Origin of the sequence: Ascidiimonas aurantiaca, assembly GCF_037646345.1 — a bacterium.
In the GTDB taxonomy this organism is placed as follows: Bacteria; Bacteroidota; Bacteroidia; order Flavobacteriales; family Flavobacteriaceae; genus Ascidiimonas; species Ascidiimonas aurantiaca.
The window spans coordinates 115344-173014 of record NZ_JBBEWR010000009.1 but is presented as its reverse complement, the minus strand read 5'-3'; the positions used below and the strand labels follow the sequence as shown (position 1 = coordinate 173014).

The following is a 57671-nucleotide window of genomic DNA, read 5'->3' as shown; positions in this document are numbered from 1 at the left end:
ACTGCTCTCATACTTACACTGTTTATACTTTTAGGAGTACATGCTCAACAATACCCAACCTTTTACACGGCCGAACAGCTAGATAGTACCTCAGCAAGTTTTAACCTGAGAAACCGTGTAGGATTCTGGCATTTTAGTGGTCCAAGATCATCTTTTGATATCAATAATCCATTATCCATATACTGGAACGACGGAACGTATCACCGGTTTTTTGATATACTGGATAATGGCAATGTCGGGATTGGGACATCCACTCCGGTCTCCCGGCTGGAAGTAAACGGCGATATTGCTCTTAGCCGAACCCACAAAATTAAGTTTTTAGAAACCGTAGGAGGTACAGACCGTGCCTATATACGTTCTACCAATGGAGAAAACGGAAACTTTAATTCACTAATCTTTGCCATAGGCGGTGGGCAGGAAAGTATGATCATTGAGGCAGATGATGGAAATGTAGGTATAGGTACCCTTTCCCCAGGCCTTTGGAAACTGGCAGTAAATGGAAATATAAGAGCTAAAGAAATTAAAGTAGAAACCGGATGGTCTGACTTTGTGTTTGAAGAAGATTATCCCCTGCCTACTCTTAATGAAGTGGAACAATATATAAAGGAAAACGGCCATTTAAAAGATATCCCCAGTGCAGAAGAGGTAGAAGTCAACGGGATCTTTTTGGGCGAAATGGATGCTAAATTACTTCAGAAAATTGAAGAACTTACTCTTTATACAATACAACAGGAAAAGAAATTGAAGTCTCAGAGCAATACAATCGCAAAGCAACAAGGAGAAATTGAAGAACTACAAAGACAGGTTAGGTTGTTACTTATAGATAAAAACTAAATACATATTTATACAATTCATGACGGAAAACTGTCTTTCACAAGAAAAATAACAGCAACAAGGTTTTATTTTTTACAATTTTAAGTTGTTGGCATGTATTACTTTTAGCCCTGTGTTTATAAACACGAGGCTTTTAATAACTACCTGAATACCAGAAAAATGAAATACATTAATTTACTTATAGTACTGTTTGTACTGGGGCAGGCTTTAGGGCAGGCACAAGATCTGGAGACCGATACGTATATGGCCAACTCACAATCTTTTTATGTTCCTGCGGTTAACGGAACCCAACTGGCGGTAGATGTATATTTCCCAAAAGAATACCAGGATCAGCAATTGCCGGCACTTCTTGAATTTACCCGCTATTGGAGAGCTTCCGAAGATCCTGAAACCGGACAACCGCAATTATTATTTGATGAACGCGATCTTTTTTTCCTCGCGAATAACTATATCATTGTAAAAATAGATGTACGCGGAACCGGAGCTTCTTATGGTGTACGCCCCGGGGAATACACCCCTTTAGAGGTGCGCGACGCCAGGTATATAATAGACTGGGTGGTAAACCAGTCGTGGTCCAATGGTTTGGTGGGGGCCTATGGCACTTCATATTCAGGCACTACAGCAGAACTGTTGTGTGCCACAGGACATCCCGCAGTAAAAGCGGTGGTGCCCGGGTGGTCTGATTTTAACTTGTATAAAAGTCCGGTATGGCCTTACGGCATGCTGGCTACCGGTTTTATAGCTACATGGAGCCAATACGTAAATTTACTCGATCAGAATGCCACGGAGGTACTGGAAGCGGGAGTGCGTCGTGTAACCGATCGTATCCCGGAAGAAGCAATTAAGGAACATGCCAATAACCCCATTGTACTTGAAAATACCCGTAAAGCACCTTATCGGGATTCTAAATTCGGAGACTATACCTATGCCGAATGCGACCCGATATACTGGCGAAAAGAGATCTCCGAATCGCAGGTACCCATGCTGGTACTCACCAGTTGGATGGATGCCGGAACGGCAGAAGGTACCTTAATGCGACTAAAACACTTTAAAAACCCGCAAAAAGTAGTCATGATGGCCACTTCACACGGAGGAGACTCGCATGCGAGTCCGTTTGTAGTGAGTGATACCCCCATAGCACCGGTTCCCGGCGTACAGGAACAACTGCAGTTACAACTCGATTTTTTTGATCATTATCTGAAAAACACACCTAACGGATATGAAAAACAGCCCACTATTACCTACTACAATTTGGGGGAAGAGACCTTTAAAGAATCAATGGTATGGCCCCCGGCCGGACAATCGCGTAAAAAATGGTTTTTACAGGCTAATGGGGTACTCGGCTCTTCTGCTCCAAAAGAAACAAAAGGGTATGACACATATACGGTAGATTTTTCGGCCTCTACGGGAACTCATAACCGATGGGCCACACAAATGGGAAAGCATGTTTTGGGCCTGAACCAGCGAAATGCAAATGACTCTTTACTATTGACCTATACCACTTCTCCACTTACCAAAGATCTTCAGATTACCGGAACTCCTGTGGTATCGTTACAAGTATCATCAACTCATAAAGAAGGAGCCCTTTTTGTATATCTGGAAACGGTTGATGAAAACGGCAACAGTACCTATATTACTGAAGGCGGGCTGCTGCTGGAACACCGAAAACTCTCAAAAGACCCTGTATTTGGAGAGGTACCTTACCATTCCTTTAAAAAAGAAGATGCTGCACCTATGAAAGAGCATGTGGTTGAAGAAATTACATTTAAACTATGGCCCACTTCTGTACGTATTAAAAAAGGGCATGCGCTTCGGATTGCCATAGCCGGTGCTGATAAGGATACTTTTGACCGGGTACCTCCTGAAGGAACACCCACTTATAGTATATTTAGAAATGAAAATAAGATATCGTTTATTGATATACCGGTAATTGAATAAGAAGAGTAGCTATTGTTTCCATTACACTTTGTAACGGAAAACTTTTTTACGACTGGTATAAAATCAGATCCTTCCGATTTTTTCATTGGCCCACTCTAACCAGTTAGCCAATACACTTTTAAACTGAAGAGGATTACCAATGCTATGTCCGGCACGCGGATAAATAATCATTTTCACTTCTTTACCGGCATCTTTCATGGCACGATACATTTCCCAGGCCTGTAATGTGGGGCTTCGGGTATCATTGGCCCCGTGTAAAATAAGAAGTGGTGTTTCTGCTTTTTTAACAAAAAACACAGGAGAAGCTTTCCGGTAGTTCTCAACATTATCTATAGGGATGGACCTATATTCCCAAATACCAATTTTTCGGTTACTAAACTCATGTTGACCATACAGGCTTACCAAATTTGACACCCCCGCTACGCTTATAGCGGCTTTGAAAGCGTTGGTTTGTGTAATGGCCCAATTGGCCATATACCCGCCATAGCTCCAACCGCCTATGATCATTCTATCAGCATCGGCTATTTTTAGTTCAATTAATTTGTTAACCCCCGCCATAATATCTTCAAGATCGGTTTGCCCAAATGCATTTCTGTTACCCGCATAAAAGTCTCTGCCATAGCCTATACTGCCCCGAAAATTGGGTTGAAAAACCACATAACCGTTGTCTGCAAAAAATTGTCCCATCCAGTTAAAATCATCTAAAACTACTGCATCGGGGCCACCGTGCGGAATAACCATAAGAGGATAGGTCGTGGAACGATCGTATTCCGGCGGATAGGTGACTATTCCCTGTACGTTGGTACCATCTTTGCTTAAATACTCCAAAGTGCTGCTGGATGTTTTAATTTTATCATTAAGTTCAGGATTCAGTTGGGTAAGTTGTAACGCCTTTTCAGGTTTTTGCCCAATAGGTAACGTGTATAATTGATTTGTCTTTGAGCTTCGCGAAGCAGTAAAAAAGATCTCTCGGCCTTCCAATTGATAATCGTAAATCACCCAAAAGGGAGATAGCATATTATGAATATCACCATTGAGACCAACCTTGTATATCCCCGTATAACCATTTTTAGGAGTGGAGAAACTAATCGTCTGATTGTCTATCCATTGTATTTTTTGAATGGTAGGATCAAATTCATAGGTTAGATTTTGTGTATTACCTGTACTAAGGTGGGCCATAAACAACCCATCATTGGAAGCATAGCCTTCCGTACTTGCCACAAAGGCTAGTTTTTGTCCGTCAGGTGAAAACACCGGAGTGGTAAAGGCATTACCATTACGGAATTTATAAACCGAGTTCCCGTTTTCAATATCGATAACTTCTACCCAACTGTTTACGATCCATTCATAAGTGTCATAGTTTTTGGCACCTACAAGAGCAAGATAGTTGCCATGGGTGCTGATATCAAATTCAACAATTCTATAAGTCCCATCAGTAATTTTTTTCGTTTTGCCAGATGTGATATCATAGGTCCAGAGTGCATTGGTATAAAATTCGGTACCTGCTACATAACCGCCTCCATTTTCTTGTTCTTTAGCAACGATAAGGCTGTCTCTGGGCTCGTCATCTACATAGGCAATGGTCTCATTATCCAACCACCGGTAATGCGATATATACGCCTGGGCATTAGATACTTTTTGAGGGACTCCTCCATTTTTAGGAAGAATGTAGATCTGTTGCAGGTTATCACGATAGGAAATAAAGGAAACATACTTACCATCTGGCGACCATTGAGGATCATAATCGTATTCGTTTTGGGTAAGTTGCACCTGGTCTTTCTCTTTTCTATCGGCCAGAATAATAGAAGACGTGGTTTTTCCGTCCCATTGCTCTTTGGTGGTTTTTACAAAAAGGAGTTGCGATCCAAAAACTTTAGGGCTGTTCAGGTTTTCCATACCTAGATGGTCTTCCACGGACAATTGCGAAAAAGCAAATATGGGAGCCAGAAGAAAAATGACGAATATAAATAAAAAGGGTTGCTTCACAATGTATGCCGGTAGCCGATCAGGATTTTACCATGACAAAACCGGAGTTTAAATATACGGATTTCTTAAATAGGAATGGCGTGACTATTTACCGGTGCGTAAAAATGCCATTGGGCTTATTACGATACGTAACCTCTTTATACATTGTGCAATTGCTACGATGCACTTTGCATTCAGGTGTATTTTTTCTACACTGCAGCCAGCTTATTTATCCTGGGTTGTATGATCCAGATCCCGATAAAATAAATCCATAATAAAAAGAACTCCACAACAAAATCTCCAAATCCTGCTTTTCGTTGTAATTCTGCAGTTTTTATGGTTTTGGCAACAAAATACATGGTGTGAAACATACAAAACATGGAAAATAAATGTAAAGGTACTATGACTACAACGATCCAACTACCTGCTTCAAATGCATCATCTACCTGTAATCCGCTAAAAATATTACCCAAATAGATCATTAAAGAAACTATATACACCAGCGGAATAAAGAAAAAGATCTTAAACCGGGTGGTTTTCATTTTTATTTCTGCCGGTATTTTTTCTTTCAGGCCCAATGCTATTGACCAAAACCAACCAAAAAAAACTCCGGTAAAGAGTATCATTACCAATGGGAACACTTCAAAAAAGTTCAGTACACTTTCATTCGTAGGGTTTGGATCGGTTTTTAGGTTCCAGAGCAGAGCAAACATGACATAAAATTGAAAAAGTAAGGGAACGCCCAATAATAACAAAAACAATTGCCAGTGTTTAAGTCTTAAAAACAGTTTTATCATGCAGTTTACTTTTTTAATTTCAGCTGTGGCTGCGGCCCCAACTCTTGTGAAGTGATAAAAATATATACAATAGCGCTAAAGCCATTGTTTTTTAACTATAAAATTGCCTTGTCCATCAGGCATACGATAAGAATATCTTACAGATTGTCGTTAACGTACCGTTTGTAAGCTGTTTAATTACGTATTCAGACCAGAAAATATAAAATACCGGTAAAAAAAGGATTTAGTTCCCAAATATCATGGACCGCACCCAGGCGTTAGGTATTACGTCGATAGTTAAATTAACTCTTTCTGTAGGCCCGTTATTGATCACTTTATGAGGATCGGTTAGTTTTAGGTACCAGCATTCTCCCGGTTTCATGGGTACGATTTCATTATTGAGATAAAATTCAACCTGGTCATTGGTTTGAATGGGGATGGTTAACCTGACCATAGATTCTTCTATATGTATCCCCAGAGTAGGATCAACATGTTCTTCTACTACCGAATTGGGAGCTAAGCGTAATAACCGTACCAAGTTTACGGTGGCATGTTCTTTAAAGGTATCTATAACCTTTATTAAGGAAGGGCATTTTTTTAAGGTAGGGGTATCCATCCAGTCTGTCCAGGTACCATCGGCATAGTTTTCAGCCGGCGGTGGGAATGGCAGCGTAGAATCTACCAGATGTGCAGGAGCCCTTAAGGGAACTACATCATAATATACAAAATTAGCATCTTTAAATATCTTAAGGTCCTCTAACATTTCGGATGCATCAAACTGCAAAGGTAATTGTATCCGGTCTCCGGCTTTATCTATGAAGTCATTAGGGGTGGAAGTGATCATTTTTAATACGTATTAAATAATAAACATACAGCATTTCCTGCATATGGAATAAAGTTAATATTTAATTTATATGTAAAGAAAGTTTGTTTTAATTTTTTTTGACACACCCACTTTACTACGTTGATTATGATCTTATTTTGGTTTTTAGTTTTCTTAGTTCTAAATGGCAGGTATGCAGATAAGATGTGTTTCGACATAATACATAAAAAGCAGCGTAATATATTAAAAACCCATCTTTTAAACTTACAAAAACAGTATATACGTAAATTTGTTATTGAAATACATGCCTTATAGTGCAAAGTATTAAAACAATAGTCTATACGCTTACAGATATCCGTAAGCATAAAGCATGACAGTAAACCACCCAATTAAAAAAGGCTTCCCTATACAGAAAGCCTTTTGTGAGTTGAACCGTAAATACAGCTTTAGTTTTTACGCTGTCTATTTAGTATCCAGCTTTCCAATAGAGTTTAAACGTATAAAATCGAATAAGGTAAAATACACTCCAGAGTATGGTTAATCCTAAAATCAACAGGATGATAAATTCCGGTATAAAATCGGGCAGCCCGTATAGGTAGTATAAGAGGGTAATAAAAAGTAACCAAAAAGACACATACACCATAAGCATCTCTACGCGTACGCTAAAAAGTCCTGTCAAAAAATTCCAGCCTTTTAATCGCCCATAGACAACAAAGGAATCTTTAGTATCTTTTTTTACTTCACAAACCAATCCTAAGCCAAGGTTAATAATAACCCGGTCTTTTTTGATACTGGATTTATAATTTAACTTATTTAAAAACTCTGATAGTTCTATTTTTTCCATAGGTATATATTATCTGATACATCCTCCATCATACTGACTTTGTTGAATTTCATTAGCCACCCAGGAATACCTCAAGGCAACTACATTATTGATTTTCAAGTTCCTGAACTTTTTCTTTCAGCTTTTTAATTTCTTTATTCTGTTTGATGAGGTAAAGTGTAAGTTCTTCTATCTTTTTCAGCAGATCCAAATTCATTTGTGCCAGCATTATGCCGTTTTCTTCAAACTCTTTTGCCGATGGTATTTCTGGCAAATGACTATTCTCTTTAATAAAGGCTTCCACCTCCTCAATACTACGCAAAGGATAATTTTCTTTAAAAACATAATCCGGAGCAGGAACATTCAGATCTATTTTTACCTCTTCTGCATGAATTTTCCCTTTTACGGTTAATTTCATATCAGGATTCTTTGTCCCGATACCAACGTTCCCATTTCTTGTAATCCTCATGCTTTCATACATAGGCCCCGGCCCATCTGTACCCTGAGTAAAAAAGGCTATCCCTACAAAATCTGTATCTATATTTTCTCTTGTAGCCGTGATAGCAGCTCTTCTCCTGCCATCGGAGGACTTCCATGTAATACCACCGAAGTAATTACCCATTCCAGGATCATTGGATAATAAAGAGATATGATCCTGGGAGGCATCCCCATAATTAGGATTAAATGGCAACGGATTAAATATTTGTAGTTTTTGATTGGCATTTGATACACCTACTCCAATGTCTCCATTAAGATTTACCGATAAAAGGGTTTTTATATTACTGCTTCCCAGGCGCCAGTCCTCAATCCTAAACGCATTATTTTCTGATTTAAGAGCGAGGGATAACCTATTCAATTGGTATAAATGAGATTCGTGTACCCCATTGGGGTTGTAACTTACATCCTCTTTTCGAAAATCTATTCCTTCTACGGTTTGTTGGGCGTTACTTATGGAGATGAGTCCTAATAAAGCTATACAAATGATACTTTTTTTCATGGTGTTTTATTGATTTTTAATTTGATATACAAATTGTTTTTTCTGTTTACTCTTAACGGGTTCTACATTTTTAAAAATGATTTTTAGTAAGACCTGTCCCATGTTAACTAATGAATACGGCTATTCATAAAAACGTAAAACTACTCGTCTAAATATAATTATTAACCCTTTTTTTCGTACATATAGAAAACAGTTTCTTTAGCAACTCTCTTACAGTTTTTACTGATGATGGAATGTTATATTGTATAACTAACTCTTGTTATGAGTTTTAAGTATTTTGCAGGAGCTATCCTGGTTTTTTCCTTATTACCCATCATGTATTTTCAGGGAAAAAAGATACTTGAAAAGGTACCCCGACTTCAGGAAACCCGGGGAAAAGAAGGTTTTTGCTTTTGTTTTTAACAAGTATCTTCAGAAACCGGATTTTATAGCAGCAGCAGTCAAAGATCCTGCAACCCGGGTTACAGGATCTCTCCAAATATCATGGTGAACTGTACAATAAAAATACCTGAATACCTTTACCGATTTTACCTTATTGGTTTACAAGAGTACCGCAAAGCCAAATCGCAAACTGGAAGAACGAAGGTTAAACTCAAAAAAATTGTTTTCAAAAGTATTTTCTCCATCCGATTCTCTTCTAGTATTATTATAACCTAAAGAGCCAAAGTTAGCATGAATTAAAAGGTTTTTAGACAATCCATACGTTATACCTGGCCTGGCCCCAATAAAGAAGGTTTTAATTTTTGATTTGCTTTCAAAACCATTACTGTTAAAGTCGCTATTGCCTTGTGAATAATTAATTTCACCCTGTATGTGAAAAGCGAGTTTTTTACCAACAGGAATAAATTTCTTTATATATGAAAAGACAATGAAAGCATTAGACTCTACTTCGTTATCAAAGGATGGTTCCTGACTTTTAAAACTACCTTCTGAATACTCATATCCTAAACCTAAACCCAGAAGCAGATTGTCACTAACTGCATAACCAATTTTTGGTAAAATTATGAAATTGAATTCATCGTTAACGACATCATCAATAATCAAATCTTCAACCTTTTCGGTAGTGATCGAAAAATCACCTTCTAAACTCCAGGTTCCTTTTTCTATTAAAAAGTTTTCTTGCGTTTCCTGAGCCATACTTAGGGTAGTAAATAGTACTAAGCATCCCGTAATAAATCTTGTCATGATCATGGTTTTAAATTTATAATTTCATGATTCAGTCAACATATATGCCAAAACACCTTTAGAAAATAATTTAACAAGTAAGTAAAAAGCTAAAGATTTTAATAATGTTTCTTAATGTATTACATCCTTAGTAAACTACTTTACAGGTGATGCAATGATTTTTAAAATATAGCATTAAAAATCAGATAGTTTGATATTCGCTCTACTCTATTACTAAAAATAACAAATACTAAAATACCTTCATATGGCAGTTAGTCATATGTATTTTTTAATATATATACTCTGATATTTTGACAGATAATAAAGGTATGACTATCTGGCAAATTTTACTATGGAGAGAGTTGATCGTACCCCTCCTCCCATCAAACAGAATAAGAAGTGCTCTAACACTTGTCCACCATTCGCGCTACAAACCATATAAAAGGTTCTACCTGGCCTTGTAATACACAGGTTCCCTCACTAATACTATAAAGTAACCCCTGAACATCAAAATACTGCAAAGCGGTAACTACATCTCTTTCGGTAAGGAGCAGTGAACAAACGGGTACATTGTGTTCTTTAAGTGTATCTTGCGTTACGTTTCCATCTTTTATTAAAATGGTGACAGGTTCAGACGTTTCAGAAACACGTACTGATATAGCGAGGTTGGGGGTTGGAAAAGAAGCCTGAGCTATCCATTCTTTAAGGAAGGCCGTAAACGTATGGGCCCAGCCTTCGATATCTGTGCGTTTCATATCTTTATCTCTTGTTTCTTTATGAGCCACTGCAAACTGCTCATCTACTTCACGTTCTGCTTCCTTGAGAGCTTCCAGAGTTTTGTCAATATCTTCCCGGGTATGTGCAGCAGAGCAAATGAGTCTCAAACGGCCACGACCCATTTCGACTATAGGATAGGTCACGGCCAGCGTTTGGACCCCACGTTTATACAAACTCTGTACTATTGCATACAATTTGTCTTTATCTTTAAAATGAGGCGTGACGATAGGCCCGTCTCCGGTTCCCAGATCATATCCTTCTTCTTCAAATCGCCGGCGCATGTATCGGGTCATATCCCATAGTTGCTCACGTAAGGTATTGTCAGAACGAAGTCGTCGCAGTGATGCTAGTGCCGCAGCTATATCTGCCGGACTAATGGATGCCTGAAAGATATACGCTCTGGAAGACGACTTCAACAGATCGATGTGCTGCTGGCTGGCTGCAATCACCCCGCCAATACTCCCTAAAGCTTTACTAAGGGTGGTCATGATAAAATCTACTTCTTCGGTAACTCCCTGAGCGGCGCAAATACCTGCACCTCTTTCACCATAAAAACCGAAAGAGTGTGCCTCATCTACTAATACCAGTGCATTGTATTTTTTTGCGGTACGTACAATCTGGGCTACGGGTGCCGTACCTTCGCCCATGCTGTAAACGCTTTCCAGTACTACCAGCACCGTGCGGTAAGGAGATACTTCAGTTTTAAGAACAGCCGCCAGGTCTGATGCATTGTTGTGCCGAAATGTCCTAATAGTTGCCCCACTGAGACGAGCACCATCTACAATAGATGCGTGACAGAGCTGATCGAGAACCACTACATCATTTTCTCCCAGAAGCCCTGATATTGCTCCCAGATTGGCGGTGTACCCGGTGGGAAAAAGACAGGCTGCAGGCTTTCCAACCAGATTGGCGAACTCGTTTTCAAAATCCTGGTGCTGATTTGTCATACCGGTCGCTGCTGCCGAAATACCCATCCCGGTACCAAAGTGCTTTAGTGCTCTGGAAGCTTCTGCTATGATCTCCGGGTCACGGTTCAGACCAAAATACAAATTGGTTGACCATATAATAGCTTCCTGTTCTTCATGGTGATAAGTATCTTCCACAATACCTCTGGCAGAGCTTCCGGTACGCAATACTTTACCATAGGGGTTTCTACGGTGATCGTTCACCATGCGAATGAGCTCCTGTACAAGTTTACTTTTATCATTAACGCTCCAAGAGGGTGCATTTGCAGCCTGAAAAGTAGGGTGACTGAACTGAATATTGGTTTGAAAGCCGGCCAGTGTATCTTGTAATACACTACCCTGCGTATCTGAAAAGACAGTATCTGTTTCTCTTGCGGTTATTCTGCACATATACTGAGCCAGTGCGTTTGGTGTAGAATGCTCCAGGATAGAACGAGCCGATACCTCTTTGCCCAATACTTTGGAGAGTCGGCGACTGAACTCCAGTGTAGAGAGCGAATCCAGACCAAGCGCATCGAATGAGTGATCGGGTACTACCTTGGTAATGTCGCCCAGGTTAAGCAGTGCCGCCACTTCACGCTGTATGGTAAATAGTATGGCGGCCTGTTGTTCATGATTTGCACCTGTCAAACCATCTGTATGACCGTTGGGATAGCTGGCAATATGAATACTTTGTTCCAAACGCACCTCTTTTTCCAGATCCATAAGTTTTTTGCGATCTAGCTTATCATTCGGTAAGAGCGGTAGTTCATCCAGATATCTTACTACCTGGGGAACCATGTATTTAGGGAGCCGTTCTGACAGATATGTTTTGATCTTTGCCTCGGTTATTGTTTGATCGCTGCTTACTACAAAAACCACGAGTATTTTTTGGCCTGTATCTCCGTCTATTGCTGCGGCTGCGGCGGCATTAATGCCCTGCATAGATTCCAGTGCCGATTCAATTTCTTCCAGTTCTATTCGAAAGCCTCTTATCTTTACCTGCTGGTCAGCACGCCCTAGAAATTCGATCTCTCTATTTTCGGTCCAGCGGCATAAATCGCCTGTTTTGTACAATCGCTTATCGGGAATATACGCACTGGGTTCCCTATCTATAAAGCGCTCTTTGGTCAACGCTGCGTCGTACAGGTATCCGCGTGCCAGCTTGTTTCCGGCTAAGTACAATTCTCCTGCTTCCCCGGTGGCAACCGGCTGTAAAGCATCGTCTAAAATATACGCACGAGAACCGGGTACTGACCTTCCAATGGTAACCAAACCGGTACCCGGAGGCACTTCGGCAATAGTAGAATACACTGTATCTTCGGTAGGGCCATATGCATTTAGAATGCGTAGCCCCGGTTTTAGCGCATACACCTGCTCTACAAGTGAGCGCTTGAGTGCCTCACCGCCAAAGACAAGACACTGCAGGCCTTTAGGGAGTTTTTCGACAGCCAGTAAGGCCTGCATGGCTGATGCAACCATTACACAAGTTCTCACCTCATCTTTTGCAGGTAGTCGGGTTAGGTCTAACGCATTCTTAGCCAATATAATGGTGCCTCCCAGGGAGAGTGTACCCATAATTTCCAGTACCGAGGTATCGAAACAAACAGAGGCCCCTGCAAATACCCCTTTCAACTCTTCATCACTGAATTTCTCGCGCATAGCCCAGTGCATAGCCACCACACTTTTATGTTCAACAGCTACTCCTTTGGGACGTCCCGTTGAACCGGAAGTGTAGATCACATAGGCCAGGTGGTTTGCCGAGGCGCGTATTGAAGTATCTGTATGTTTACCCACTTTGTTCATCCATACCAATTCGCACAATTCACTACAGAGGCTGGCAGTATGGTCATTATCTACAATAGCCGTAACAGCCCTTGAATGGGTTAACATATATTGTATCCGGCCTTTTGGATACGCAGGGTCCAGTGGCACATAGGCACATCCTGACTGCATTACCCCCAGTAACGCTGCCACCAGTTCCCAGGAGCGGTTCATACATACACCGACTAATGACCCGGGTTCTACACCACGATTCCTGAGTTCTCCGGCTACCTCCCCTGCCCTTTTTATCAGGCGTTTATAATCAATTTTGATCTCACCGTCTATAATCGCTACCTGTTCCGGGTGTTCCTGCATTTGTCTCACAATAAGACCGCAAATAGTGGCCTCCAGATCAATCTCCGCTTTTTGAGCAGATATTTTTTCCATGACTATTTGCCCATCCTGAGTAGTTTTTCCAACACTATTTTCTTCCTGTTTTACTCCTGCTGCATATAATGTGCGCCTCGGGTTATCTGTAATTTCTCCGTTCTCTGAGCCTGGGGTAAAGCTGTTCAATGTTTCCATTTGTTTCTTCTTTTTTGTAATTAGATTCGCTTTTTTTAAATATTAACCAGCATATATATACTCTTATAAAAATACAGGTATTACACTAATTTTTTATGCAAAAACTTACTTTTTAAGTAAGATATAGATTTAGTAAGTGAAAAGTTTTTACACATTCATATGTGTTGTGTACAGAGATATAAGTACACAGTGTATAACTAAATGTACTAGCAGTGTTCATACAATGCTGCTTATTAAGTACTTGAAATGAAGAGAAATACTAAGTAAGGCTTATAGCCGGATGGTATAGGATATGTTTTTATAAGGAAATTCTAATGTAAGTATGGCATATTTTGTATAAACAATTCTTTTTATTGTACCTTGAAATAGTACTCCTTTTCAGATTCATTCAAGAACCTCCAGGAAAGGCTACCACAACTGTTAAACCCTATTTGATCTGGATTATTTTCAATAGGATAATTGTCTATAATAAATTCGTTTCTGTCTGAGTTTTGAATTATGGCATTTTGCCAGCTAATAACGTAGTCTCCTGTAGTGATAGGCCTTAGTCCTATTTTATAGATGTACAGGCCACTGTTATTTTCAAGTTCGGGTAACGCCTGTATTTGAGCGTTCTCACATACGGGAAGAAATGAAAACTGTCCTATTTCAAAAACCAATGTAAACTGGTTAATGGCATCTCTAACATTCGAGAGATCATTTGGTTCAAAGAATTTATAAATAGAAAATACATCTTTTTGAGGAGAGTTGGAAAAAACAGAATCATTCATCGATTCGTCAAAGGCGTTGGAGGAAACTCTTCCGGTGATCCAGATGGTATCGTTAACAGAAAAATGGGATCCCGGGGTTACCTTAGTTTTATAAACATTATATACTAATGGCCTTTCTTCAAACTCGTCTTCACATTGAAAAGCCATCAATAAAGGAGCTATGAGTATAAAAATACATAGTTTTTTAGGCATTTTTTCTTTTTAGATGTGAAATTAACCAAAAGGTTGCCTTTATTGGTTTCTAATGTAAACCGAATAAGAATGAAGAATATAAATTAACTATATACTCCTGCATCAATTATGTTCTAATACATATCATAAATACTTTACAGTAGGTTCTTATGATAAAATACTCTTTCTATTAAACTTACAAAAAAGTATATTTGAAAGAAAAATAAACACGATAAGATATGTTTATTAACTAGTCATGACCCATTTTAATAACTTAAATAAAGATTAATGAAAAAATGTATTCTCTCTCTCTTCCTGTTTACTGTTTTTTTAACGGTGAATGCGCAATGGACAGATAATGGTTCTAATCTAAGTACCAACGATAATGTAGGAATAGGAACTGCTTCACCCAACGGTAAGCTGGAGGTTTATGATCCGGGGATATACACCAGTGCCCACACGGCCAATAGCTTGATTATAAGATCAGTACATCCTCCCCAGGAAAATGATAACAGAATGATTGGCCTGACTATGAGCTTAGACAATTCCGGGAACATGCATTCCAGCACCCAAAAATCTGTTGGAATATATGCACAATCTGCAGATGTATGGGGTAATGTAGTAGATATGTTATTCTACACAAGAAATCATTCAGGTGACGTATTCTCTGAACGTATGAGAATAACGGGAAATGGCCAGGTGGGTATAGGAACATCTGCTATGGGCACTCATAAACTGGCCGTAGAGGGTTCAATTGGAGCAAGGGAGATCAAAGTCGAAGTTAGTGGCTGGCCGGACTTTGTTTTTGAGGACGATTACCATCTCAAACCTCTCGAAGACGTAGAGGCACACATATCTGAGAAAGGTCACCTCCCTGAAATACCAGACAAAGCCGAGGTAGCTAAGAACGGGATAAACCTAGGTGAGATGAATGCCAAACTGCTTCAGAAAATTGAAGAACTGACGCTTTATCTCATAGAGCAAAACAAGGAAATAAAAGAACTGAAAGAAAAGATTAAGCACCTTGAAAACAAATAAAAGATCATAACAAACACTAAAATGAATATATAAATCCAGTTATTTTATACGAACTGGTAAACTGAAAATATCATTGCTTTAACCACTGTTGTACATACTCATTCTAGTTGTTATTTTTGACATAAATTATATACGAACAGGTAAAAATAAAATTAACACTATTCAAAATGAAATTAATTAAATACTTATTTATACTTACACTAGTACTCACCTCTTGCCAGGTCCCAAAAACTGATAATGATCAGCAGTCAATTACTGATGAAGAAATACAAATTGCGAAAGATCTCATTCAGGGTTCTTTTGATGATCTATGGGCAGGTGTAGATTCTACCAAGATCAGTACCTATCATACTGATAATTTTATCATTCTGGAGCAGGGTGAAGTTTGGGACAACAACCGGATAAAAGCATATATGCGTAAGCAGTTGGCGCGACCCGACAGACCAAAGAGAACCAATAGAATGGAATACATCTCTATTGATAAATACGGTACGTCTATTCAAATTGCATATCACAATTTTGCTGAGTTTACACGTGCCGATACTTTGGTGGGAAAAGCACAATGGCTGGAAAGTGCGTTGGCCGTATATACTGAAGACGGATGGCGCTTGAAAATGATGCACTCAACGCGGGCAAAGGCAGATAATTAATTACAGTACATTGTTCAAAATACGTTTTTAAATGTAGAGATGTCTAATGGTTTAGACATCTTCTATTCTTATACGCAATTATTAAAAGCATATCAAACCCTTTTACTGTTTAAACTCTGAGCCAAATCAAAAAATTGTTCGGAAAACTATTTTTTCACAGCCTTTTTTCTTTACCCTAAAGATGTTATAATGCACTTCACAAGTTACAGATGTACACAAAGGAGTAACCTGAAAAATTTTAAAAAGCATGCCCCATAAAAATAGTTTTATACCATTTAAAGCCATACAGAAACGGGCTAGTATTAGAAAAACAAGGAAGCTAACAAATTAGTTTGACGATGGATTAATATCTTCAAATTTTACATCATTGTCAATTTTTCCTTCATAAGCTCTTATCCAACCATTTTTCACTATGTTTATAATACTTGGAAAGGTTTTTGTTTTGACTTTATTGAGGTTTCCTTCAAAAGGTATTTTAGTAGCTAAAGTATTTTTCGATTTATTCTTAAAAATGAATTTAAAGAAGCCTACGAAACCTTCCCAAATGGTTTCCAAAAAACCATCTTCTTTTCCAATCATTTTGGTATCCTCCAAAATAGGCTTGACATATCCTTTAAGAAACCCATCTGCAATAGCAATTTCACCAAAAACATTGTACTTACCACCTTTAAAGTCGATACCTGCATAATGCCTAATAAAGGGGTTTAATGCGGTAGCATCTCCTTTTTCTAATGAAAAGGAAATATCCAGATCAGGTATTTTGCGAACCAAATCCATATCACCTTCCAGGTTAAATTTTCCTTCTCCTACACTCGTTCCGGTGACTTTGACGGAAGAAGGCAACTTCTCCCCTGTACGAACCACATTCCTTAAGTTTCTGGCATAAAGAGACAAATCATCAATATACAAATCAATATTGGGATCTGCAGATATTTGAACAAAGGCTATTTTACCCTGGTTCACGGTAAAACTATTGATGTTTATGGGCACCAAATTAGTCAATGCCCTACTCCAATCTTCTGTTTCGGTAGTAGTTTTTACCGTTTTTTGATTTTCAAAAACATAAATAAATCGGGGGCGCTCTAATATGATCTCACTTACCACTTTACCCTTGAACAGAGATCGCCACTCAAGAGAAATATCAACATTGGGTATTTCTAACATAGGTACGTCTGTTTTGGCAGATTTTTCTATAAGCCTCAGACCTTCAATTTGATAAGCTCCGCGATAGAGCGCAATATCAATATCTGAAACACTGCCTGTATATCCCGGTAATTGGTTCAATACCTGATTCACATACCGTTTTAATACCCACGGTAAAGCTAACCTGGATAGTACCAGGAGCAGAAAAAAAGTAAGGAGTACAAATCCGCTTCTCTTTTGTAACTTCTTCACCCATCCCACAATTTATATTTTTTCAGGAGTTCTTACGGAATACTTCACTTTCTTTCTTTATCATCCGGGAACCATCTTCTTTCTCTACCAACAAAACCTTATTGCTTACTTTTTCAGTACCAAGCATTTCATCACTTTCAAGGTTCTTTTTCACTTTTTTTGTAAAAGTATCTATCACTTTTCCTTCTTCGGTTCCATTATTGCATTTCCAGGAGACTCTGGTGCCTTTTCTAATCATCACTTACGTGTATTTAAATAAGTTACAGCGTGTAAATTTGGGCCTCTTTTTTTTAAATCATGTGTGTATATAAAAAGAAGATTGACTGATTTCATTCTTTTTTTAATGCAAACACACAATTTTCACAAAGCTATTTATATTTTTTGAATACTTTACCATTACTTCGCGTTTCACTTTTTTTACTCTTTTTTTCTCTGTATATCTATTGCATTAATATTCTTTTTAAATGTGACAATCGTTATATATAAATGAAGGTATTTTTGGGATAAAGAAAGTTTAACAAAATAAAAATATCCTTATGAAAGTTTTTAAAATACTGATATTGTGCCTTACCATCACAATGGGTTCTAAAGTATCCGCCCAGGAAAAGAACACTAATAAATTGATGGAAGACGTTAAAAGTGCAAAGGAAATGTTGATAGAGCGAGATGCCGGTCTTCAAAAGTTTTTTGATGAGTCTGCCGGATACGTTATTTTTCCCAATGTAGGAAAAGGTGGTTTTATTGTTGGCGGTGCCTCTGGTAACGGGATTCTTTATGAAAACGGTAAAGCTCAGGGTATTGCTGATTTGAAGAAGATAAGTGTTGGTCTTCAGGCTGGCGGACAAGCGATAATTGAAGTTATTTTCTTTGAAAATGACGATGAACTTAACAAATTTAAAAATGGTGAGTTCCAATTTGCCGCAAGTGCTTCTGCAGTGGCTGTAAAATCTGGAGTGGCTGTAAATGCCAAATACAAAGATGGTGTAGCTGTTTTTGCACTTCCCAAAGCAGGATTAATGGCCGATGCTTCTGTTGGCGGGCAAAAATTCAGCTATAAGCCCTTTAATAAGGACAGTGAAAAGTAATTTCAACCCTTAGGCTTTAACGTTACCATTGGTCAATAAATTTATTTTTATTGGCCATTTTTTATTGATACAGACTGTACCTATAACAATCTTTCGGTTCCGGCAATCTTAAAAGCCATGAAAAAAGCTATTACCGAAATGATAATACCTGTCATGAATACCATATAGTTCCAGCGGAGAATTCGATACTTTCGCTCTAAAACAGTTCCCAGAAAGTATAAATCTTTGGAGAGATTACTATAAATATAATCCTGATCTTTCAACATTTCAAAAATTGCCCATTCATAATCTTTTAAAGACATTTTATGAAAATTTCCAAAAAAAATAAGGTTTACTCTTTTCTTTTTTACATCTTCCTTGCTGAATTCTCCCCTGGTTATGTTAGGCTGGGTTGCTATTATAGATAAAATCATGGAAACCACACTAAATATTACGAATAATAAGGTAGGATATATTAGGTAAGTGTTTGACGGGTTGTCTAATTTTGGAATTAAATTGGATAGGGCCAAAGAAATGATAATAGCGTTCACCGAAAGAAGTATGTTCGCTTTTGTATCTGCAATATCACTTAGTTTAATATGGTTCCTGAGAGCTACTCTAAACAAAGTCTGGACTCCCCTATCGGGGTTTTCAGCCTTTAACTTCTGTTTAAGTTTTTCTCTTTTCTTCTTATTAAACCATTTCTTTTTCGCTTTTACTACTTTTTTAAGATTCTTCTTTTTACTGCCGTTCCAGGTATCCTGAGCATACGCTGTATAAAAAGAATGCTCTGTTCTCAGATATTTCTGCATTTTCTTTGTCCATTCTGCAATTGTATAGTTTTCTGAAGTATGAGAATTAATTTCTTCTCTTTTTAGTTCTGATAATGTGATAAATTGTTTAGATCCTACATAAGCGGTAATGGCATCTGATAAGATATGCTCTTTGGTACCCCACGCACTTGTATCTTTTTGATTGAACCGTATCAGGTCTTGTACTGATGCAATGGTTTTTTTATCGGCTTTGTTTTCTTCAAGAAAATGTGTTGCCAGTACAAGGCTTTCTTTTAAAGCATTTTCGTAACTTTTTGTAAAACCCGAATAGAAAAACCATAATGCCAGTAGGATGTTATTAGCAGTTTCCCTATCTATATCGGTGTTTTTAATTAACTCGTTACCTGACTGTACGATACTCAACGTTCGCTGAAAATTATGAAAGACGAGATCCCCGCTGATTCTGTTCCCCCACAGGGAATACACGTACTCTTCAACCCCTTCTATTATTTTTGTCGTTTTCATGTATTTCTCTTGTCTTAGGTGTTTTACTTCCGGTATTTTTTTTAGAAAGATAACCCAAAACCTATTTGAATCAAATTATTTTCTACGGAATTGAACCAACCGGCTTGTAAAGAAATAGCACCCAGGGTTCCCAGCCAAACACCTATTCCCTGTGAGGTATGCCATCTTCCGGAGTTTTCTCCGGACTGCCAAACCCGTCCGTAATCAAACCCTCCATAGATCCCCAAATTAACAGGGGCTACTGAAGTGATAAATCTTTTTAAACGAAGCTTTACATCAGTAGTTTGATAGAAATAAGAATCTCCCGTAAAACGTTCATCTCTAAAACCCCTCAATCCATTATTTCCTCCTATTGATGGTGCCTGATAGAAAAAATAGTCACCTCCAAAGTTAGTTCTCCAGGCCAAATCTGAAGATACTACCACATTACCGGAAGGTATAAGCTTTCGATCAAACCCTAGTGAAAGCCCAACATATCCGAACCTGTTATTACTGATCTCAGTATTAAATTTATATCCTGCATTCAATTCCATACGCAAGGCTCTGGTAGGAAAGTCTCCCGAATCATCTATATCGTATCTTACAGACATTTCTGTACCCAAAAATTGTTGATTTTCGAAAATGCTTTCATTAAAGTTATCTGTATTGAATAGACGATTTTCATTTTCTGTTACCTGGAATGACTCATATAATAACTTAACTTTAAGACTCTGAAACGTAAGTCCAGAAGTTAACCTGAACTGACGTAAACGTGCCCGATAGAAATCAATATCCAGATTGTCTTCTAAATTAACGCTGTTGTTTCCCAAGCCAAAAAAGTTTCGCGCATAACGGTCTGAAGTATAAAATGCTTCAAACTCCAGGTTCCAGTCGGGAAATACATTACCAAAAATAGCTTTATAATCTATTTGAAAGGCCTGAAAACCGGTATAATATCTGGCTCCCAAGGTATGTCGCTCTCTGAAAGGGTTACCATTAATTCCTCTTTTTGTATATACATTAGAAGCTCCAAAGAAAATACCGTCATCAGTTCTAAACCCTGCCAGAGGCAGTAATACATTGGTGTTAGGTTTATGATATCGCCAGTGATATGTATTCACTTTATACTGGTTGGTAAACAGCGTTTTTGGTTTTTCACCTTCAAGAATTGTTTTTTCATGTTTCCAGTCATATACTTTTGTTCTTTTTGCATTCTTTATTTTATATGAATCCTCTCCATATCCTCCAATTAGCCTGACCTTGATCTCAGATTTGCCTGAACCCCGAACTTCAAACTCGTCTTTATCATTAAGACCATACACATGAATTTCTCTGGTCTGCTCAGGGTAAAAGGTCCTTTTATAAAAAATGGGGTCGGGTTTGTCTTTAAGTAACCTTTTTCCGGTTATTGTAGTGGTTCCGTCTTCATTACGGGTAATAATGAATTGATCATCTTTATGCGTCCCTTTAACAGAAACGATTTTGTTTAGATACTGCCCGTATTCATACGCCCATTGCGGTAATTTGTTTAAACGTATTTTTAAGTATTCTTTTATTCTATGACTGGTGCTATCTATAAATTCCGGAGGAAGTTTTTTAAAAGCGGCCTCAATATCATCTGCTGTTATGCTATCGGCAATTTTTTTTGCTATTTCTCTCCATTCTCTGGCTTCTTTTTTACTGGTAAGCGCTTTATCCAGAGGCATTCCGTATATGTTTAACCATTTTAGGTTTTTGATCTCTTTATCAAAAGTTTGCCAGGGTCTTACGGAAGGGATAAACAGTTTGAATGCTTTTAGAAAAGCGCCGTCAAATTTAGGAAAGCTGTTGTCTCTATCCCGAGGTATGGGAACAAACAATTTCTCATTATCTTTTTCATACTCCATCCATCGCCATTGATCATGATGACGATCCCAGTCCCCTATCCACATATCAAAAACCCTGGCCCTTATATAGGCTTCGTCATCAACAACGTATGATTCATCCTCTTTTAATTTCTCCAACATGTCTGTTGTACTTTCAAAATCTTCAATAGATCCTTTTTCCTTAAACATTCTTTGATATCCCGGGTATTGCTCCTGTTCGTCTGAAGGTCTTCTTTCAATATAATACAATTCATCTCCATACAAATCGTTAAAAGGCTCAAGTGCTTTTTGTTTAGGTATATAAAACAGATCTACATCCGAATGGTTAACTTTAGCGGCCTGCGCCAAAGGATTGACTACGACTTGCATATAGGGATGGGCGGAAGAGAAAAAGTCTTTCACTACATCCTGTACCCAGGTATCTTCAAAATCTTTCTGGTCAAAGGTAAAACCAGGAAGCTTAAAGCGTAAAAACCGCAGAGCATTCTTCTTTAGCGATCGCATGTTGTACTGTCTGTCACTGGTGTCTTTTAAACGTAGGGTATTAGACTGGTGGCCTCCCCCTTTTTTAACTACGCTGAGGCCTCCGTAAAGCGTATCAAGATAAGCTACGGGAACTTTTATATTTTCTCCGTAGTATTTACGGTAACGCTGACCCCATAAAAATTTATGGGCCCCTGTTCTTTCTGTATCTTCTTTTTTGTAGATGGACGTATTTTTAAAGCTTTTGTTCAGTTTTATAAATTTCTGGGGTTCGCTAACCACATCCTTAGCAGAAAGGCTGCTCTTGTGTGTTTTTATAACACCCTTGTCCATAAAAGTAAATTCTACGTCGTGACTCCCGTCATCGTAATAACGTATCTTGCTATATCCCGGTGCAGCAATACCGAAATGCCCTTTATAGGATAAAGTACCCCCCGGAGCTGATATTATATCTTTGGTAAGATGCACGGGAGCTGTTTCTGAAACCGTTCCTGTAATGATTTGGGTTATTCCTTCACCCTCTAAGAACTGTAAACTGTTTTCGTGAGCCGAAACTATGGTTATCCTTTTTGAATTTTTAGCAAGCGCCGTTACCACTACTCGTAAAAATTGATATTTATAAGCGTTTAAATAGTCGGGATCAAAGGCGCCCAGATTTTTAAATTCACTCCATATGGTACCCAGAACGGGCAATGGCAATAAGTGATCTTTAAGTATGGTTTGCCCTGCGTATTTTCCATTACTGAAAACGGGATGATGCATGGCAATAAGCAGATTTTTTCCCTGACTATCATTAATGTACCCTTCTAAAACCTCTACAAACCTTCTTCGGGTTACAATATCAGTACATTTAAAGTTTATGTTATTAAGCCTTGACCAGTTGGAAATAAACCATTTGGAATCTATAAAAATAATATCGAGGTTTTCATTAATGACCCTATGTTCTAAAGGACAGGCATTTTTTGGCAGAAAAGTAACCAGATCTTTATCCAGATCTTTAACATGATCCTGCAAACGCTCTACTTTCAAGGCGTTGTATGCCATCCATTCATTATTTCCCGGAAGAAAGAATGTTTGCCCCTTAAAATCTCTTATAATGTTTAATTGAAGTTTCAGATATTCCAAATCGGTTTTCCAGTCATCTTCCTCCTCTGAAATATTATCACCCAGATACAAAAGTGAAGCAGATGCCGGTGAATTGGCAAGTTCTAACTTAAGCTGTGCTAACAATTCATTAGTATTTGGCTTTTTTAAGTTTCCAACACCTCCTACTGTGTAAATAGTATGTAACACTTTTTTTGAACCCGAGGTTTTATAATCAGTATTCTGGGAATATAAGTTCTGGGTAAGGCCGGCCATACAAAAATAGCCAGCCATACCTATTAAAAACATACTATGAATTTGCTGCTTAATCATACTTGAAAATTGATCCGCCTGAAAGCGAATTAGTTAATGGGCTAAATGAAGGAGTATTGAAAATTCTAGTGAAGAAAGGCACTTTAAAATTAAAGAATAGCACCCGAGAGAATGACCAATAAAATCAAAATGAGCAGTACTATCAAAATAAATATAAAGCCTATCCAGGTCTTTTTATTCTTTTGAAAAATATAATTTCTCGTTTCATTTTTTTCTTCTTTTGCTAAATGAAATCTTTCTTCTCCCTGTTTCATAAATCTTTTTTTTGTTTTATTTAAATTTTATCGCTAGCAAGATATTTGAACTCGGTATTTCTCATTGGTTCATTTGCGATAAATCTTGATCTATTTCTCCAACTGAAATAAGCAAATAAACTAATGAAAAGAGCAAAGAAATGAACAGAAGATTCACGATATTTGTGATAGTAAGAAAATTAATTAATAATTCTAAAAACATTTAGCTATGAGTAATAACACGAATATTGTTTTAGGTGTATTGGCAGGAACTGCCATTGGGGCCACTTTAGGAATACTTTTCGCTCCTGAGAAAGGTTCGGTAACCCGTAAGAAAATTTCTGATCAGGCTCGTAAAACGACCCATGAGATCGGAGAAAAAGCAAATCAAATAAAAGATGCTATTATTGAGAATGTTGAAACTCAAAAAGCGAGTTTAGATACTAGAATAGATGCTATTGTAACAGATGCCAGTTATAAGGCCGAGGATCTTATTACTTCATTAGAAAGTAAATTGAAGACTTTGAAAGAGAAGAATAAGAAACTCCAATCTGCTTAAAATGCCGAAAGAAGTTAATATTCCTCAAAATACCTCGGCTGTGGAAACAGGCGAAAACTATGTTAAGGCTACCAGGAAATATTATCATCTGAAGGTTTTCCAGCAAATAGCCATACTTTCTACATCCTTTGTAGAGGTGTTTATTGTTGGAAGCCTTCTTCTCTTTGGCATCGTTTTTATGGCTCTTTCCGGAGCGATTGCTCTGGGAAAAGTATTTGATAATATGGCTTTAGGGTATGTGTGTATTGCTTTCCTCTTTGTTCTGTTTGCAGGCCTGGTTCTTTTGCTTCGCAAAAGAATTTTTAAAAGCATTATTCGTAAACTATCTAAAACTTATTTTAATTAAAGATGAAGGTATACGAATCATTAGAAGAGATTGAACGGGATTTAAAGATCTATGATCTTGAACGCAAAATTGCAAAAGAAGAAGCAAAAGCCATGGGTTTTCAATTAAGAAGTAAACTTGTTATTAATCCGCTTCTTAAGAAGATCCTTCGGTTTGCAGGCCGATATGGTTTTATGTTGATCTTGAAAAAAATAATTCGTTAGCTTGAAGCACATTTAATATTTTCAGCAAAGTATTCCTAAAAACGGGAATACTTTTTTTATGTGGATACTTCAATTTGTGCCAAAACATTTTCTTTAAAATCACTTGGGCTAATGTTGTATTTCGCCTTGAATATTTTTGAAAAATAGCTGCGGCTGCTAAACCCTACCGAATAAACTACCTGTGAGATATTCATATCGGTCTCCCTAAGATAGTCTCTGGCTGCTTCAAGACGCACGTGCCGAATATACTCGGTTACCGTGCGGGTGTATAAAAGTTTAAAAGCCTCCTGTAGTTTGGCCTGAGAAAGACCCGTTTCTAAAGAAAGTTCGTCCAACCGATAATTTTTTGACGGATTGGCAACAATTTGTTTTGCCAGATCACGTGCAATTTTCAATTCCCTGTTAAGCAATGTTGTAGGTAAACGTTTTTCATTTACAAACTGTTCATGATCGGCAATGTGATTTGATAATATTTGATATATTAACCCTTCTATCTGCATAATACGAATCATACCTTTAGATGTTACACTTCGCAATGCACTTATTTTATCAGCCAGGCGCAGATCATAAGCCCCGTAAAAAGCAAATGTATTTTGATCATCCAGATCATGAAAGACTTCATACAGCTTGTTATTTAAAAGCTCTACTCCATTGAGTCGCTTTTTAAGAAAACTTTTTCTTGTAATTTGAATTACGTTTATTTCTAAAGGAACGTTCTTAGGGAAGTATCCAAAGTTCAACCCTCCTTTTCTGCTGGTTATAATTACTGATTGAAACTGTTCCAAAGTTTTTACTTCATTTTCAGATTGATACTCAAAACGGTGTTTACAATAACCTTCCAGACAATATGCGAAATGTATGGGATTGTATCTGGAAGCATCCATTATTAATTTAATATCATCATAGAAGGTGATATCATATTCTAGAAGACTTACTCCCCAGTCAAATGTAATGAAACGAATAATGCCATTGGCAAGAGAACCGCTAACGTGAAGAATATGTTCTCCCCAGCGTTCTTCTATTCGACCTCCAATAACTTCTTGAATCTGCTTTACCGTGCCTGCGGTATCCTCGGCTGTAATGTTAATTTCGGTCATAAATTATTTGATTTTGTTAATCGTTTGAAACAAAATGAATTATCTATCCACATTTCCTAGCAAAAGTAAATGATTTTTGAAACGCTTTGTTTAACGTTCAACGAAAAAAGGGTCTCATAACGGAATTTGTTTAATACAAAAAAGGCTCCGGTTAAGAGCCTTTGCATTTCTGAATGTACTTTCAAATAAATCAGGAAAATGGAAAAAAGTACTTACAATAGTTACTTACTGTCAATTTTGTTAGTATTGGCCAGCCAAGTTAGCATGAATTTACCTATCAAGAAATATCTTCTTTCTGCAATTTTAAGCGGTTTGAAAATTCCAGTGTTCTTATAGGAAAAGGGATATCTATATTATTTTGATCGAACGCTTTTTTAATAGCTTTCATACCCTTACTAACAGCATCCAGTTTGTTTTTGACACTTTCGCCTTCAACCCAGTAGCGGCAGGTAAAGGTAATGGCACTGTCTCCAAAACCGGTATAATAGATCTCAATATCATCTTCTTTTTTTTGTGGAAAAACCTGACTTATTGCACTGGAAACTATTTTTTCTACTTTGTCGAGATTAGATTCATAACTAACGCCGCAATCTACAGCTACGCGTATTCGTGAAGTAAGAGAGTAGTTCTTAAATGGATTTTCCACAACCATTTTATTCGGGATAACAACCAGGTTATTATCAAACTCCCTTATTACTAAATTGTTGAGATTAATATCGGTTACTTGTCCGGAATAACCGTTTGTTTCAATCCAGTTACCCAATTGAATATACTTTCGAAAGGCAATTAAGATCCCTGCCCATAAATTGGATAATGATCCCTGGAGAGCCAAACCTATAATCAATCCCGAGATTCCGGCTCCTGCCAGTATGGTATTTAGTGTTTTGCTAAGGTTCAAGGCGCCCAGCGCTAAAAACAACCCAATAAGTACTACACCTACTGCACTTATCTTGCCTATGAGATTCGCAATACTGCGTTGTGGTACTCTTTTGCTAAGCAGTCTTTGTACCCATTTGCTGATTATTCTTGCGGTAATAAAAGCAAAAACCATCACCAAGAGAGCCACTGCAAGGTTAGGAAGATTTTCTATAAAAGTAGTTCCCCAGGTACTTAATTTATCCCAAACAATATTTATTGATTTTTCCATATGGTTCCTGTAAGTTTAACTTTAAGATGTTTTAACCATACCACTTTGTTTAAGCTGGTCGGTCGTTTTTTTAATCCATGCATCTAGCATCCAACTCGATTTCTCTAAAGAAGCAATATAACTTCCCATCATATCTATAGTTCCTTCATCACCGGCATCTTCTGCCAGTTTAAGAGTTTCCCGCATACGATTTAAAAGATTTCCATGGTTGGTTAACAATGTTTTTACCATCTCCCGGTCATCTATGAGACCTGTATCTTCAGAAATAGAAGAGATCTTAAGATAATCACTATACTTACTTACAGGGTGATATCGCAGCGTTAAAATTCTCTCTGCTATTTCATCAATTTTTATTTTGGCATCATTGTACAATTCTTCAAATTTTTCATGAAGATCAAAGAAGTTTTTACCTAGTATGTTCCAGTGAAAACCTCTTAAGTTTTGATAATAAATACTATAATCTGCCAATAGCTTGTTTAATTCCCCAACTACGGGAACTAATTTTTTTTCGTTTAAATTTAAATATGTCATTTTTCTAAGTTTTATGATTGCAAGATAAAATGTAAGCTGTATCTCGTTTTGCTCAAATGCTATCTATATTAACGGTTTTAACAAATTATCAAGGATGTAGATACTACCGTATATGGTCAGTCTGTTTTTTCATGTGAACGCAATTCAATATAGTTGTAAAGAATTTCTCCCAAATATTCTATTTCTTCATTAACCGTAAATAATTTTCCCCAATCTGTATTCCATTTCACATTAGTATCTCTATAATACTGCATTAAAGGCTCAGAAAAAAGGATGTATTCATCAAAAGGAACTTTATTCTTGAGTAACCTATGTGCCAGAATGATATCTTCACCCAACAATTTTATGTGATTTCCTATTTTAACAGGAGCAATGTCATATCCTAAATGAAGAATGATTTTCAGGCCTAATATTTTAGGGATCTTTATAGAATCTTTTCGGGCTTTATACTTGTGCTCTAACCGATACATTTGCTTATAAAATTCCAGATGAAAAGATCGGCATTGTTCTATAAGCAATTCAAGTTGTGGCACCTTTCCTTTTTTATAAAAAAGTATGGCATCTCCTTCAATTTCCGAGATCTCCAGACCTATTTGGTTATTATAAATAATATTATTTAATAGAGTGGGAATGACTTTTGAACTTAGCTCAAAATCCATCTCGCTCATAAACTTGGTAAAGCCACTAATATCAGGAATACAAATTAATGTAGGTTCTTTTTTCATTTGTTGATCTTTACTAGTAAAGATGTATATATGTTACGAAAACTATTGCCTACAATACTTAAAAGTTTGACTGGTTTCATTAAATGATCTTTTTCAATTTTATCAACATTTCAATCATTTAAGCACCACAAAACAGTGTCAAAACTTTATTTTTAACATGTATTTTATGGTGTGAACTTGCACTATACTTTTATCACACAACTATAAAAACAGTAAAGAAGAAAGATCTTGTGAGATAAGAAGCAGATAGCCGTAACCTTATTAGCAACTATTAATTTTTTTCAATAAAGTGAAGAAGATATATTGAGAACAAGACAGGTAGCTTCAAAGATCGTAAAAACTTTTAGGGTTTGATTCGTTTGTTTACAAGAGTCCCGGCTATCGATCAGACAGGATCCGTTTTATGTAATAAGGCTTTATTTGAATTATTTTGGTCGATTTCAATTTATTCACATCCCAAAAAAATAGATTTAAAAAATTCCATGTTTTTTAATTCCGGTTCAGTATTTTAGATCGTTATTAAAAATTAATTTCTTGCTTTTTTGATAACATTATATTCTTGGGATCTCCCAGGTTCTTACTGTAATTAATGTATAAGTAAAAGACAAAAAAATTTAAACAATCTATGTTTTTCCGATACATGCCTAAAAATACTTTACTGAAAACTAACATAAATGTATAACTTAAACAACTGAAAAACATAGATATTACCGTTTGTAATTGTGAAATTATAAGTTAAAAAAATTATTATGAAGAAAAGTTTCAATGAGGCTTGGAGCGAAATGTTAAATAAACTTGTTGATTGGTCCAATGAGTTTGTTATTAATCTGCCTAACATTATAATAGCTATTCTGGTTTTTTTGATATGCTATTTTATTTCTAAATATGTTAATAGGCTAGTTATCAAATTCTTAAAGAAAAGCAGCTTGCAAGCTTCTATGGTTAATTTGATTGGCAAACTCTCGGCTGTAGCTATCATTTTAGTCGGCCTGTTCCTGGTATTGGGAATTCTCAATCTAAGTAAAACACTGAATGCCATTTTAGCCGGTGCGGGAGTTGCTGGGTTGGCAGTGGGCTTGGCATTGCAAGGAGCACTGGCCAATACATATTCGGGTATTGTTCTCAGTTATATCAAACATATTAAGTTTGGAGACTGGATAGCTGTAAAAGACTATGAAGGAGAGGTCGTGAATATTGATTTACGCGCTGTTACTTTAAAACAACCTGATAATAATCTGGTTTATATTCCCAATAAATTAGTGGTAGAAAACCCGATTAAAAATTATTCAACCACAGCGCAGTCAAGAGTGATTTTGGAATGTGGTGTGGCCTATGACTCTAACCTTCGCCAGGTACGAACGTTAGTAAAAGAAGCTTTGCAAAACAAGTTTGATGCCTTAACTGATTTCGAAGATATTATTTTTCTATATACCGGTTTTGGTGACAGCTCGATTAACTTTGAAGTACGGTTTAGTATTAATTCTACTTCTGCTCTCGAAGTGGCCCGTGCTAAAACCGAGGCCTTAATTTCTATAAAGGAAACCTTCGATGAAAATAACATTACTATACCTTTTCCTATTCGAACCCTGGATATCTCCGAAGACGTTGTTAAGAAGTTAACCTCTGATAAAGCGTAAACACTTTTAAAGAAATCTGAGCTTCGTGATAGCGTTAATTTTCTCATTAATACGGTTAAAACAATGATATGCTTTAGAGTACTTTTACTCCAGATATTAATGTTTAACCTAAAAATTTACACTTATGAATACATACACAGAAAAGATTTCCAACCAGTTAAATATGCTTATCGAAAAAAATCTGGATGCGGAAAAGGGGTTTAAAAAGGCTGCTGAAAATGTTAACAATACAGCCCTTAAAAAGTTTTTTGAGAGTTGCTCTCATGAACGCTCAGTGTTTGCCCAACAGTTAAAAAATGAGGTGGCGACTTATGGGCAGGATTCTACTGATAATGACAGTTATGTGTCTAAAGCACATCGCACATGGATGGATGTGAAAGCCTTCTTTTCAGGAAATAAAGAGGAGGCCATCTTAGAAGAAGTCATTCGCGGAGAAAAAGCTGCACTGGAAGAATATAATGAAGTCTTAGAGGAAAACAATCTTCCCACAACAACTCGTGAAATTCTGAACGCTCAAAGAATTAAGATAAAAAACAGTCTTGCCAGTGTTCTTAAAATGGAGGATATAGCTTAAAAAATATAACCTTAAACACTTCAAAAGCGGCTCAGGCCGCTTTTTTTAAGGATTTTTATTAAAATTTGCTTCTTACTGTATTTTGAGAATGAGGATACCAGTTAAAAAATATTCATGCAAACTGAGTACACAGTTATAAATTATCTCCCAGACGCCAGGTATTTCACCACTACCATTTCACGAACTTTAAAATAGGTCTGGTAACTGTTTTTCGCTGCAAATTAAACCAAAAAACGTATTAAAACCGTTTGTCTTTAATGCAATAGAGCATTCTATACTCTCCTATTGTTTTTTGGTTAAAGAATTCCAAAAAAATTACCATAATTAGTACTCCTGTTCACTAAAAGGTAATAAACATTTGTTTTTCAATGAAATGAGTTAGAATTTAAAGTTTTACAACAAAGCAAAAAAGTATTTTATTCTGAATTTTACGAAAAAAAAGGAAGATGTATTATAAGCTATCAAATGTCGCAGAATTGAAAAAGATAGAAGACACCTTCGGGTCTCGTTTTAAACATCCCAAGATTTATAAGAAAAATCAGCTTGTCAATGGCCTGAATGAATCTCTTATTCCTATAGTTAAACAAGGGGCAGATGAGTGGATTCACCACGCCATCTGGGGGCTTTTACCAGAAGGTTTTAAAGAGGAATGGGATATTTTTCAAAGTCAAATGAACACATTGAATATTGAGGCAGATAAAATTGAAAAGTCAAAATGGCTCTCCAAACTACTTACTCATCAACGCTGTATTATTATAGCGACCGGATTTTTTACTAATTATATATTTGATGGTAAGGTGTATCCTTATCACATTCATTTACCTAACATGACCCCATTTGCTATGGCAGGTATATACAGCCAGCTAGATGATGGTTTTTTCACCAGTGCACTTATTACCACTACTTTTAATGAGGAGTTATCGCAAATACAACATTTAGGCACCCACATGCCCTTTGCTCTTTCATCTGGTCAAAAAGATCGTTGGGTTTCTAATAAAACTTCCATAAAGCAAATCATGAATTTATTAAATGAAGAACCGGGTCTTGGTTTTCAGGCAGATCCTGTAGCCAAAGAATTTTATAAAAATGAAATCCGATATTCAGGCCTCCTAGACCGTGTTAATTATGTAAATATACCCTTGCCTAAATAAACCTGCTAAGTTTGCTTCTATATTCTCTAGGTAATATTCCATATTCTTCAAAGAATATTTTTGAAAAATAGCTTCGGCTTCTAAAACCAATTTTATAGACAATCTCCGAAATAGTGAGATCAGAGTTTTTAAGATAATCACGCGCAAGTTGTAACTTCAATTGACGTATGTAACCATTAACTGATTTAGCAAAAAGGAGATTGAAACCCAATTGTAGTTTTTTAGGGTTCATACCTATTTCTTTTGCCAATTTGCACACATGAAGAGGTTCTTCAATATTTTCAATAATATATTGCGTGAGTTTATATAATCTATTAATTTCTTCATGTGAAAAAGAATCGGGCCGGGTTTTTTTCTTTTCCAGATTGTGATGCTCCATCAACTGCATTGCCAGAATGAGATTTAACCTTCCTTCAATAGAAAGTGTACGTATAATACCCTCTTCCCTGTTTGCTTTTAATTGGTTTACCTCGTTGGCTATAGAAAGATTATAGTTGCCCAAATGCGAATAAGGCAAATGAATAGGTATTTCCCTGAAAATAGAATACAAAATCTCGTTAAGGTAATTGAGATTGTGGTTTTTCTTTTTCAAATAATCATTTGTAACAATATGAATAACATTTACCTTCACATTTACTTTCTCCGGGAAAATAAATGCATGGCTTTCTTTTAATTTAGGAGAGATAATTATGTTTTGATAACATTTAAGCTCAAGAAGTGCTTCAGTACCACCTATGAATAATTTAAGATTGCCTTCTGTAATAAAGACAAACTCTACAGTAAACCCACTACTTTCGGTAAGTACAAGTGTAGTATCTTCATTTAGACACACATCATAATCAAACAGAGTAACACCCCAATTAAAGGTTATTGATTTTATGATACCATTACCGTACTCATTATTAAATTCTAAAATATGCTCACCCCATTTTCTCGTCACTTTAGCATTTAGTCTCTCACCTAGTTCATTTAAAGCTTCACTCCCTTTTTCCTGATTAATTTCAAGTATTCTCATTCACTCCAAAACTTAGTTGGACAAAGAACTTAAGAGTTAAAAAAAATGTTTGACAGTTTTGAAAGAATGTTTAACAAAAAACAGTGGTTTTTGTTCTATACAGATAAAAACCAAATGAAACGTGATCTTACATTAATTATGAAACTTTGCCTTGGGAATTGAATCGGTATTCTTTTGGGGTCATTCCAAATTTTTCTCTGAAGATTTTTGAAAAATAACTTCTGGAATTGATCCCTATTGCATAACTTATTTCTGTGATATTCATATCAGAACTTTCAAGAAGTTCCTTGGCCTGTTTCAGCCTCAAATCCTTCATGTATGCATTTATTGATTTACCATACACTTGTTTAAAGCCCTGCTGTAAGGTGTTTTGGTTTAACCCTACTCTTTTTGCAAGTCTTAGAACATTATCTACCCTGTCGAGTTCCTGAGTAATTATTTCCGCTGCCTGTTCAATGGCATTTAGCGTACTTTTCCTTAATATCTTTCTTTTTTCAGGAGTGTTGAGATCATCCAGATACTGCCTTAACTGATGCCCCAATATTTCGTAAACTTTTCCCTCCAGAAAAACAGATCTTGGAAAATCAGTCAATTCACATTCAATACAAGCTTCAATGTTTTCAGCAATATCCAGGCTATAATACCCCTGATATAAAAACCTGTTAATCCCATTAACATCTCGAAACAAAGCTTCCAGTTCCTTATTCATGCCTGGCAGAAAATCTTCTACCTTTTTTTCAAATTCTTTTCGGTTAACAGATATTATGAATACACAAATTGATTTATCCGGTCTAAAAACAAGAACATGCTCGGCATGAATATCTGCTGCTACCATTATAGATTCCAGACGATTGATATCTGTTTCATCATCACTATCAGAAAATGTGTGTTTTATGATTTCTTCACGATTATATAAAAATTTTAAAGGTTGAATATTAGAGTTGTTAAATTCCAGCACCAACGGTTCATTTAATCGAATATCAATATCTAAGATGCCGACACCATGAGAAAAAGATACCGCATTTACGTATCCTTTACCCCATTTTTCCGGGATCTGAAAACACATTTCATTGTTCTCTTGTTCATAGTCAGTACTAAAAACTTGTGAAAGACTTTTAATCGCCTCATGAACATCTATAGTATTTACGACAACTTTTCCTTCCATATTTTTTTTAATATTTTAAAGATACATTAATTAGTCTCATCTTTCTTTTGATCAAATTATAATTTTAGTGATTTTATTACGATTTGGTAATCTATTCTCATAAATGAGTCAAAATGCTTCCTATATGGATTAAAAAATCATTGAAAAACATTTGATATTTGTAATGAAGACAGAAAGTCTGTCTAAAAACTAAAAAAACTAATTATGTTACGTTGGACAGTTACATTTATCATCTTGGCCATTATAGCCGCAATTTTTGGGTTCGGCGGTATCGCAGAAGGTGCTGCTTCTATTGCCAAAATATTGTTCTTTATATTTTTAATTGCCTTTGTTTTTTCATTGATCACCGGTAAAAAGAAAGTATAGTTTTAAACTTAAATAAAAATTAAACACACTATGAGAAAATTCGTTTTATTATTTTGCATGGTACTACTTTCAAGTATGACTTTTAGTCTGATGAGTTGTGAAGGATGTACCAGAGAAGAATCAGCCGCAGAGAAAGTTGAAGAAGGCCTTGAAGAGGCAGGAGATGCGGTTGAAGAAGGAGTTGAGGAAGTTGAAGATGCAGTTGATGATAATTAATGCATTACTGATTTAAAAGCCAAAGAACGCTCTTCCAGGCGTTCTTTTTTATTCATACTAAAAAATGCCTTTTCTAAATGTGAGGGTGAGACAGTAATTTGAGTCGTCTAATTCTTTTTTACATAAACAGGGAAAGTATGGGGTGGCTCTCTGTCTATATTACAGCAAACCCTTTCCTATTTACGGGTAAAAAATGACTGTACGGGCTTAACTTTTTTATTTGATCATAAAATTATTTTTTATCATTCATTATCAAGACTAATTATCTCCTGAAAAACGGTAACTTAAACAAATGAACATAGGGCTATTAACTTTATATCTTCTCTTTACGGTATGGGCCGTTTTTAGCGTGATCATGTATGGTTCACGCCCTACCAAATCATTAGGGTGGATACTTACCATTTTCATTTTCCCTTTTGGTGGTCCCATTCTTTATTATTTGTTTGGTGTAAACAGAAGAAAGTTTAAGTTGTTCCGCAGGAACCGATATCTCAACAGAGTAAACTTAGACCAAAAAGAGACCTATACAAAAACCGAAGAGCTTACAGATTTCGGAGATCATATCAACTTTAGATCATTGGCATTTCTACTAAAAAATGCTGCCAAAGAATATCCTACTGCCGGAAATGACATCACCGTTTTACACAATGGTGCAGAAACCTTTAAAGCATTGTTCAGCTCTATGGAAAAAGCCGAGAAGTTTATCCATTTGCAATATTATATTTTTGAGAAAGGAAAACTTCAGGATAAACTCTATGAGCTGTTTCAAAAGAAAATACAGGAAGGCGTTGAAATACGTCTGATCTATGACTCTTTTGGGAGCTTTTTTTTTCGAGGGAAGAGAAAGCAGAGATTTCTGGACCTTGGCGTAGAACTTCATCCCATTATGCCTATTCGATTCGGTAATTTTTTATTTAGCCTTAATTATCGAAATCATCGAAAAATTGTAATCATTGACGGGGTTCTGGGTTTTACAGGAGGAATTAATATTTCAGATAAATATGTGAGCAATAAAGATGAGCTGGGCAGATGGCGAGATGTTCATGTACGTTTAGCAGGGCCATCGGTTAACAGGCTTCACCAGGTTTTTCTAAGGGATTATTATCACTCCAGTAAAGGGCAGTCTCTGTTTACAGATGAGTACCTTCCTAAACAGGAAAAGTCAGGAGAGGCCATTGTACAGATAGTAAGCAGCGGGCCTGACTCAAAATTTCCTTCGGTTATGATGCAGTATGTAGCTATGATCAACCAGGCGCAAAATGAGATATGTATATGCAACCCTTATTTCATTCCCGGAGAAACAGTATTACACGCCGTGAAAATGGCAGCTTTAAAAGGCATAAAAGTAAAACTGCTGGTACCCCAAAAATCAGATTCTATTCTTGCCAAGTATGGCATGTATTCCAATTTTGAAGATTTGCTGGAAGCAGGGGTTGACATTTATTTACGAAAAGATTTTACGCATAGCAAGCTAATAATTATAGATAAAGATTTAGTATCTGTAGGTTCGGGAAACTTTGACTTTAGAAGCTTTGAACATAATTTTGAGACCAATGCACTCTTATTTCACAAAAAGACTGCCCATGAAGTTCTTAAAGATTTTGACCAGCATGTGGCGAATGCTAAAAAACTGAGTTATGACACTTTTAAAAGAAGACCCGGCTATAAAAAATTCTTTGAAGGAGTAGCCAAATTCTTTGCACCTTTATTATAAAACTATGATCCAATCTGTACCTGTTGAGATAGCTTCTGAAGTTGAAAAAGCTCTTAAAGGCTTTAAAAGCCTGAAAAAAGAGAATATTCAATTTAAGTTAAAAAAATCACTCAATGGGAGTGTTATGATGGCACAACCCAGATTTTTAGATATTTTCAAAAAAAGAGAAGAAAGAAGGTATCTGGTCTTGGTAAGTAAAACTTTTACTATTGCAAAGACTACCTTCGCTACTTCAAAGCTCCCTTCGGAAGTAAAAATCGGGTGGTTTGCCCATGAACTTGGTCATATTATGGATTACCAAAAGCTTTCGACTCAAAAACTACTGCGTTTTGGCTTTTTGTACTTGTTTTCGAGAAGTTTCATGAGGAAAGCAGAACTAAGGGCAGATACGTATGCTGTGAAAGCAGGTTACGGTACATATTTGATAAGAACAAAGAATTTTATTCTTAGCCATACGGAACTACCGGAATCTTATAAAAATAAAATTCGAAAGTACTATCCTTCTCCCGATCAAATTCTTGAAATTGACCGGGACTTAAGAAAAGTTTCAGAGATCGATCAGGAGCCTTGAATTTCACCCTGAAATTAATCTAAAATACAGGATTGGGTCAATCTTGTTTTGAAAAGAATTAAGAAGCCAGATCATATTGATGGATATTTGAGATATAAAGTTTATACACAGGAGTAAAAATGAGAATCGTTCACCCCAATATAATACGACAGTTTTTTATACTTTTCACTATAATTGGATTTGGAATTATTATTTTTCGGGAAATTACTCCTTATTTAACAGGCCTCCTGGGGGCAGTAACTCTATACATCCTTCTTTACAAACCTATGCAAAAACTGGAGGGTTATGGATGGCCTTCTCCAATATGTGCCTTATTTCTTATTCTAATTTCCTTTTTTCTGATTCTGGTACCTATATCCGGAATTGCATTGATGTTCAGTCGTAAAATTCAAACTGTCTTCGGTAGTTCAGATAATATGTCAGAGAAATTAAGAGATTCATTGAATGATTTGGAACAATACCTGGGAGTAAAACTGCTTGATAAAATTCAAGAAACCTCCATTATTGATTGGTTATCTTCAAATTTAAGCAGTCTCCTGGGTAGTACTATTGAAACTATGATAAGCATTGGTATAATGTATTTTGTATTGTACTATATGCTCAATAACAGAAAAAAATTACGTAGTGCCTTGTTTAATTATATCCCTATGGCAGATTCCAGTCTAAAACTAATTGAACAAGAAAGCAAAGCTATGGTAAGAGCCAATGCACTGGGTATCCCTTTGGTTGCATTAACTCAGGCTGTTGTTGCCCTCATAGGATTTCTGATTTTTAATATTGAAGAACCCGTTTTCTGGGCAGTTATCGTGTTCATTGGGTCAATGATCCCTATTATAGGCACACTATTGGGGATTCTTCCTGTTTTTTTTATTTCCTGGACCAACGGCGATAGCTATCAGGCATGGGGAATTCTGCTGTATGGTTTAATCGTGGTGGGGTCTACCGATAACCTTATTCGTTTGTTTGTAATAAAAAAACTAGACAATGTACACCCCCTTATTACATTAATAGGTGTTCTTATCGGTTTGCCCTTATTTGGATTTATAGGTCTTATCTTTGGCCCTTTATTAGTAAGTATTTTTCTGGCCATAATAAAAATCTATAAAAACGAATTTGGAAAAGAAACTGAAGGTGATGAAGCAAAACTATAACACCTAATTAAGTTGAGTAATCACAGATAGTGAATGGCTACCCTAAGTAAAGTAGAAACTTAGAAAAAGTACTGCCAACCTAGTGACAATACATTCCTGTAACTGGTAAGCAGAAAAGAAATCACACAAGGGTATTCTCTTGTAATCACTATTTGGATGGGGTTAAATCATGAATTTTAGTTTTAATAAATATACTTTTATGCAATATAAGCTCACAGTCAAAAGGTTAAAAAGATTCATCCTGGTATGTATTGGTTTTATATTTCTTTTTTTTCTTTGTGAAAATATACTCTCGCGTAAAATCGAAAGTGTTATACAGAATGAGATTCCCAAAGACTTCTTGTTAGATTATACAAGTTTCAGGTTCAACCTATTATCACGTTCTATAGAACTAAAAGATCTCTCTTTTAGAACAGATACGAGCTCGGTTACGAAAGATACATTTTTTAGGATAGACTCTAAGATGGTTCGTGCTTCGGGAATTGGCTTTAGCTCCCTGATCAAAAAAAATACTATTAAAGTTCGGTCACTGGAATTATACAGCCCTAAGACACAAATAATGCAAAGGCCTGAAGAGTTAAAAAGTAAAAAGAAAAGCAATATGAATTTTCCTTATGTTTCTATTGAAGAATTCAGGGTTTTTGATGCGGGGGGAAAAGAAACCGACCCTCGAACCGGTGATATCTTATGGAAAGTACCTAAATATTCTGTAGAAATCGATCAACTGGAACTTCCCGAAGGACCTATCATCAACCCTTCTTTTGATACTTTATCCTTAAAGATCAACGCTGAAGATATTTTTATGAAGCTAAATGAATTTGATACCTTACATATAGATAATCTGGCACTATTGAAAAATGATTTAAATGCTGAAAATTTGAAAATCAAAACAAAGTATGATAAAGAAACGCTGTCAAAAATACTAAATAAAGAAAGGGATCATTTTGATCTAACCATCAAAAATTTTCAGGTTTCCAATATCACTATGCCCTTAGAGAATGAAAAAAGAGCATTTTTTGCGGATAGTATTGATATTAAAACACTGGAGTGCACGGTTTATCGTGATAAAACTTTGCCTAACGATACATTACCAAAAAAAAATTATACTGAAATGCTGGAAGATCTTTCTTTTCCCATACACCTTTTACATACCTCGGTTTCATCTTCATCACTGTCTTATTTAGAAAAAACCAGAGAGGAGGTTGAGCCGCAACCAATACTTTTTACTGATATACAAGGTACTTTTTCAAATATTTCAAACTTAGATCAACAGGAGATCAAGATAATACTAAACGCTCAACTCATGGATTCTTCCCCAATTACCCTTGAAATGGAAACAAAAACCGGAAATCCTGAAGGAAACTTCATGGTAGCCGGAAAAGCGTTTAATTTTAATGCAACAAAAATTAATCCTTTTTTAAAGACTAATATGGGTATTGCCTCGAAAGGATGGGTAGATGAGCTTTTCTTTACCTTCAGCGGGAATAAACAGCGGGCGGCAGGAGACATGAAGATGAAATATGAAGATTTTGAATTTAAGGTACTGAAGAAAGATCTGCTAAGCATACGAAAAACTACCAGTTTTCTTGTAAATTTATTGGTGAAAGGTGGCTCTAAAACAGATCAGGGTAGCTTTAGACATGGCAAGATTGAAGCCTCCCCTGAAATTGATAAATCTTTTATAAATTATATATGGATATGTATTCGTTCCGGTTTACTGAATACTGTAACCGGTAACGGAAAGAAAAAAGCTTAATAAAATTATCTATTTCGGTCTTATATTCTTCGCTATTTGGTTTTGCTCTTGTTTAACTGGGCTCTTTTAAGTTAGAAACAAATTTTTTCCATTGCTTGAACTTTTCAGGCTTCATTACTTTTTCCATTTTTACCTGCCCACCCTTTTTCTTTTTTTGGGCATTCCATTCGTAAAAAGCTGCTAAGGTTACCGCATTTACTTTGACACCTTTCAGAGCCCTGGAACGAGCAACTTTGTAGTTTTTGTTCACTTTTTTCAGATAGTTATCAAGAATGGCAGCAGCTTTTTCTGAATTTAGATTATCAGGATTTGAGGTGCCCAAAAACCAATGATGGTAATACTCATTATCGTATTCAATAGCGCTAATGGTAAATTCTGGTATTTGTATAGATAATTTGTCTTCCAGATGTTTTACCGCATCATTCAGTTTATTTACGGAAAGTTGAGACCCTACTGTGTTTAGAAAAAACTTGGTACGTCCTGTAATCTTTATTTCAGCACGAGACACATCTGTAAATTTTATAGTGTCGCCAATCAGGTAACGCCATGCTCCCGCAACTGTGCTTATAAGCAAAATATAATCCCGCTCCGGTTCTACCTCTGCAAGTGTATAACTAGGAAAGCCTTCTTTTAAGCTCCCGTCCTCATTGATATATTGGGCGTCAAAGGGCACAAACTCAAAATACACTCCATTGTCAGTGATCAATTGCATGGCATCGGTTTCTGGTCTTGCCTGAAAGGCAAGGAACCCTTCAGAGGCTAAATAGGTATCAATTATCTGAAGGGGTTTTGAGGTTAAGGCCCTGAAACTTTTTTCGTAAGGTCCAAAAGCAATACCTCCTGAAGTATATACTTGAAAATTAGGCCATATATCATGAATAGTTTCTACGTTATGATACTCAATAATTTTTTTTAACATTAACTCTATCCAGGATGGAATACCGCTAATGGCTCCCACATCCCATTCTTTAGCCTTTTTGGCAATAGCCAGTACACGTTGGTCCCAATCCTCTATAGAAGCGATATCGATCCCGGGTTTGTAAAATCCCTGAAACCAGCCCGGTATATTTGAAGCACTAATCCCGCTTATCTCTCCTTCCTGATGTCCTTCTGTCTGTGTTAAATCTGTAGAGCTTCCAAGCATAAGAATATCTTTTTCAAAGAATTCCGGGGGCATATTGAAGTTTGCCAGGGCATAGATCTGTTTAATACCAGCATTTCTTATCACCTCTATCATATCTTTGGTAACCGGAATACGCTTACTGGTCTTGCCGGTAGTACCGGAACTCAGAGCAAAATAGTCAGGGTTTCCCGGCCATGTCACATCATATTCACCATCGTGAAGGCGATGCCACCATTTCCGGTTCAAAGTATCATAATCAAATCCAGGTACTATTTTTGAGAATGTTTTTGACCTGTTATCTGATGCTAAAACGGTTTCAAAGTGATAGTGTTTCCCAAAAGCAGTATCACGGGCTTTTTCGAGTAATTCCTCCAGCACTTTCTCCTGGAGTTTTATATGATCTTTCTCCGGAGTTATATAATCTCTAATCTCAATAAATCCTTTTATTATATTTCCAATAACAGGCATACTATAAAATTTAGAAAGGCTTAAAAGCCTTGTTAGGTTTTGATACACTTTGATATGTTAGATCTCACAAATCACCACATGCATTTCTGGTCTTACTCTACTTGGCAGTTTTTGTTTTATTGACCTACTTCTTACCTCTACAGCAAAAATAAGATTTACACCCTCTTTCCCGTATCGCAAATGCTTTGGGTTTTAACCCATTTGGAAAAGGAAAAAATACAGCTTCCTAACCTTTATAGTCGTATCGGTTAGTAAAACAGCATATCTGTTGGTATTTTTGTTTCGCAAAACCTATGGTTGTTAATTAAGGAGTTATTATAAAATCTATAATAAAAAAATTAGGTTGTAGGTAAACAAAAAAACAAACATAACTTTGAATACTCAGAAAATGAGGTTAGCACAGATGTCAACGATCATAGAATAACCTATACCGGCCTATATAGAAATAAATTAAATGATATGTTAATACATTAACATTCCATAACTAATTAAACCACCAGTATTTAAATTCAGATAAAAGCACGCTATGCTTTAAATAGTATGATAATAAGTACCAAAAACTAAAATTTAGTTTTAACACCACCATAAAAGAAATTCTTACTTTTATCAAAAACTTTGGTAGTTTTGAGACAGATTCCCATAGCATACCGTTTGAAAAGAGATTATGACACATAAGAAAAACATAATTGAAAAAATCCTGGTTGCGTATAAACAATTCCAGGTGAAAAAGTCCCCGCAAATGAATTTGGTTTGGGGATTTTTCTTGTACACTATAATTGGATTTGGGCTTTTAGCGATACCAGTATTTCACAAAACAAGTGTAGGATGGCTTGACAACCTGTTCATCTCAACTTCTGCCATTTCCACCACAGGACTGGTCACGGTTAGCGTTTACGACTCATATAATTTTTTTGGACAGTTTATAGTGATGATCCTTTTCCAGATTGGTGGAATTGGTTATATGACTTTGACAACTTATTATCTCTTATTAACAACACAAAGAATTACGCATTGGCATAACAACATTATAGGTGCAGAATTCACTTTGCCCAAAACCATTAAAATAAAAGACTTCATTAAAAGTGTAGTTGTTTTTACCGTTATCATGGAAACTTTGGGAGCGATCTGTTTTTTTATTGCCTTTAGACAAATGGGAATGGAGTCATTGAAGGCCATTTGGTTTTCAATATTCCATAGCGTTTCTGCGTTTTGTACAGCGGGATTTGGGTTATTTAATGACAGTTTTGAAGGTTACAATAACAATACCTTTGTTAATACCATTATCTCCGTACTTGCTATTGCAGGCTCGCTTGGGTTCATAGTCATAACTGATCTGTGGTACAGGATCACAAGAAAATCAAAAAGTATCTCATTTACTACAAAAATTGTCACTTACGGTTTTGTTCTGCTCTTGTTCACGGGAACTGCCCTTGTTTATTTGACCGAACCAACCGTACAAAACTCTGATGCCAAGTTTACAGAATCGTTTTTCCAGGCAATGACAGCAATGACAACTGTTGGTTTTAATACAATTCCAACGGGTGGACTAAGCCTTCCCATTTTACTGTTTATAACCTTTTTAATGTATATAGGTGCTTCTCCTTCCGGTACAGCAGGTGGGATGAAAATTACAACGTTAACAGCTATGGTTTCTGTTATAAAGAGCAGGTTATTTGGACAGAAGCGTATATCATTTTTAAACAGAACAATTCCTTTTGAAAGACTTTATGTTGCAACTTCTACTTTCATACTTTACACCAGTATCATTTTCCTGTTTACGTTTCTGCTTACTTTTTCAGAGCAGTTTGAATTTCAGCAAATACTTTTTGAAGTTGCCTCCGCTCTCGGAACTGTAGGTCTAAGCACGGGAATAACAAGTGAACTCACAAATATTGGTAAGGTATTGGTCATACTTTTAATGTTCATTGGGCGTGTTGGAGTTCTAACCTTTGGATTTGCCCTGCTTGAAAGAAGATCAAAGCGTAATGACGTAATAGTAGAAGACGATCTGGCAGTTTAAAAAGAATAAAAAAGAAAGCGTGCAACACAAGGTATAGGTGTACGGTACTCCGTAGGATGATGCTACATTTTATAAGGGTTGTTGACAAACATTGAAAAAATTAACGTATGCATTTACATTCTATAGAAAATGATCCTGAGTATATAAAGCTACAGACTGAAATGGTTCGTATGCAAAATTGGTTGATTGAATCTGGAAAAAGACTGATAATTATCTGTGAAGGGAGAGATAGTGCAGGAAAAGGTGGTGCAATAATGCGATTTATTCGGTTCATTAACCCAAGACACTACAGAGTTGTTGCACTAAACAAACCCAGTTCTGAAGAAAAGGGACAATGGTATTTCCAAAGGTATGTTAATCACTTTCCAAGTCCGGGAGAGATTGTGTTTTTTGACCGGAGTTGGTATAACAGAGCAGTTGTAGAGCCTGTAATGGGCTTCTGCTCTCAGGAGCAGTACGAATTGTTTATTAAACAGGTAGTTCAATTTGAAAATATGCTTATTGAAGATGGAATGTTTCTTTTCAAATTATGGTTTTCCATTGACAAAGAAGAGCAAAAGATGAGACTTGAAGAACGTAAAACCAACCCTCTTATTAGCTGGAAGCTTAGCACTGTTGATGCCCAGGCACAACAAAAATGGGATGATTTTACAAGATACAAAGAACTAATGTTTAAAAATACGGGTACGCAAAACTCACCCTGGATTGTTGTAAAAGGGAACGATAAAGATCTTGCACGTAAAGAAGCTATGAAGTATGTACTTAACAGTGTTGAATACAATGAAAAAGGGCTCACCGGAGTTAATCTCGATATTGATCCTAAAGTTATTCAGGTAATTAACAAACAATAAAAACTAAAAAGCCTGAAAATCAGCATGTTTTCAGACTTTTTAAATATAAATATGAGTTCTTTGTGACTGCGCGAGGATTATCTAACACAAATGATCTTCAATACGCTCACTTCTGTAAATACAAGATCAGTAAAGCTAATGCTTTGCCTTATTTGTTATTCTCCAAAACTTACAACTAACGTTTTCGTTTTTTCCTAAGAACAAAAACCTACAATTACATTGCAGGTTTTATGCTTCATGTGACCGCGGGAGGATTCGAACCCCCAACCCTCAGAGCCGAAATCTGATATTCTATCCAGTTGAACTACGCGGCCTCACTATATCTATTGGCGGCAAAAATACAAATTATGATAATTTCTGCTTAACAATTGTTGAAATTGTTTTTCCATCGGCTTTTCCGGCAAGTTTTTTAGACACTACCCCCATTACTCTTCCCATATCTTTCATACCAGAAGCTCCGGTTTCCGAAATTACGGCCAGAACTTCTTTTTCTATGGCAGCCTCATCCATCTGTTCGGGCAAAAAACGTGCTATTACTTCAGCCTGTGCCAATTCGGGTTCAGCCAGGTCTGTCCTGCCCTGCTCTGTAAAAATGGAAGCGCTGTCACGACGTTGTTTCACAAGTTTTTGAAGGATCTTGATCTCCTGATCTTCCGAAAGGTTCTCACTGGCACCGCTTTCGGTCTTTGCCAGTAACAATGCCGATTTTACAGCTCTTAACGACTCCAGGGCCACAGTATCTTTGGCTTTCATAGCTTCTTTTAAAGCGTTCATGATGTCTGTCTGTAAACTCATTTGTACTTGATTTGTATTGAAGTGCGAAGATAATAAATAACCCGGAACCTTAAAGGATCCGGGTTAAAAACATAGGCTTTGCAGGTTAAAGGATGTTTTCTACTAATCTACATTGTCATGTAGAAATGAATTATTAGATCTTAACTGGATATCATCGTTGCTATCGGTTCCCAGTGAGGTTCTGGAAGAATTATTTTCTTTTTTGTCTTCTAACTCTATTCCCATTCTTTTGTAAGCCGGTTGCTTTTCGATCTCGTCAATTCTCGAAATATTGTTTTGGAACTTATAATTAAATTCTTTTAATTTCTTTCTACGTTCATCTGCTCTCAGTTTTAAAGTATCTTTTATAGAACTGTAAAGCGGATCTACCTTTTCGGATTCCAACGGAGCTATTTCTTCTTCGGGTTCTACCCGCTTATTAAATTTTAAGGCCTCTTCGGTTACTCCGGAATCTTTTACTACTGGTTTCGCATTGGTAAGCTGGTTCTCTACTTCCATATAATCATCAAGGCTGTACCGTTTTTCTCCTTCTTTGGAATATTCGGTTACCGGAATAACTTCTACCGGATCATTGACATCTACATTTCTCACCTCATCAGTAAGATCAAACAACACTACATTATCAGCTTTTCCAGTACTCTCTTCATCAGAGGCTTCGAAAGGCATATCGAATGCCAGCGTGATCTGTTTTTTCTCTTCTGCTTTCACTTCTTGGGCATCTACCACATCAATATCCCGCAATTGAGCAGTGGTGTCAATAATAATAAAATCATCTTCTACCGCCGGTACTTCTTCATACAACACGTTTATGTTGCGCAATAAATCGGTGGTGGGTATCAGCTCTGCCGTTGCATGAGGTTCAGATGGTGGCAGAGTCTCTTCCAGGGTATGTCTTATTACGGTCGCTTCCTTTTTTACCTGAGGTTGTTTTTTCTCTTTGGGAAAAATCATGGAAAGGGAAGTTTTTTCAGGTGAAAGGTCCTGAGTAGCCTTTTGTTCATCTTCAAGAGTATGAATAATTTTTTTGGCTTCGGTATTGACGATCTCATGCTGTTGTTCGGGATTGAAGCCGGTAGCAATTACGGTTACAGCAATCGCTTCTCCCAGTTCGTCGTCTTCGCCTACTCCCATAATAATATTGGCTCCGTGTCCTGCTTCGGATTGTATATGATCGTTGATCTCTCCAATTTCATCTATGGTAATTTCCTGAGAGCCGGAAACAATGAGCAACAATACATTTTTAGCTCCTCTGATTTTATTATCATTTAATAATGGTGAATCGAGCGCTTTTACAATAGCTTCCTGAGCCCTGTTCTCACCGGAAGCAGAAGACGAACCCATGATAGCGGTTCCGCTGTTGGAAAGCACCGTTTTGGCATCTCTAAGGTCAATATTTTGAGTATAGTGATGGGTTATCACCTCAGCAATACCTCTGGATGCGGTAGCCAATACTTCGTCTGCTTTTGAGAAACCGGCCTTAAAGCCAAGATTTCCATATACTTCTCTTAATTTATTATTATTGATCACAACGAGGGAATCTACGTGTGAACGTAGTTTTTCTACCCCTCTTTGCGCTTGTTCGTTTCGGGTTTTGCCTTCAAACTGAAAAGGAATGGTCACGATACCTACGGTAAGGATATCGAGATCCTTTGCCATTTTTGCAATAATGGGAGCGGCTCCTGTACCCGTACCTCCCCCCATACCTGCAGTAATAAAAACCATTTTGGTATTGGTCTCCAACATGGCTTTAATTTCTTCTATACTCTCTATGGCGGCCTGCTCACCCACTTCGGGATTGGCACCTGCTCCCAGCCCTTCGGTAAGAGAAACGCCTAACTGTATTTTATTGGGTATGGGGCTGTTTTCCAGCGCCTGTGCATCTGTATTGCAGATCACAAAATCTACGCCTTTTATACCTAGCCGGAACATATGGTTTATAGCATTGCTCCCTCCTCCACCAACACCAATTACTTTAATTACATTGCTTTGGTTTTTTGGCAGATCAAATGAAATATTCTCAAAATCTGTATTGCTGCTCATAACGGTTTTTTACTATTTTGTGTATTGGCTTATTCTGCATTATCTAAAAAATCTTTCAACTTATCGGACCATTTTTCAAAAATGGACTTCCGCTCCTTTTTAGGGGCCGATGTTGTTTTGGGGTCATTTTCCGGTTCATGATCTTCTACCGGATGTTCATCTGGTGTTTCTTCGGGTTTTACATTGTTTTTATCAAGCCTGTTAAGGGCATTCATAACAAGACCCACAGCTGTGGCATACAGCGGGCTGGCTGTTTCGGTATCAGAATCTCCTGCGAGGTGTTCGTTGGGGTATCCAATACGTGTATCCATCCCGGTTATGTACTCTACCAATTGCTTGAGGTGTTTTAGCTGACTTCCCCCTCCGGTAAGTACAATGCCGGCAATAAGCTTTTTCTTTTGTTCTTCATGGCCATAATTCTTTATCTCGAGATATACCTGTTCTATAATTTCTACCACCCGGGCATGAATGATCTTGGAAAGGTTTTTTAGGGTTATTTCTTTGGGTTCCCTACCTCTCAGGCCGGGAATGGAAACGATCTCATTATCTTTATTCTCACCGGGCCATGCAGAACCAAATTTTATTTTTAACAATTCTGCCTGCTTTTCTATAATAGAGCATCCTTCTTTTATATCTTCAGTAATGACATTCCCTCCAAAGGGAATTACGGCGGTATGACGAATTATGCCATCTTTAAAGATCGCCAGATCTGTGGTTCCCCCGCCAATATCAATAAGGGCCACCCCGGCTTCTTTTTCCTCCTGGCTTAATACGGCATTGGCCGAAGCCAACGGTTCCAGAGTGATCCCTGCGAGATCCAGTCCTGAGCTCTTCACACACCTTCCTATATTGCGTATGGACGATATTTGTCCCACCACTACGTGAAAATTAGCTTCCAGACGTCCGCCATACATCCCAACCGGTTCTTTGATCTCTGCCTGCCCATCTACTTTAAATTCTTGTGGCAATACGTGAATGATCTCTTCTCCTGGAAGCATTACCAGTTTATACACCTGGTTGCAGAGGCTCTCCACATCATCTTCATCAATCACCTCGTCTGCATTAGGGCGGGTAATATAATCACTGTGCTGCAGGCTTCTTATATGCTGCCCGGCAATACCTACCACTACTTCTGATATTTTAAGGCCCGAATTGCTTTCGGCCTGTTCAACGGCCTGCTGAATGGACTGTATGGTTTGTGTAATATTGTTAACTACCCCCCGATGAACCCCCAGGCTTTTGGATTTCCCTATAGCCAGGATCTCGATCTTTCCATATTCATTCTTACGGCCTATCATCGCCACTATTTTAGTGGTTCCTATATCAAGTCCTATTGCATAATTACTACCTTCCATTCTTTACTTTTTGGTACAAACTACTTGGTTGTCAAATTGTAAACTCACCTGCTTATACCGGGTGATGCTTCCATCTTTTTGCGCTTTCTGATAAAATGCCTTGAAGTTCCTGAACTTATGCGTAAGGTGGTCACTTTTGCCCACTACCACCTTAAAGTCATCTTTTCGCAAGAGCAACTCAAAATGATTGTTCTTTACCTGGATGTCTATTACATGTTGTTTCAGAAAAATGTCATTCCAAATATACTTTGCCAGTTTATACACTTCCGGAAGGTTCTTTTCACTTACCGCACCGGTTATTAAAGGAACTCTCGCCGAGAACACGGATGATAATGGCATGCTTTCACCTTCTGAATCGAGGTAATACATTTGTTTTCCTTTAACTCTGGCAATGGGGGTTCTTTGCCTTATTTTGGCCCCAAGTTTACCATTTACAGTAAGATAAACCTGAGCATCCCGGATCATTTGATTCGCGTTTAGTGTTTCCTCCAGTTTATTCAAAACTAATTTTTCTTTAGCTATGTTCGTAATGGTATCCTTATTTTGTATTAACAATTTATTAACTGTGGGATAGGTAATAAAAAGGTTTTCGCTATTTACAAACTGTACTTCTACCCGGGTGAGTTTCCTCTTACTATTCCGGTCATTGGTAAAAGCGTATAGAAAAATAACAAGTCCCATAACGGCTACCAGCTGTATATATGCTTTTTTAATTTTCATGGAGTAGTATTGCTTTTATATGTTCTACCTGTTCTCCTATATCCCCTGCCCCGAGGGTTAATATTACACCGGTTTCTTTGGTGGTTAAATACGCTAACAGACCGGATTTTGAAAGTTTTTGTTTTTTAGTTATGGTAATTTTTTCCAGTAACCAGTCTGAGTTTATGCCGGGAATGGGTTTTTCCCGGGCCGGGTAAATATCCAGCAGTATTACTTCATCAAAATAAGAAAGGCTTTTGGCAAAAGCATCTGCAAAATCTTTGGTCCTGCTGTAAAGGTGAGGCTGAAAAACTGCCAGTACCTGTTTTTTGGGGTGCATTTCTCTTACGGCCTGGTAAACGGCATCGATCTCGGTAGGGTGATGCGCGTAATCATCTATATATACCAGATCTTCTTTTTGTATTTGGTAACTAAAGCGTCTTTTAACTCCTTTAAAAGTTTTTAGTGCTTTGGCGAGGCGGTAAGTTGAAGTACCTGTCTGCACCGCCATCGCAAAAGCCACTAATCCGTTTAACAAGTTATGCTGTCCAGGCTTGCTAAACTCTACACCCTTTATCACTTCTGTGGGTGTCACCACATCAAAAACGTAGGTCGCATTTTTGATCTTCAAATTCTTTATACAATAGTCTGAATTGTCATTAATTCCGTAGGTAATTCCTTCTACCGGTAACCCACTTTTTACAAAAAGCTGTCCTCCTGGCTTCAGTTTTTTGGCAAATGCCCTGAAGGCTTCTTCGAGTGATGCTTTCTCTCCATAAATATCAAGATGGTCTGCATCCATAGAGGTAATACAGGCTACATCGGGAGATAAATGCAAAAAGGAACGGTCAAATTCATCGGCCTCGGCAATAGTTACTTCTTCTCCGCGTGCTATAAAATTGCTTTGAAAGTTTTCTGATATCCCTCCCAGAAAAGCGGTAAGAGGTGTGCCGGTTTCATGAAGTATATGGGCCAGTATGGCAGAGGTAGTGGTTTTACCATGTGTACCTGCAACGGCAAAACAAAATGTTTCACGGGTAATGAGCCCTAATACTTCTGCCCTTTTCATAAGGGTAAAGTTATGAGCCCTAAAATAGGTAAGTTCTGTATGTTCGGCCGGTATGGCGGGTGTATATACGATAAGGGTGTTTTTTTTATCCAGAAATACGGGAGGCACCTGCTGTATGCTATCTTCATAATGTACATACATTCCGGAAGCAGATAATTCATTAGTAAGTACAGTAACGGTTTTATCATAGCCGCCTACGGTTTTACCTAGAAAAGCAAAGTAACGGGCCAGGGCAGACATACCTATGCCTCCTATGCCTATGAAATATACACTATGTACATTTTTCATTTCCATGCTATTACCTGGTTGTATTTGCTTTGTTTAGTATTTTTTCTATTTCTTCTACTATATGCATTGTTGCATCGGGAAGCGCCAGATCTTTAATATTCTCTGAGAATTTTTGCTGCATTTCTTCAGAGTGGAGCAATGTTGAAAATTCTTTTTCAAAAACGGAAAAAACTTCTTTTTCTTTGATTAACAATGCAGCCCCGGCAGCTACTAAGGCCATGGCGTTTTTGGTTTGATGGTCTTCTGCGACATTAGGTGAAGGAACAAACACTACGGGCTTCCCAACTATACACAGTTCGGAAACGGTTCCGGCCCCTGAACGTGACACGATAAAATCAGCAGCGGCGTATGCAAAATCCATTCTGCTTATAAAATGCAATACTTTTACATCTTGGGATGCATGCTTTTTATATTCGTCATAGTAGCGTTTTCCGCATTGCCAGATGATTTGTAATTGATGATCTTTAAAAAAGGAAAGGTGTTTTTCAACCACTTCATTAATTTTTCTGGCACCCTGGCTTCCCCCCACTATAAAAAGGGTTTTTCGCGTGGGGTCCAGGTCAAAATGCTTTAGTGCTTCTTCTTTTTTAGATGCTATTTCTAAAAGGTCTTCCCGCACGGGATTCCCGGTTTTAACAATTTTGTGTGCCGGAAAGTATCTCTCGAGTCCGTCATATGCCACACAAATACGTGAAGCTTTGCCTGCCAGAAGTTTATTGGTAATACCCGGGTATGAATTTTGTTCTTGTAAAAGGTAAGGGATGCCTGCAAAAGAGGCCATCTTAAGGAGTGGTCCGCTGGCATATCCACCTGTACCAATTACTATGTGCGGCTTTACTTTTTTAATAATTTTGAATGCGTGCCAAAGACTGTGAAGTAACCGAAATGGGAACCATAGGTTTTGGAGGGTAAGCTTTCGCTGTAAACCGGCAATATGCAACCCTTTGATCTCATATCCTGCCTGGGGCACTTTTTCCATTTCCATACGCCCAATAGCTCCCACAAAGAGAAACTGTGCTCCTGGGTAGCGCACCTTAAGGGCATTGGCAATAGCAAGGGCCGGATAGATATGTCCTCCGGTACCGCCTCCTGATATGATAAATTTATAGTTGCTCACTTAAAATTTCTAAAGGGTTTGTTTCTTTATCTTCTTCAAATTTATTTTCTTCAAGTGTGGTTTCTCTTCGGGCACTTACCCCCAGTACCATTCCTAACGCCAGGCAGGTCATCCAGATCGAAGTTCCCCCACTGCTTATAAGAGGAAGGGTCTGGCCGGTAACCGGAAACAATTCAACTGCCACTGCCATATTTATAAGCGCCTGGAAAACTATGGGTAATCCTACGCCCATGACTACCAGCTTTCCGAACACCGTATCTGCCTTATGTGCGACTATTACGATCCTGAACAGCAATAACATGTATAAAAACATGAGGGTCAAAGCTCCCAGTAACCCGTATTCTTCTACGATAATGGCATAAATAAAATCGGAAGTACTTTGCGGCAGGAAGTTTTTCATAACGCTTTTTCCTGCCCCAACCCCTGCTACACCACCGGTTGCGATAGCGATCTTGGCTTTTTCAATTTGATAATCACCTTCGGTATCTTCTTTGTCTGCAAAGCTTTCTATTCTGCTGATCCAGGTATCTACTCTGTTGGGGAACAAATCGGGAAAGGCTTTGGCCATAAGCACGAAAAAGGTAAGTGCCACGATACCGGCCCCTACAATTCGCATAAGGTACTTTAACGGATATCCTCCTAAAAAACAAAGCATAAGCACCATAAAAAATATGATGGCGGTTGTTGAAAAATTTGCCGGCAGAATGAGTGCCAGAACACAAAAAACGGGCGCCCATAAAGGCACTAATGATTCTTTAAAGGTGATTTCACGGTCCCTGATCTTTGTCAAGTATCGCGCTACATAGGTGAGCAATACTACTGATGCCAGTGTAGAGGTCTGAAACGTAACGCCCACAAAGGGTACCTGTATCCAGCGGCTGGCATTAGCTCCACCTATGGTGGTTCCCTGAGCAAGGGTATATACCAGCAACAAAAGGGTTACGGGCATGGCAATAATGGAGAGCCCTTTAAAATAATGTGCGGGGACTCTATGTACTGCATATATAATAATGAAACCTAAGAATAAAAGCATACCATGTTTTACAAGATGTCCTATGGTGGTCCCGGTTCCTACTACATATACAAGGTTGGTGCTGGCACTGTACACAGGCAAAAAAGAAAACAGGGCAAGCAGAGCCACTATGGCCCAAATGGCTTTGTCTCCTTTTATGTTTCTAAATATTGTTTGCATGTGTACGTACGGCTTCTTTAAAGGTTCCTCACAGCTTCTTTGAATTGTGAACCACGATCTTCATAATTTGTAAACAAATCAAAACTGGCACAGGCGGGAGAAAGCAGAACAGTATCTCCTTTTTTTGCAATTTTATAGGCCATTTTTACGGCTTCCTGCATAGAAACAGTCTCTACCATAAGATCTACAATTCTCCCAAAGGATTCTATGATACGGGAGTTATCGACCCCAAGACATATAATGGCTTTTACTTTTTCTCTTACCAGAGGCATTAAAGTGCTATAATCATTGCCTTTGTCTTGTCCGCCAACAATCCATACCGTTGGGGACTCCATACTATCCAGAGCATAGAATGTAGCATTCACATTGGTGGCCTTAGAGTCATTAATGTATTGTACATTATGTATCTTTAATACTTTTTCCAAACGGTGTTCTGCGCCCTGAAAATTTTCAAGACATTCCCGAATGGTCTGCTTGCGGATATTAAGTAACTGCGCTACGGTAGAAGCCGCCATTGCGTTCTTAATATTGTGATTACCCTGTAGGGCAAAGGTTTCTGTGGACATCTTGAATGATTCTTTATTTGTTAATACCTGTATTTGTTTATCTTTTAAAAAGGCGCCTTCTTCTATTTGGTTTTCTGTTGAAAATGGCAATAACCGGGACGCTACCGGATTGCTTTTTAACCATTGGTTAATTACTTTACTGTCTCCATCATAAATGAGGTAGTCTTCATGGGTCTGGTTCATAGCGATCCTAAACTTTGACGCTATGTAGTTTTCGAACACTCCGTCATACCTGTCAAGATGATCGGGAGTTATTCCGGTAATGATAGCGATATGAGGTCTGAATTCCTCAATACCATCTAATTGAAAACTACTGATCTCCAACACGTAGTAGGCTTTGTCATTTTCTGCTACCATTTTGGCAAAACTATCTCCAATATTCCCGGCAACGCCTACATTTAGGTGGCCATGTTGTAGTATATGCCCGGTAAGCAATGTGGTAGTGGTTTTGCCATTGGTACCGGTAATGCCTATTATGGTGGCATTAGTATGTTTTGCAGCAAACTCTATTTCTGAAACAACGGGTATGCCTTTTTTTATAAAGTACTGTACGGCTTCTGCTTTATCGGGAATACCCGGGCTTTTCATCACCACATCTGCATTTTCAAATTTTTGCAGGGTATGCCCTCCTTCTTCCCAGACTACTTCATTATGTTTAAGAACATCTTTGTATTTCTCTTTTATTACTCCATGATCTGAAAGAAACACTTCAAACCCCTGTTTCTTTCCTAATATGGCGGTTCCCACACCGCTTTCACCTCCGCCAAGTATTACGAGTTTCTTCATTTACTACCTCAATTTTAAGGTGACTATAGTAAAAATGGCTAGTATGATACCTACAATCCAGAATCGTGTTACGATCTTACTCTCGTGGTATCCTTTTTTCTGATAATGATGATGCAATGGTGACATTAAAAAAATGCGACGGCCTTCACCATATCTCTTCTTGGTATATTTAAAATAACCTACCTGTAATACTACTGAGAGGTTTTCTGCCAGGAAGATCCCGCACAAAAGTGGAATAAGCAGTTCTTTCCTGACCGAAATAGCTATAACCGCTATAACTCCGCCAATGGTAAGACTACCGGTATCTCCCATAAAAATTTGTGCCGGATAGGCGTTGTACCAAAGAAACCCTACCAGTGCTCCCACAAAAGCGGTAATATACACGGTGAGCTCCCCTGCATTGGGGATGTACATGATGTTAAGGTAATCTGAGAAAATAATATTACCGGACACCCATGCAAAAATTCCCAGAGTAAGCACCATAATCGCTGAGGAACCGGCTGCAAGCCCGTCAATACCATCGGTAAGATTGGCCCCGTTAGAAACGGCTGTTACTATAATAATGACTACCGGAATAAAAATAAGCCAGGCATAATCTTTGTAGTTCCCTCCGGCCCAGGCAATCAGGTCTGAATAATCAAACTCGTTATTCTTTACAAAAGGAATGGTCGTTTTTGTGGATTTTCCATCCTGCTCTACTCCTCTTTCCCGGGCATTTTTCACAACTACTTCTTGAACGGTTTCTGTAGAATTGACCTCTTCTCTAACAGTCACTCCGGGATGAAAATACAGGGTTATTCCCACTATGATCCCCAAACCTATTTGCCCCAGTACCTTGAAGCGACCTTTAAGCCCCTTTTTGTCTTTTTTAAATATTTTGATGTAGTCATCAATAAAGCCTATAGACCCCATCCAAAGGGTCGTTATTAGCAGTAGTATGATATATATGTTATCAAGCTTGGCAAAAAGTAACACTGGAATGAGTGTGGAAAGAATAATTACAATTCCCCCCATAGTAGGGGTGCCTGCTTTTTCGTTTTGTCCCTCAAGCCCCAGGTTGCGTACTGTTTCTCCCACCTGCTTTTTTCTCAGGAAAACGATAATGCGTTTTCCATAAATTGTAGATATCAATAATGAAAAAATAATGGCCATAGCCGCTCTGAAGGAAATGAATTGAAAAACACCGGCACCAGGTACCTGATATTGTTTTTCTAAATATTCAAATAAGTAGTACAACATATGTTTTATATCTTTTTAAAGAGATACTATTCTTCCAGTAACTTTTTCACTATTGTAAAATCATCAAAAGGCTGTCGCTTTCCTTTAATTTCCTGATAGGTTTCATGTCCTTTTCCTGCAACCAGAATAATGTCATTGCTGTTTGCCATTTTGCAGGCGGTTTTTATAGCCTGTTTTCTATCTGTAATAGCTAATACTTTCTTAAAATGCTGAGGTGCTACACCCTCTTCCATTGCTTTTATAATCGCATCAGGATCTTCGTTTCTGGGATTATCTGATGTGAAAATGGCCGTATTGCTCAATGCGGAAGCAATCGCCCCCATAACAGGTCTTTTTTCTGCATCACGATCTCCTCCGCAACCTACTACGGTAATAAGGTTTTCATTACCTGTTCGTATATTATTAATGGTCTCTAACACATTTTTAAGAGCATCGGGAGTGTGAGCATAATCTACTATGGCTGTCACTTTTTGAGATGAAACGAAATGCTGGAAACGCCCGCTTACATTTTCCAATTCACTTATTAACTTGAGGATCTCCATTTTTTCAAGCCCCAGTATTTCTGAGGCTCCATAAATAGCGAGTAAATTATACGCATTGAAACTACCTATGAGCCGCGACCACACTTCATTGTCATTTATCTTGAGCAATAAACCGTCGAGCTGGTTTTCAAGTATGCCTGCCCTGTAATCTGCAAATGACTTTAAAGCATAGGTATATTTTTTGGCTCTTGTATTCTGGAGCATTATCATCCCGTTCTTATCATCAACATTGGTGAGTGCAAATGCTGTTTCAGGCAGACCGTCAAAAAAAGCTTTTTTTACATCGCGGTACGCTGCAAATGTTTTGTGATAATCCAGATGATCATGCGAAAGATTGGTAAAAATACCACCTGTAAAATAGAGCCCCTCTGTTCGTTTTTGATGAATACCATGAGAGCTTACTTCCATGAAACAATACTCTACTCCCGCATCACTCATCATATCAAGATATTTATTAATGGTAAGCGAATCAGGAGTGGTGTGTGTGGCCTCATATTCCTGTGCATCTACCCATATACGTACGGTTGACAACAAGCCGACTTTATATCCGGCTTTTCTAAACAATTGATAGAGCAGACTGGTAACGGTTGTTTTTCCATTGGTGCCGGTAACCCCTACGAGTTTTATTTTTGAAGAGGGGTTGTCATACCAGTTAGCGGCCATAATGGCCAATGCTTTTTGGCTATTCTCTACCTCAATATAAGTAACCCCGTTGACTATAATCTGCGGCAATGATTCGCAAACAATGGCTATAGCACCGGCTACTATTGCTGTATCAATAAAAGTGTGTCCGTCAGATATGGTTCCCTTTACAGCAACAAAAACATCGTCAAGTGAAACTTTTCGGGAATCAAAATGTATTCCGTTTATGTGCACCCGGGTATTTCCGGTTACGGCATTAATGTTTACTTTATATAGAATATCTTTTAAAAACTTCATTCGAGTTCCAGCACTATTGGTTTTGTATTATCTATTATTTGTCCGGGTTTTAATGATTGTTTTTTCACTTTCCCGTTATCTCCTTTGAGGGATACGCGCATCCCCAGGTTTTCCAGAAGTGCGACCGCGTCCATCCCACTCATACCTGTAACATTAGGTACCACCTCATAGCGCTTAGTGGCTTTGGCGTAATAGGCTTCATATTCTTCTACCGGAGTTGCCATGGCAAGCGCAGTCTCCTTAACTGAATCGGTAAGTGGAGAATTGGTATATATTTTTTGAGCAATATTTTTAAAAACAGGGCCGGAAACGTCTATCCCGTAATACCCTTTTTCTTTATTGGGTTCGTGAATAACTACTATACATGAATACCTGGGAGCATCTGCAGGGAAATACCCAACAAAAGAGGAAATATATTGAAGTTTACTATTGTCTTTAAACACATAGTCTTTCTGGCAGGTCCCTGTTTTTCCGGCAATAGGGAAATCTTCAGAGTACAAATCATGCCCGGTGCCGTGCTCTTTTTCTACCACATTTTCGAGCAACTGCTTTACTTTGGCAACGGTTTCTTTAGAACATACGGAGGGATTGAGCACTTCTTTTTCAAAACGATGCACTACCCTGTCAAAGCTTCTTACTTCTTTAATGAGCCTGGGTTTAACCATTTCTCCATCATTGGCTATGGCATTATAAAAGGTGAGTACCTGAAGCGGAGTCATGGAAACGTTGTACCCGAAAGCCATCCATTGCAATGTAATACCACTCCAATTCTTTTTGTCATTTGGGTGTGGGATAAACGGAGTGCCTTCTCCTTTAATGGAGAGCCCGAGTTTTTCATTAAGGCCCATATTGTAGAGCCTGTTTACGAATCGGGAAGGATCCTTGCTGTAAAATGCATCTATAATC

Annotated in this window: 51 protein-coding genes, 1 tRNA gene and 1 pseudogene (2 of these 53 cut by a window edge); 21 read left to right on the top strand and 32 right to left on the bottom strand. The window is 37.6% G+C overall.

What is annotated here, in order from left to right; all coding sequences use genetic code 11:
- Both WAO84_RS10730 and WAO84_RS10725 read left to right on the top strand, forming a co-directional pair.
- Positions 1-834: the 3' portion of a hypothetical protein gene (locus WAO84_RS10730; RefSeq protein WP_340065694.1), read on the top strand. 18 nt of this gene lie to the left of the window's left edge; only the last 834 of its 852 coding nucleotides appear in the window; the start codon falls outside the window, past its left edge; its stop codon occupies positions 832-834.
- 159 nt (positions 835-993) lie between these two features.
- The gene (locus WAO84_RS10725) at positions 994-2772 is read left to right on the top strand and encodes a CocE/NonD family hydrolase (RefSeq protein ID WP_340065693.1); all 1779 of its coding nucleotides are present in this window, start codon (positions 994-996) and stop codon (positions 2770-2772) included.
- A gap of 63 nt (positions 2773-2835) precedes the next feature.
- Here WAO84_RS10725 and WAO84_RS10720 read toward each other — a convergent pair whose 3' ends face one another.
- The 5 genes from WAO84_RS10720 to WAO84_RS10700 form a co-directional block, all read right to left on the bottom strand.
- The gene (locus tag WAO84_RS10720; RefSeq protein ID WP_340065691.1) at positions 2836-4668 is read right to left on the bottom strand and encodes a S9 family peptidase; all 1833 of its coding nucleotides are present in this window, start codon (positions 4666-4668) and stop codon (positions 2836-2838) included.
- Between the two features lie 278 nt (positions 4669-4946).
- A complete protein-coding gene (locus tag WAO84_RS10715) occupies positions 4947-5534 on the bottom strand; it encodes a hypothetical protein (protein ID WP_340065689.1) in 588 nt (195 codons plus the stop codon).
- Positions 5535-5757: 223 nt separating this feature from the next.
- A complete protein-coding gene (locus tag WAO84_RS10710; RefSeq protein WP_340065687.1) occupies positions 5758-6357 on the bottom strand; it encodes an aspartyl/asparaginyl beta-hydroxylase domain-containing protein in 600 nt (199 codons plus the stop codon).
- 445 nt (positions 6358-6802) lie between these two features.
- Positions 6803-7180: a hypothetical protein gene (locus WAO84_RS10705; protein WP_340065684.1), complete on the bottom strand. Its 378-nt coding sequence runs from the start codon at positions 7178-7180 to the stop codon at positions 6803-6805.
- A gap of 85 nt (positions 7181-7265) precedes the next feature.
- Positions 7266-8156 (bottom strand): vacuolar protein sorting family 37 protein, encoded by an 891-nt coding sequence (locus WAO84_RS10700; protein WP_340065682.1) that lies wholly within the window; start codon positions 8154-8156, stop codon positions 7266-7268.
- Positions 8157-8417: 261 nt separating this feature from the next.
- Here WAO84_RS10700 and WAO84_RS10695 point away from each other — a divergent pair, with 261 nt between their 5' ends.
- Positions 8418-8558: a hypothetical protein gene (locus WAO84_RS10695; RefSeq protein WP_340065679.1), complete on the top strand. Its 141-nt coding sequence runs from the start codon at positions 8418-8420 to the stop codon at positions 8556-8558.
- A 138-nt stretch (positions 8559-8696) separates the two neighbouring features.
- Here the strand turns inward: WAO84_RS10695 and WAO84_RS10690 are convergent, their stop codons facing one another.
- The 3 genes from WAO84_RS10690 to WAO84_RS10680 all read right to left on the bottom strand — a co-directional run bounded on the left by WAO84_RS10690 (position 8697) and on the right by WAO84_RS10680 (position 14352).
- On the bottom strand, positions 8697-9341 hold the full coding sequence (locus tag WAO84_RS10690) for a hypothetical protein (RefSeq protein WP_340065677.1): 645 nt from the start codon (positions 9339-9341) through the stop codon (positions 8697-8699).
- A gap of 383 nt (positions 9342-9724) precedes the next feature.
- Positions 9725-13390: an amino acid adenylation domain-containing protein gene (locus WAO84_RS10685; protein ID WP_340065675.1), complete on the bottom strand. Its 3666-nt coding sequence runs from the start codon at positions 13388-13390 to the stop codon at positions 9725-9727.
- Between the two features lie 350 nt (positions 13391-13740).
- Positions 13741-14352 carry a hypothetical protein gene (locus tag WAO84_RS10680; RefSeq protein WP_340065673.1) on the bottom strand — a complete coding sequence of 204 codons (612 nt, stop codon included), beginning with the start codon at positions 14350-14352 and terminating at the stop codon, positions 13741-13743.
- Between the two features lie 267 nt (positions 14353-14619).
- Here WAO84_RS10680 and WAO84_RS10675 point away from each other — a divergent pair, with 267 nt between their 5' ends.
- Together WAO84_RS10675 and WAO84_RS10670 are read left to right on the top strand one after the other, a co-directional pair.
- Complete coding sequence (locus WAO84_RS10675; protein ID WP_340065672.1) at positions 14620-15369, top strand: BAR domain-containing protein; 750 nt, start codon at positions 14620-14622, stop codon at positions 15367-15369.
- A 167-nt stretch (positions 15370-15536) separates the two neighbouring features.
- Positions 15537-16019 carry a nuclear transport factor 2 family protein gene (locus WAO84_RS10670; protein ID WP_340065671.1) on the top strand — a complete coding sequence of 161 codons (483 nt, stop codon included), beginning with the start codon at positions 15537-15539 and terminating at the stop codon, positions 16017-16019.
- 327 nt (positions 16020-16346) lie between these two features.
- On the opposite strand, the gene WAO84_RS10665 is transcribed toward WAO84_RS10670, so the two are convergent.
- Both WAO84_RS10665 and WAO84_RS10660 read right to left on the bottom strand, forming a co-directional pair.
- Positions 16347-17414 (bottom strand): DUF748 domain-containing protein, encoded by a 1068-nt coding sequence (locus WAO84_RS10665; RefSeq protein ID WP_340065669.1) that lies wholly within the window; start codon positions 17412-17414, stop codon positions 16347-16349.
- A gap of 22 nt (positions 17415-17436) precedes the next feature.
- Positions 17437-17652, bottom strand: coding sequence for an HVA1 family protein (locus tag WAO84_RS10660; protein ID WP_340065756.1), 216 nt, complete (start codon positions 17650-17652; stop codon positions 17437-17439).
- Positions 17653-17950: 298 nt separating this feature from the next.
- On the opposite strand from WAO84_RS10660, the gene WAO84_RS10655 reads away from it, so the two are divergent.
- On the top strand, positions 17951-18499 hold the full coding sequence (locus WAO84_RS10655; RefSeq protein ID WP_340065668.1) for a lipid-binding SYLF domain-containing protein: 549 nt from the start codon (positions 17951-17953) through the stop codon (positions 18497-18499).
- 80 nt (positions 18500-18579) lie between these two features.
- Here the strand turns inward: WAO84_RS10655 and WAO84_RS10650 are convergent, their stop codons facing one another.
- The 3 genes from WAO84_RS10650 to WAO84_RS10640 form a co-directional block, all read right to left on the bottom strand.
- The gene (locus tag WAO84_RS10650; RefSeq protein ID WP_340065667.1) at positions 18580-19776 is read right to left on the bottom strand and encodes a Pycsar system effector family protein; all 1197 of its coding nucleotides are present in this window, start codon (positions 19774-19776) and stop codon (positions 18580-18582) included.
- 41 nt (positions 19777-19817) lie between these two features.
- Complete coding sequence (locus WAO84_RS10645; protein WP_340065665.1) at positions 19818-23519, bottom strand: ShlB/FhaC/HecB family hemolysin secretion/activation protein; 3702 nt, start codon at positions 23517-23519, stop codon at positions 19818-19820.
- 89 nt (positions 23520-23608) lie between these two features.
- Complete coding sequence (locus WAO84_RS10640; protein ID WP_340065663.1) at positions 23609-23773, bottom strand: hypothetical protein; 165 nt, start codon at positions 23771-23773, stop codon at positions 23609-23611.
- A gap of 208 nt (positions 23774-23981) precedes the next feature.
- Between WAO84_RS10640 and WAO84_RS10635 the strand changes: the two genes are divergently transcribed.
- From WAO84_RS10635 to WAO84_RS10625, 3 genes are read left to right on the top strand one after another with little or no spacing between them, the layout of a single operon-like run.
- On the top strand, positions 23982-24311 hold the full coding sequence (locus WAO84_RS10635; RefSeq protein WP_340065661.1) for a YtxH domain-containing protein: 330 nt from the start codon (positions 23982-23984) through the stop codon (positions 24309-24311).
- A gap of 1 nt (position 24312) precedes the next feature.
- Positions 24313-24657: a hypothetical protein gene (locus tag WAO84_RS10630; RefSeq protein WP_340065659.1), complete on the top strand. Its 345-nt coding sequence runs from the start codon at positions 24313-24315 to the stop codon at positions 24655-24657.
- A gap of 2 nt (positions 24658-24659) precedes the next feature.
- Positions 24660-24860, top strand: a complete 201-nt coding sequence (locus WAO84_RS10625) for a hypothetical protein (RefSeq protein ID WP_340065658.1) — start codon at positions 24660-24662, stop codon at positions 24858-24860.
- A 56-nt stretch (positions 24861-24916) separates the two neighbouring features.
- On the opposite strand, the gene WAO84_RS10620 is transcribed toward WAO84_RS10625, so the two are convergent.
- The 4 genes from WAO84_RS10620 to WAO84_RS10605 form a co-directional block, all read right to left on the bottom strand.
- On the bottom strand, positions 24917-25957 hold the full coding sequence (locus WAO84_RS10620) for a helix-turn-helix transcriptional regulator (protein ID WP_340065657.1): 1041 nt from the start codon (positions 25955-25957) through the stop codon (positions 24917-24919).
- Positions 25958-26234: 277 nt separating this feature from the next.
- Positions 26235-27104, bottom strand: coding sequence for a mechanosensitive ion channel family protein (locus WAO84_RS10615; protein ID WP_340065656.1), 870 nt, complete (start codon positions 27102-27104; stop codon positions 26235-26237).
- 21 nt (positions 27105-27125) lie between these two features.
- Positions 27126-27635 carry a Dps family protein gene (locus tag WAO84_RS10610; RefSeq protein WP_340065654.1) on the bottom strand — a complete coding sequence of 170 codons (510 nt, stop codon included), beginning with the start codon at positions 27633-27635 and terminating at the stop codon, positions 27126-27128.
- Positions 27636-27751: 116 nt separating this feature from the next.
- Positions 27752-28360 (bottom strand): DUF2652 domain-containing protein, encoded by a 609-nt coding sequence (locus WAO84_RS10605; protein ID WP_340065653.1) that lies wholly within the window; start codon positions 28358-28360, stop codon positions 27752-27754.
- A 749-nt stretch (positions 28361-29109) separates the two neighbouring features.
- On the opposite strand from WAO84_RS10605, the pseudogene WAO84_RS10600 reads away from it, so the two are divergent.
- The 4 genes and pseudogenes from WAO84_RS10600 to WAO84_RS10585 all read left to right on the top strand — a co-directional run.
- Positions 29110-29271 (top strand): annotated as a pseudogene (locus tag WAO84_RS10600) (mechanosensitive ion channel family protein); the annotation flags it as partial.
- A 27-nt stretch (positions 29272-29298) separates the two neighbouring features.
- Positions 29299-29997 (top strand): mechanosensitive ion channel family protein, encoded by a 699-nt coding sequence (locus tag WAO84_RS10595; protein ID WP_340065755.1) that lies wholly within the window; start codon positions 29299-29301, stop codon positions 29995-29997.
- 124 nt (positions 29998-30121) lie between these two features.
- On the top strand, positions 30122-30571 hold the full coding sequence (locus tag WAO84_RS10590) for a ferritin-like domain-containing protein (RefSeq protein ID WP_340065652.1): 450 nt from the start codon (positions 30122-30124) through the stop codon (positions 30569-30571).
- A gap of 446 nt (positions 30572-31017) precedes the next feature.
- On the top strand, positions 31018-31722 hold the full coding sequence (locus WAO84_RS10585; RefSeq protein WP_340065650.1) for an SOS response-associated peptidase family protein: 705 nt from the start codon (positions 31018-31020) through the stop codon (positions 31720-31722).
- Here the strand turns inward: WAO84_RS10585 and WAO84_RS10580 are convergent.
- Together WAO84_RS10580 and WAO84_RS10575 are read right to left on the bottom strand one after the other, a co-directional pair.
- Positions 31715-32737 (bottom strand): helix-turn-helix transcriptional regulator, encoded by a 1023-nt coding sequence (locus WAO84_RS10580; RefSeq protein WP_340065649.1) that lies wholly within the window; start codon positions 32735-32737, stop codon positions 31715-31717. The genes WAO84_RS10585 and WAO84_RS10580 overlap by 8 nt on opposite strands.
- A gap of 136 nt (positions 32738-32873) precedes the next feature.
- Positions 32874-33902 carry a helix-turn-helix domain-containing protein gene (locus tag WAO84_RS10575; protein WP_340065648.1) on the bottom strand — a complete coding sequence of 343 codons (1029 nt, stop codon included), beginning with the start codon at positions 33900-33902 and terminating at the stop codon, positions 32874-32876.
- A gap of 204 nt (positions 33903-34106) precedes the next feature.
- Between WAO84_RS10575 and WAO84_RS10570 the strand changes: the two genes are divergently transcribed.
- The 6 genes from WAO84_RS10570 (at position 34107) to WAO84_RS10545 (ending at position 39676) form a co-directional block, all read left to right on the top strand.
- Positions 34107-34268, top strand: a complete 162-nt coding sequence (locus WAO84_RS10570; RefSeq protein ID WP_340065647.1) for a DUF1328 domain-containing protein — start codon at positions 34107-34109, stop codon at positions 34266-34268.
- Between the two features lie 57 nt (positions 34269-34325).
- On the top strand, positions 34326-34484 hold the full coding sequence (locus WAO84_RS10565; RefSeq protein WP_340065645.1) for a hypothetical protein: 159 nt from the start codon (positions 34326-34328) through the stop codon (positions 34482-34484).
- Between the two features lie 292 nt (positions 34485-34776).
- Positions 34777-36198 carry a cardiolipin synthase gene (cls, locus tag WAO84_RS10560; RefSeq protein ID WP_340065643.1) on the top strand — a complete coding sequence of 474 codons (1422 nt, stop codon included), beginning with the start codon at positions 34777-34779 and terminating at the stop codon, positions 36196-36198.
- A gap of 4 nt (positions 36199-36202) precedes the next feature.
- Positions 36203-36769 (top strand): M48 family metalloprotease, encoded by a 567-nt coding sequence (locus WAO84_RS10555; RefSeq protein ID WP_340065642.1) that lies wholly within the window; start codon positions 36203-36205, stop codon positions 36767-36769.
- Between the two features lie 119 nt (positions 36770-36888).
- Positions 36889-37920, top strand: a complete 1032-nt coding sequence (locus WAO84_RS10550) for an AI-2E family transporter (RefSeq protein ID WP_340065641.1) — start codon at positions 36889-36891, stop codon at positions 37918-37920.
- Between the two features lie 199 nt (positions 37921-38119).
- Entirely contained in the window at positions 38120-39676 is a 1557-nt protein-coding gene (locus WAO84_RS10545; RefSeq protein ID WP_340065640.1) for a hypothetical protein, read from the top strand.
- A 52-nt stretch (positions 39677-39728) separates the two neighbouring features.
- Here the strand turns inward: WAO84_RS10545 and WAO84_RS10540 are convergent, their stop codons facing one another.
- The gene (locus WAO84_RS10540; protein ID WP_340065639.1) at positions 39729-41267 is read right to left on the bottom strand and encodes a GH3 family acyl-acid amido synthetase; all 1539 of its coding nucleotides are present in this window, start codon (positions 41265-41267) and stop codon (positions 39729-39731) included.
- Between the two features lie 739 nt (positions 41268-42006).
- On the opposite strand from WAO84_RS10540, the gene WAO84_RS10535 reads away from it, so the two are divergent.
- Positions 42007-43287 (top strand): TrkH family potassium uptake protein, encoded by a 1281-nt coding sequence (locus WAO84_RS10535; RefSeq protein WP_340065637.1) that lies wholly within the window; start codon positions 42007-42009, stop codon positions 43285-43287.
- Positions 43288-43394: 107 nt separating this feature from the next.
- Positions 43395-44138, top strand: coding sequence for a polyphosphate kinase 2 (gene ppk2 / locus WAO84_RS10530; protein ID WP_340065636.1), 744 nt, complete (start codon positions 43395-43397; stop codon positions 44136-44138).
- Between the two features lie 240 nt (positions 44139-44378).
- Here the strand turns inward: ppk2 and WAO84_RS10525 are convergent.
- The 12 genes from WAO84_RS10525 to WAO84_RS10470 all read right to left on the bottom strand — a co-directional run.
- Positions 44379-44452: transfer RNA gene (locus WAO84_RS10525), tRNA-Arg, on the bottom strand.
- A gap of 31 nt (positions 44453-44483) precedes the next feature.
- Positions 44484-44933, bottom strand: coding sequence for a GatB/YqeY domain-containing protein (locus WAO84_RS10520; protein WP_340065635.1), 450 nt, complete (start codon positions 44931-44933; stop codon positions 44484-44486).
- A gap of 102 nt (positions 44934-45035) precedes the next feature.
- Complete coding sequence (gene ftsZ, locus WAO84_RS10515) at positions 45036-46973, bottom strand: cell division protein FtsZ (protein ID WP_340065634.1); 1938 nt, start codon at positions 46971-46973, stop codon at positions 45036-45038.
- Positions 46974-47002: 29 nt separating this feature from the next.
- Positions 47003-48328, bottom strand: coding sequence for a cell division protein FtsA (gene ftsA, locus WAO84_RS10510; RefSeq protein ID WP_340065632.1), 1326 nt, complete (start codon positions 48326-48328; stop codon positions 47003-47005).
- A 3-nt stretch (positions 48329-48331) separates the two neighbouring features.
- Entirely contained in the window at positions 48332-49048 is a 717-nt protein-coding gene (locus tag WAO84_RS10505) for a cell division protein FtsQ/DivIB (RefSeq protein ID WP_340065630.1), read from the bottom strand.
- On the bottom strand, positions 49038-50390 hold the full coding sequence (murC, locus tag WAO84_RS10500; protein WP_340065627.1) for a UDP-N-acetylmuramate--L-alanine ligase: 1353 nt from the start codon (positions 50388-50390) through the stop codon (positions 49038-49040). Before murC ends, WAO84_RS10505 begins: the two co-directional genes overlap by 11 nt.
- A 4-nt stretch (positions 50391-50394) precedes the next feature.
- Positions 50395-51501, bottom strand: coding sequence for an undecaprenyldiphospho-muramoylpentapeptide beta-N-acetylglucosaminyltransferase (gene murG, locus WAO84_RS10495; RefSeq protein WP_340065626.1), 1107 nt, complete (start codon positions 51499-51501; stop codon positions 50395-50397).
- On the bottom strand, positions 51488-52693 hold the full coding sequence (locus WAO84_RS10490) for an FtsW/RodA/SpoVE family cell cycle protein (protein ID WP_340065625.1): 1206 nt from the start codon (positions 52691-52693) through the stop codon (positions 51488-51490). The genes murG and WAO84_RS10490 overlap by 14 nt, the downstream gene beginning before the upstream one ends.
- Before the next feature lie 17 nt (positions 52694-52710).
- A complete protein-coding gene (murD, locus tag WAO84_RS10485; RefSeq protein WP_340065622.1) occupies positions 52711-54045 on the bottom strand; it encodes a UDP-N-acetylmuramoyl-L-alanine--D-glutamate ligase in 1335 nt (444 codons plus the stop codon).
- A 3-nt stretch (positions 54046-54048) separates the two neighbouring features.
- The gene (mraY, locus tag WAO84_RS10480; RefSeq protein WP_340065620.1) at positions 54049-55284 is read right to left on the bottom strand and encodes a phospho-N-acetylmuramoyl-pentapeptide-transferase; all 1236 of its coding nucleotides are present in this window, start codon (positions 55282-55284) and stop codon (positions 54049-54051) included.
- A 26-nt stretch (positions 55285-55310) separates the two neighbouring features.
- Positions 55311-56765 (bottom strand): UDP-N-acetylmuramoyl-L-alanyl-D-glutamate--2,6-diaminopimelate ligase, encoded by a 1455-nt coding sequence (locus WAO84_RS10475; protein ID WP_340065619.1) that lies wholly within the window; start codon positions 56763-56765, stop codon positions 55311-55313.
- On the bottom strand, positions 56762-57671 hold the end of the coding sequence (locus WAO84_RS10470) for a penicillin-binding protein (RefSeq protein WP_340065617.1). Its footprint extends 1103 nt past the window's final position; 910 of the gene's 2013 nt are visible here — the last part of the coding sequence; the start codon falls outside the window, past its right edge; the stop codon is at positions 56762-56764. The genes WAO84_RS10475 and WAO84_RS10470 overlap by 4 nt, the downstream gene beginning before the upstream one ends.

Excerpts from the sequence above, each read along its gene's own strand:
- WAO84_RS10725 (WP_340065693.1), top strand. The coding sequence starts at position 994 with ATGAAATACATTAATTTACTTATAGTACTGTTTGTACTGGGGCAGGCT.
- WAO84_RS10565 (WP_340065645.1), top strand. The coding sequence starts at position 34,326 with ATGGTACTACTTTCAAGTATGACTTTTAGTCTGATGAGTTGTGAAGGA.
- WAO84_RS10555 (WP_340065642.1), top strand. The coding sequence starts at position 36,203 with ATGATCCAATCTGTACCTGTTGAGATAGCTTCTGAAGTTGAAAAAGCT.
- WAO84_RS10655 (WP_340065668.1), top strand. The coding sequence starts at position 17,951 with ATGAAAGTTTTTAAAATACTGATATTGTGCCTTACCATCACAATGGGT.
- WAO84_RS10540 (WP_340065639.1), bottom strand. The coding sequence starts at position 41,267 with ATGCCTGTTATTGGAAATATAATAAAAGGATTTATTGAGATTAGAGAT.
- WAO84_RS10715 (WP_340065689.1), bottom strand. The coding sequence starts at position 5,534 with ATGATAAAACTGTTTTTAAGACTTAAACACTGGCAATTGTTTTTGTTA.
- ppk2 (WP_340065636.1), top strand. The coding sequence starts at position 43,395 with ATGCATTTACATTCTATAGAAAATGATCCTGAGTATATAAAGCTACAG.
- WAO84_RS10680 (WP_340065673.1), bottom strand. The coding sequence starts at position 14,352 with ATGCCTAAAAAACTATGTATTTTTATACTCATAGCTCCTTTATTGATG.
- WAO84_RS10650 (WP_340065667.1), bottom strand. The coding sequence starts at position 19,776 with ATGAAAACGACAAAAATAATAGAAGGGGTTGAAGAGTACGTGTATTCC.
- WAO84_RS10605 (WP_340065653.1), bottom strand. The coding sequence starts at position 28,360 with ATGAAAAAAGAACCTACATTAATTTGTATTCCTGATATTAGTGGCTTT.
- WAO84_RS10590 (WP_340065652.1), top strand. The coding sequence starts at position 30,122 with ATGAATACATACACAGAAAAGATTTCCAACCAGTTAAATATGCTTATC.
- WAO84_RS10520 (WP_340065635.1), bottom strand. The coding sequence starts at position 44,933 with ATGAGTTTACAGACAGACATCATGAACGCTTTAAAAGAAGCTATGAAA.
- WAO84_RS10635 (WP_340065661.1), top strand. The coding sequence starts at position 23,982 with ATGAGTAATAACACGAATATTGTTTTAGGTGTATTGGCAGGAACTGCC.
- WAO84_RS10640 (WP_340065663.1), bottom strand. The coding sequence starts at position 23,773 with ATGAAACAGGGAGAAGAAAGATTTCATTTAGCAAAAGAAGAAAAAAAT.
- WAO84_RS10630 (WP_340065659.1), top strand. The coding sequence starts at position 24,313 with ATGCCGAAAGAAGTTAATATTCCTCAAAATACCTCGGCTGTGGAAACA.
- ftsA (WP_340065632.1), bottom strand. The coding sequence starts at position 48,328 with ATGGAAGGTAGTAATTATGCAATAGGACTTGATATAGGAACCACTAAA.
- WAO84_RS10685 (WP_340065675.1), bottom strand. The coding sequence starts at position 13,390 with ATGGAAACATTGAACAGCTTTACCCCAGGCTCAGAGAACGGAGAAATT.
- cls (WP_340065643.1), top strand. The coding sequence starts at position 34,777 with ATGAACATAGGGCTATTAACTTTATATCTTCTCTTTACGGTATGGGCC.
- WAO84_RS10645 (WP_340065665.1), bottom strand. The coding sequence starts at position 23,519 with ATGATTAAGCAGCAAATTCATAGTATGTTTTTAATAGGTATGGCTGGC.
- WAO84_RS10700 (WP_340065682.1), bottom strand. The coding sequence starts at position 8,156 with ATGAAAAAAAGTATCATTTGTATAGCTTTATTAGGACTCATCTCCATA.
- WAO84_RS10620 (WP_340065657.1), bottom strand. The coding sequence starts at position 25,957 with ATGACCGAAATTAACATTACAGCCGAGGATACCGCAGGCACGGTAAAG.
- WAO84_RS10580 (WP_340065649.1), bottom strand. The coding sequence starts at position 32,737 with ATGAGAATACTTGAAATTAATCAGGAAAAAGGGAGTGAAGCTTTAAAT.
- WAO84_RS10610 (WP_340065654.1), bottom strand. The coding sequence starts at position 27,635 with ATGACATATTTAAATTTAAACGAAAAAAAATTAGTTCCCGTAGTTGGG.
- murC (WP_340065627.1), bottom strand. The coding sequence starts at position 50,390 with ATGGAAATGAAAAATGTACATAGTGTATATTTCATAGGCATAGGAGGC.
- WAO84_RS10625 (WP_340065658.1), top strand. The coding sequence starts at position 24,660 with ATGAAGGTATACGAATCATTAGAAGAGATTGAACGGGATTTAAAGATC.
- ftsZ (WP_340065634.1), bottom strand. The coding sequence starts at position 46,973 with ATGAGCAGCAATACAGATTTTGAGAATATTTCATTTGATCTGCCAAAA.
- WAO84_RS10660 (WP_340065756.1), bottom strand. The coding sequence starts at position 17,652 with ATGATTAGAAAAGGCACCAGAGTCTCCTGGAAATGCAATAATGGAACC.
- WAO84_RS10670 (WP_340065671.1), top strand. The coding sequence starts at position 15,537 with ATGAAATTAATTAAATACTTATTTATACTTACACTAGTACTCACCTCT.
- WAO84_RS10690 (WP_340065677.1), bottom strand. The coding sequence starts at position 9,341 with ATGACAAGATTTATTACGGGATGCTTAGTACTATTTACTACCCTAAGT.
- WAO84_RS10575 (WP_340065648.1), bottom strand. The coding sequence starts at position 33,902 with ATGGAAGGAAAAGTTGTCGTAAATACTATAGATGTTCATGAGGCGATT.
- WAO84_RS10475 (WP_340065619.1), bottom strand. The coding sequence starts at position 56,765 with ATGAAGTTTTTAAAAGATATTCTATATAAAGTAAACATTAATGCCGTA.
- WAO84_RS10585 (WP_340065650.1), top strand. The coding sequence starts at position 31,018 with ATGTATTATAAGCTATCAAATGTCGCAGAATTGAAAAAGATAGAAGAC.
- WAO84_RS10675 (WP_340065672.1), top strand. The coding sequence starts at position 14,620 with ATGAAAAAATGTATTCTCTCTCTCTTCCTGTTTACTGTTTTTTTAACG.
- murD (WP_340065622.1), bottom strand. The coding sequence starts at position 54,045 with ATGAAGAAACTCGTAATACTTGGCGGAGGTGAAAGCGGTGTGGGAACC.
- WAO84_RS10695 (WP_340065679.1), top strand. The coding sequence starts at position 8,418 with ATGAGTTTTAAGTATTTTGCAGGAGCTATCCTGGTTTTTTCCTTATTA.
- WAO84_RS10490 (WP_340065625.1), bottom strand. The coding sequence starts at position 52,693 with ATGCAAACAATATTTAGAAACATAAAAGGAGACAAAGCCATTTGGGCC.
- WAO84_RS10710 (WP_340065687.1), bottom strand. The coding sequence starts at position 6,357 with ATGATCACTTCCACCCCTAATGACTTCATAGATAAAGCCGGAGACCGG.
- WAO84_RS10705 (WP_340065684.1), bottom strand. The coding sequence starts at position 7,180 with ATGGAAAAAATAGAACTATCAGAGTTTTTAAATAAGTTAAATTATAAA.
- WAO84_RS10535 (WP_340065637.1), top strand. The coding sequence starts at position 42,007 with ATGAATTTGGTTTGGGGATTTTTCTTGTACACTATAATTGGATTTGGG.
- mraY (WP_340065620.1), bottom strand. The coding sequence starts at position 55,284 with ATGTTGTACTACTTATTTGAATATTTAGAAAAACAATATCAGGTACCT.
- WAO84_RS10545 (WP_340065640.1), top strand. The coding sequence starts at position 38,120 with ATGCAATATAAGCTCACAGTCAAAAGGTTAAAAAGATTCATCCTGGTA.
- WAO84_RS10595 (WP_340065755.1), top strand. The coding sequence starts at position 29,299 with ATGGTTAATTTGATTGGCAAACTCTCGGCTGTAGCTATCATTTTAGTC.
- WAO84_RS10720 (WP_340065691.1), bottom strand. The coding sequence starts at position 4,668 with ATGGAAAACCTGAACAGCCCTAAAGTTTTTGGATCGCAACTCCTTTTT.
- WAO84_RS10615 (WP_340065656.1), bottom strand. The coding sequence starts at position 27,104 with ATGGAAAAATCAATAAATATTGTTTGGGATAAATTAAGTACCTGGGGA.
- WAO84_RS10550 (WP_340065641.1), top strand. The coding sequence starts at position 36,889 with ATGAGAATCGTTCACCCCAATATAATACGACAGTTTTTTATACTTTTC.
- WAO84_RS10570 (WP_340065647.1), top strand. The coding sequence starts at position 34,107 with ATGTTACGTTGGACAGTTACATTTATCATCTTGGCCATTATAGCCGCA.
- WAO84_RS10505 (WP_340065630.1), bottom strand. The coding sequence starts at position 49,048 with ATGAAAATTAAAAAAGCATATATACAGCTGGTAGCCGTTATGGGACTT.